This window comes from Acinetobacter sp. V89_7 (genome assembly GCF_029967895.1).
In the GTDB taxonomy this organism is placed as follows: Bacteria; Pseudomonadota; Gammaproteobacteria; order Pseudomonadales; family Moraxellaceae; genus Acinetobacter; species Acinetobacter soli.
The window spans coordinates 57,672-115,342 of sequence record NZ_JASCAJ010000032.1; the positions used below are offsets into that span (position 1 = coordinate 57,672).

55 protein-coding genes and 1 tRNA gene (2 of these 56 cut by a window edge) are annotated in these 57,671 nt (G+C 44.9%); 10 read left to right on the top strand and 46 right to left on the bottom strand.

All coding sequences use genetic code 11. The features are described 5' to 3' along the window. Nucleotides 1-399, bottom strand: partial view of a glycosyltransferase family 25 protein gene (locus tag QLG00_RS13005; protein ID WP_282471168.1) — the 5' portion only. 375 nt of this gene lie to the left of the window's left edge; 399 of the gene's 774 nt are visible here — the first part of the coding sequence; its start codon is at nucleotides 397-399; its stop codon lies off the left edge, out of view. Nucleotides 400-417: 18 nt separating this feature from the next. Further along, entirely contained in the window at nucleotides 418-1,185 is a 768-nt protein-coding gene (locus tag QLG00_RS13010) for a glycosyltransferase family 25 protein (RefSeq protein WP_282471169.1), read from the bottom strand. Between the two features lie 67 nt (nucleotides 1,186-1,252). Here QLG00_RS13010 and QLG00_RS13015 point away from each other — a divergent pair, with 67 nt between their 5' ends. Then, nucleotides 1,253-2,143: a hypothetical protein gene (locus tag QLG00_RS13015; RefSeq protein WP_282471170.1), complete on the top strand. Its 891-nt coding sequence runs from the start codon at nucleotides 1,253-1,255 to the stop codon at nucleotides 2,141-2,143. Nucleotides 2,144-2,148: 5 nt separating this feature from the next. Here the strand turns inward: QLG00_RS13015 and QLG00_RS13020 are convergent, their stop codons facing one another. From QLG00_RS13020 to QLG00_RS13065, 10 genes are all read right to left on the bottom strand, one after another. Beyond that, the gene (locus tag QLG00_RS13020) at nucleotides 2,149-3,162 is read right to left on the bottom strand and encodes a glycosyltransferase (RefSeq protein WP_282471171.1); all 1,014 of its coding nucleotides are present in this window, start codon (nucleotides 3,160-3,162) and stop codon (nucleotides 2,149-2,151) included. 11 nt (nucleotides 3,163-3,173) lie between these two features. Continuing rightward, nucleotides 3,174-3,938 (bottom strand): glycosyltransferase family 2 protein, encoded by a 765-nt coding sequence (locus QLG00_RS13025; protein ID WP_282471217.1) that lies wholly within the window; start codon nucleotides 3,936-3,938, stop codon nucleotides 3,174-3,176. Next, nucleotides 3,938-4,693, bottom strand: a complete 756-nt coding sequence (locus QLG00_RS13030) for a polysaccharide deacetylase family protein (protein WP_282471172.1) — start codon at nucleotides 4,691-4,693, stop codon at nucleotides 3,938-3,940. Before QLG00_RS13030 ends, QLG00_RS13025 begins: the two co-directional genes overlap by 1 nt. Continuing rightward, nucleotides 4,690-5,718, bottom strand: a complete 1,029-nt coding sequence (locus QLG00_RS13035; RefSeq protein ID WP_125268518.1) for a glycosyltransferase — start codon at nucleotides 5,716-5,718, stop codon at nucleotides 4,690-4,692. The genes QLG00_RS13030 and QLG00_RS13035 overlap by 4 nt, the downstream gene beginning before the upstream one ends. A 4-nt stretch (nucleotides 5,719-5,722) precedes the next feature. Next, complete coding sequence (locus tag QLG00_RS13040; RefSeq protein ID WP_282471173.1) at nucleotides 5,723-6,610, bottom strand: ELM1/GtrOC1 family putative glycosyltransferase; 888 nt, start codon at nucleotides 6,608-6,610, stop codon at nucleotides 5,723-5,725. A gap of 67 nt (nucleotides 6,611-6,677) precedes the next feature. Continuing rightward, entirely contained in the window at nucleotides 6,678-7,604 is a 927-nt protein-coding gene (locus QLG00_RS13045) for a branched-chain amino acid transaminase (RefSeq protein WP_004933014.1), read from the bottom strand. A 28-nt stretch (nucleotides 7,605-7,632) separates the two neighbouring features. Continuing rightward, nucleotides 7,633-10,383: a bifunctional [glutamate--ammonia ligase]-adenylyl-L-tyrosine phosphorylase/[glutamate--ammonia-ligase] adenylyltransferase gene (gene glnE / locus QLG00_RS13050; protein WP_282471174.1), complete on the bottom strand. Its 2,751-nt coding sequence runs from the start codon at nucleotides 10,381-10,383 to the stop codon at nucleotides 7,633-7,635. Nucleotides 10,384-10,451: 68 nt separating this feature from the next. Next, a complete protein-coding gene (locus QLG00_RS13055) occupies nucleotides 10,452-11,720 on the bottom strand; it encodes a HAMP domain-containing sensor histidine kinase (protein ID WP_004933007.1) in 1,269 nt (422 codons plus the stop codon). A gap of 222 nt (nucleotides 11,721-11,942) precedes the next feature. Beyond that, complete coding sequence (locus tag QLG00_RS13060; RefSeq protein WP_004933004.1) at nucleotides 11,943-12,161, bottom strand: hypothetical protein; 219 nt, start codon at nucleotides 12,159-12,161, stop codon at nucleotides 11,943-11,945. Nucleotides 12,162-12,395: 234 nt separating this feature from the next. Next, a complete protein-coding gene (locus QLG00_RS13065) occupies nucleotides 12,396-13,820 on the bottom strand; it encodes an aldehyde dehydrogenase family protein (protein ID WP_282471175.1) in 1,425 nt (474 codons plus the stop codon). A gap of 396 nt (nucleotides 13,821-14,216) precedes the next feature. On the opposite strand from QLG00_RS13065, the gene QLG00_RS13070 reads away from it, so the two are divergent. Then, nucleotides 14,217-15,590, top strand: coding sequence for an MFS transporter (locus QLG00_RS13070; protein WP_282471176.1), 1,374 nt, complete (start codon nucleotides 14,217-14,219; stop codon nucleotides 15,588-15,590). Nucleotides 15,591-15,649: 59 nt separating this feature from the next. Here QLG00_RS13070 and QLG00_RS13075 read toward each other — a convergent pair. Further along, nucleotides 15,650-15,736, bottom strand: a tRNA-Leu gene (locus tag QLG00_RS13075). Between the two features lie 178 nt (nucleotides 15,737-15,914). On the opposite strand from QLG00_RS13075, the gene queA reads away from it, so the two are divergent. From queA to secF, 5 genes are all read left to right on the top strand, one after another. Then, nucleotides 15,915-16,961 carry a tRNA preQ1(34) S-adenosylmethionine ribosyltransferase-isomerase QueA gene (queA, locus tag QLG00_RS13080; RefSeq protein WP_282471177.1) on the top strand — a complete coding sequence of 349 codons (1,047 nt, stop codon included), beginning with the start codon at nucleotides 15,915-15,917 and terminating at the stop codon, nucleotides 16,959-16,961. Between the two features lie 205 nt (nucleotides 16,962-17,166). Next, nucleotides 17,167-18,297 (top strand): tRNA guanosine(34) transglycosylase Tgt, encoded by a 1,131-nt coding sequence (gene tgt, locus QLG00_RS13085; RefSeq protein WP_004919919.1) that lies wholly within the window; start codon nucleotides 17,167-17,169, stop codon nucleotides 18,295-18,297. 102 nt (nucleotides 18,298-18,399) lie between these two features. Beyond that, nucleotides 18,400-18,729: a preprotein translocase subunit YajC gene (yajC, locus tag QLG00_RS13090; protein WP_004919921.1), complete on the top strand. Its 330-nt coding sequence runs from the start codon at nucleotides 18,400-18,402 to the stop codon at nucleotides 18,727-18,729. A 54-nt stretch (nucleotides 18,730-18,783) separates the two neighbouring features. After that, nucleotides 18,784-20,685 (top strand): protein translocase subunit SecD, encoded by a 1,902-nt coding sequence (secD, locus tag QLG00_RS13095; protein ID WP_004932990.1) that lies wholly within the window; start codon nucleotides 18,784-18,786, stop codon nucleotides 20,683-20,685. 8 nt (nucleotides 20,686-20,693) lie between these two features. After that, nucleotides 20,694-21,662 (top strand): protein translocase subunit SecF, encoded by a 969-nt coding sequence (gene secF, locus QLG00_RS13100; protein WP_111812092.1) that lies wholly within the window; start codon nucleotides 20,694-20,696, stop codon nucleotides 21,660-21,662. Between the two features lie 64 nt (nucleotides 21,663-21,726). Here the strand turns inward: secF and QLG00_RS13105 are convergent, their stop codons facing one another. The 31 genes from QLG00_RS13105 to QLG00_RS13255 all read right to left on the bottom strand — a co-directional run bounded on the left by QLG00_RS13105 (nucleotide 21,727) and on the right by QLG00_RS13255 (nucleotide 51,246). After that, nucleotides 21,727-21,999: a hypothetical protein gene (locus QLG00_RS13105; RefSeq protein ID WP_048765570.1), complete on the bottom strand. Its 273-nt coding sequence runs from the start codon at nucleotides 21,997-21,999 to the stop codon at nucleotides 21,727-21,729. Between the two features lie 42 nt (nucleotides 22,000-22,041). Then, nucleotides 22,042-22,686 carry a 4'-phosphopantetheinyl transferase superfamily protein gene (locus QLG00_RS13110; protein WP_025095409.1) on the bottom strand — a complete coding sequence of 215 codons (645 nt, stop codon included), beginning with the start codon at nucleotides 22,684-22,686 and terminating at the stop codon, nucleotides 22,042-22,044. A gap of 59 nt (nucleotides 22,687-22,745) precedes the next feature. Continuing rightward, nucleotides 22,746-23,471, bottom strand: a complete 726-nt coding sequence (locus QLG00_RS13115; RefSeq protein ID WP_282471178.1) for a 3-ketoacyl-ACP reductase FabG2 — start codon at nucleotides 23,469-23,471, stop codon at nucleotides 22,746-22,748. Then, nucleotides 23,468-23,911 carry a 3-hydroxylacyl-ACP dehydratase gene (locus QLG00_RS13120; RefSeq protein ID WP_282471179.1) on the bottom strand — a complete coding sequence of 148 codons (444 nt, stop codon included), beginning with the start codon at nucleotides 23,909-23,911 and terminating at the stop codon, nucleotides 23,468-23,470. The genes QLG00_RS13115 and QLG00_RS13120 overlap by 4 nt, the downstream gene beginning before the upstream one ends. Then, nucleotides 23,908-25,113: a beta-ketoacyl-[acyl-carrier-protein] synthase family protein gene (locus QLG00_RS13125; protein ID WP_076033488.1), complete on the bottom strand. Its 1,206-nt coding sequence runs from the start codon at nucleotides 25,111-25,113 to the stop codon at nucleotides 23,908-23,910. The genes QLG00_RS13120 and QLG00_RS13125 overlap by 4 nt, the downstream gene beginning before the upstream one ends. Before the next feature lie 10 nt (nucleotides 25,114-25,123). Then, nucleotides 25,124-25,687 (bottom strand): DUF3261 domain-containing protein, encoded by a 564-nt coding sequence (locus QLG00_RS13130; RefSeq protein ID WP_282471180.1) that lies wholly within the window; start codon nucleotides 25,685-25,687, stop codon nucleotides 25,124-25,126. Nucleotides 25,688-25,690: 3 nt separating this feature from the next. Next, nucleotides 25,691-26,983 (bottom strand): NAD(P)/FAD-dependent oxidoreductase, encoded by a 1,293-nt coding sequence (locus QLG00_RS13135; protein ID WP_111812087.1) that lies wholly within the window; start codon nucleotides 26,981-26,983, stop codon nucleotides 25,691-25,693. Between the two features lie 21 nt (nucleotides 26,984-27,004). Next, nucleotides 27,005-29,329, bottom strand: coding sequence for a hypothetical protein (locus QLG00_RS13140; RefSeq protein ID WP_171494865.1), 2,325 nt, complete (start codon nucleotides 29,327-29,329; stop codon nucleotides 27,005-27,007). After that, a complete protein-coding gene (locus QLG00_RS13145; RefSeq protein WP_004943644.1) occupies nucleotides 29,304-29,969 on the bottom strand; it encodes an outer membrane lipoprotein carrier protein LolA in 666 nt (221 codons plus the stop codon). The genes QLG00_RS13140 and QLG00_RS13145 overlap by 26 nt, the downstream gene beginning before the upstream one ends. 2 nt (nucleotides 29,970-29,971) lie before the next feature. Continuing rightward, nucleotides 29,972-30,400 carry an acyl-CoA thioesterase gene (locus QLG00_RS13150; protein WP_004932955.1) on the bottom strand — a complete coding sequence of 143 codons (429 nt, stop codon included), beginning with the start codon at nucleotides 30,398-30,400 and terminating at the stop codon, nucleotides 29,972-29,974. Between the two features lie 13 nt (nucleotides 30,401-30,413). After that, nucleotides 30,414-31,937: an aromatic amino acid ammonia-lyase gene (locus QLG00_RS13155; RefSeq protein WP_282471218.1), complete on the bottom strand. Its 1,524-nt coding sequence runs from the start codon at nucleotides 31,935-31,937 to the stop codon at nucleotides 30,414-30,416. Nucleotides 31,938-31,962: 25 nt separating this feature from the next. Beyond that, nucleotides 31,963-32,886: an acyltransferase gene (locus tag QLG00_RS13160; protein WP_282471181.1), complete on the bottom strand. Its 924-nt coding sequence runs from the start codon at nucleotides 32,884-32,886 to the stop codon at nucleotides 31,963-31,965. A gap of 2 nt (nucleotides 32,887-32,888) precedes the next feature. After that, the gene (locus QLG00_RS13165; protein WP_004932947.1) at nucleotides 32,889-33,626 is read right to left on the bottom strand and encodes a glycosyltransferase family 2 protein; all 738 of its coding nucleotides are present in this window, start codon (nucleotides 33,624-33,626) and stop codon (nucleotides 32,889-32,891) included. 1 nt (nucleotide 33,627) lies between these two features. Next, nucleotides 33,628-35,298, bottom strand: coding sequence for an AMP-binding protein (locus QLG00_RS13170; protein WP_282471182.1), 1,671 nt, complete (start codon nucleotides 35,296-35,298; stop codon nucleotides 33,628-33,630). After that, nucleotides 35,291-35,845, bottom strand: a complete 555-nt coding sequence (locus QLG00_RS13175; RefSeq protein ID WP_282471183.1) for a septation protein IspZ — start codon at nucleotides 35,843-35,845, stop codon at nucleotides 35,291-35,293. The genes QLG00_RS13170 and QLG00_RS13175 overlap by 8 nt, the downstream gene beginning before the upstream one ends. A 117-nt stretch (nucleotides 35,846-35,962) precedes the next feature. After that, nucleotides 35,963-36,223: a phosphopantetheine-binding protein gene (locus QLG00_RS13180; protein ID WP_004932939.1), complete on the bottom strand. Its 261-nt coding sequence runs from the start codon at nucleotides 36,221-36,223 to the stop codon at nucleotides 35,963-35,965. A 67-nt stretch (nucleotides 36,224-36,290) separates the two neighbouring features. After that, the gene (locus QLG00_RS13185) at nucleotides 36,291-36,611 is read right to left on the bottom strand and encodes a hypothetical protein (protein ID WP_282471184.1); all 321 of its coding nucleotides are present in this window, start codon (nucleotides 36,609-36,611) and stop codon (nucleotides 36,291-36,293) included. Then, nucleotides 36,584-37,198 carry a beta-ketoacyl synthase chain length factor gene (locus tag QLG00_RS13190; protein ID WP_282471185.1) on the bottom strand — a complete coding sequence of 205 codons (615 nt, stop codon included), beginning with the start codon at nucleotides 37,196-37,198 and terminating at the stop codon, nucleotides 36,584-36,586. The genes QLG00_RS13185 and QLG00_RS13190 overlap by 28 nt, the downstream gene beginning before the upstream one ends. A 161-nt stretch (nucleotides 37,199-37,359) precedes the next feature. Next, nucleotides 37,360-38,769: a ribosome biogenesis GTPase Der gene (gene der, locus QLG00_RS13195; RefSeq protein ID WP_025095396.1), complete on the bottom strand. Its 1,410-nt coding sequence runs from the start codon at nucleotides 38,767-38,769 to the stop codon at nucleotides 37,360-37,362. Between the two features lie 186 nt (nucleotides 38,770-38,955). Then, a complete protein-coding gene (gene bamB / locus QLG00_RS13200) occupies nucleotides 38,956-40,110 on the bottom strand; it encodes an outer membrane protein assembly factor BamB (RefSeq protein WP_282471186.1) in 1,155 nt (384 codons plus the stop codon). Next, nucleotides 40,110-40,811, bottom strand: a complete 702-nt coding sequence (locus QLG00_RS13205) for a tetratricopeptide repeat protein (protein WP_004932928.1) — start codon at nucleotides 40,809-40,811, stop codon at nucleotides 40,110-40,112. The genes bamB and QLG00_RS13205 overlap by 1 nt, the downstream gene beginning before the upstream one ends. A gap of 31 nt (nucleotides 40,812-40,842) precedes the next feature. Beyond that, a complete protein-coding gene (gene hisS / locus QLG00_RS13210) occupies nucleotides 40,843-42,135 on the bottom strand; it encodes a histidine--tRNA ligase (protein ID WP_004943667.1) in 1,293 nt (430 codons plus the stop codon). After that, nucleotides 42,132-43,247 carry a flavodoxin-dependent (E)-4-hydroxy-3-methylbut-2-enyl-diphosphate synthase gene (ispG, locus tag QLG00_RS13215; RefSeq protein ID WP_004932923.1) on the bottom strand — a complete coding sequence of 372 codons (1,116 nt, stop codon included), beginning with the start codon at nucleotides 43,245-43,247 and terminating at the stop codon, nucleotides 42,132-42,134. Before ispG ends, hisS begins: the two co-directional genes overlap by 4 nt. 25 nt (nucleotides 43,248-43,272) lie before the next feature. Beyond that, nucleotides 43,273-44,055, bottom strand: coding sequence for a DUF4115 domain-containing protein (locus tag QLG00_RS13220; RefSeq protein ID WP_004943670.1), 783 nt, complete (start codon nucleotides 44,053-44,055; stop codon nucleotides 43,273-43,275). Beyond that, nucleotides 44,046-44,804 (bottom strand): type IV pilus biogenesis/stability protein PilW, encoded by a 759-nt coding sequence (pilW, locus tag QLG00_RS13225; RefSeq protein ID WP_282471219.1) that lies wholly within the window; start codon nucleotides 44,802-44,804, stop codon nucleotides 44,046-44,048. Before pilW ends, QLG00_RS13220 begins: the two co-directional genes overlap by 10 nt. A 59-nt stretch (nucleotides 44,805-44,863) precedes the next feature. Then, a complete protein-coding gene (gene rlmN / locus QLG00_RS13230; protein WP_004932914.1) occupies nucleotides 44,864-46,108 on the bottom strand; it encodes a 23S rRNA (adenine(2503)-C(2))-methyltransferase RlmN in 1,245 nt (414 codons plus the stop codon). 121 nt (nucleotides 46,109-46,229) lie between these two features. Next, the gene (gene ndk, locus QLG00_RS13235; protein WP_004932912.1) at nucleotides 46,230-46,661 is read right to left on the bottom strand and encodes a nucleoside-diphosphate kinase; all 432 of its coding nucleotides are present in this window, start codon (nucleotides 46,659-46,661) and stop codon (nucleotides 46,230-46,232) included. Nucleotides 46,662-46,769: 108 nt separating this feature from the next. Further along, nucleotides 46,770-46,970, bottom strand: coding sequence for a Fe-S cluster assembly protein IscX (iscX, locus tag QLG00_RS13240; protein ID WP_004932909.1), 201 nt, complete (start codon nucleotides 46,968-46,970; stop codon nucleotides 46,770-46,772). A gap of 71 nt (nucleotides 46,971-47,041) precedes the next feature. Next, entirely contained in the window at nucleotides 47,042-47,593 is a 552-nt protein-coding gene (locus tag QLG00_RS13245) for a phosphatase PAP2 family protein (protein WP_004943680.1), read from the bottom strand. A 25-nt stretch (nucleotides 47,594-47,618) separates the two neighbouring features. Continuing rightward, nucleotides 47,619-48,902 carry a glycosyltransferase family 1 protein gene (locus QLG00_RS13250; RefSeq protein ID WP_004943682.1) on the bottom strand — a complete coding sequence of 428 codons (1,284 nt, stop codon included), beginning with the start codon at nucleotides 48,900-48,902 and terminating at the stop codon, nucleotides 47,619-47,621. A gap of 160 nt (nucleotides 48,903-49,062) precedes the next feature. Further along, nucleotides 49,063-51,246 carry a carboxy terminal-processing peptidase gene (locus QLG00_RS13255; protein ID WP_119025182.1) on the bottom strand — a complete coding sequence of 728 codons (2,184 nt, stop codon included), beginning with the start codon at nucleotides 51,244-51,246 and terminating at the stop codon, nucleotides 49,063-49,065. A 232-nt stretch (nucleotides 51,247-51,478) separates the two neighbouring features. Between QLG00_RS13255 and nagZ the strand changes: the two genes are divergently transcribed. Together nagZ and QLG00_RS13265 are read left to right on the top strand one after the other, a co-directional pair. Continuing rightward, a complete protein-coding gene (nagZ, locus tag QLG00_RS13260; protein WP_282471187.1) occupies nucleotides 51,479-52,498 on the top strand; it encodes a beta-N-acetylhexosaminidase in 1,020 nt (339 codons plus the stop codon). A gap of 108 nt (nucleotides 52,499-52,606) precedes the next feature. Then, nucleotides 52,607-53,464 (top strand): class I SAM-dependent methyltransferase, encoded by an 858-nt coding sequence (locus tag QLG00_RS13265; protein WP_282471188.1) that lies wholly within the window; start codon nucleotides 52,607-52,609, stop codon nucleotides 53,462-53,464. Here the strand turns inward: QLG00_RS13265 and QLG00_RS13270 are convergent. Continuing rightward, nucleotides 53,461-54,795: an alpha/beta hydrolase gene (locus QLG00_RS13270; protein WP_119690163.1), complete on the bottom strand. Its 1,335-nt coding sequence runs from the start codon at nucleotides 54,793-54,795 to the stop codon at nucleotides 53,461-53,463. The genes QLG00_RS13265 and QLG00_RS13270 overlap by 4 nt on opposite strands. 306 nt (nucleotides 54,796-55,101) lie before the next feature. On the opposite strand from QLG00_RS13270, the gene QLG00_RS13275 reads away from it, so the two are divergent. Then, nucleotides 55,102-56,367 (top strand): glutamate-5-semialdehyde dehydrogenase, encoded by a 1,266-nt coding sequence (locus QLG00_RS13275; protein WP_004932889.1) that lies wholly within the window; start codon nucleotides 55,102-55,104, stop codon nucleotides 56,365-56,367. A 122-nt stretch (nucleotides 56,368-56,489) separates the two neighbouring features. On the opposite strand, the gene QLG00_RS13280 is transcribed toward QLG00_RS13275, so the two are convergent. Beyond that, a protein-coding gene (locus QLG00_RS13280) for an NADP-dependent glyceraldehyde-3-phosphate dehydrogenase (RefSeq protein WP_004932884.1) crosses the window boundary here: on the bottom strand, nucleotides 56,490-57,671 show its 3' portion. It continues 444 nt past the right edge of the window; the window shows 1,182 of its 1,626 coding nt (coding positions 445-1,626); its start codon lies off the right edge, out of view; its stop codon occupies nucleotides 56,490-56,492.

Genomic DNA, 57,671 nt, shown 5'->3' on the forward strand with positions numbered 1-57,671 from the left:
ACCATAAATACGGTCATTTACCTTAAGTTGAATCCCCCCTAAACTCATAAAGAAACAGTTTTTTAAACTCAAGTTTTCTACTTCAAATTCTAATTGTTTTAAATCCAAATCTTGAATTTGGATAGCATCATCTTCAAGTACTAAAGCATATTTTTCATTACTTTCAATAAAATTCTTAAGAGCTTCAACGTGAGATAATGTGCAACCTAATTCCCCAGGACTCAGAGCTTTTTTTTGTCCTGAAATTGCTAGATCAAAATACTCATTGACAGTTAAGTCTTTACCCTTAATACCAATTTTTATAAATTCATTTTTATATTTACGAAAGATAGTTTGGGAAAAAAAATTTTCCAATCTTGGACTATCATATGTTTCAATACTAATAAGATATTTTTTCAAGATGATTTCCCTCAATATTTAACTATTTAGTTCATAGGTTTTAAGACATAATCCTCTTAACTTTTTTTTAATATAAAAATAGCTTAAATTGGATTTAAATTTCGTTGTTATCAATTTATCTCTTTCATTCTCAAGATAACTTCTCTCTTTTATGTTATCAATCTTAGGATGATCAAAAATAAAGGATACATAAATGCTGAATTGGTTTTTAGATACTATTATAAGATCAAACCATTGATCATAAACTCTTGGGGAAGAATGAAAATCTAACAATATTTTAGCCATCCCACGATCAACTATATAGGCATAAGCATAGGCTAAGTTTTCATAAAAAAAGGGATCTACTTTTAAAACTTTTTGGTCTAGGATATTTTTATTGATGAATTGTCCTTTTACTTTTCGACAAATCTTCATTTGAATACCGCCTAGGCTAAACAGAAAATTTTTACCCAGATGTAGTTCTTCTAACTTTACTTCTAAATCCTCAAAATTGATTTCGAAACGTTCGATGACATCATCTTCAAAAATGATCGCATACTTTTCATCGGAACTAAGAAAATCTTTGAGTGCTTCTAAATGAGAAAGTGTACAGCCCAGCTCACCAGGCGTCATGGGCTTGTTTTTACCTGCAACACCCATTTCAAAATATTGGCTAACAGTTAAGTTTTTTCCAATAATTCCGAATTGTTTAAATTCATCTTTATAGTTATGAAAAGTCCGTTGTTCGTAAAATCCTTGTAGCCTTTTACTGTCTTGCGATTCAATACTAATTAAATATTTTTTCATTTCAATCAAATGCTAAAATAAACGTCGACATTTTACTTAATTTTTCTTTTTTCGAGTGTAAAATTTGATGATAAAGCGTGAAATTCTAAAAAAATGGTATAAATACCAACAAAAAAAACAAGATAAAACCTTTGATTCACATTGGTACATACGTTTTGGGTGGTTAGCTCAGCCCTTTTCAGGTTTAGATCAACTTAATGATCTGTTTGAGATCCACTCCCATCGTCGCTTTACTTTTGCAGACAGTTTCTATGCCGAAGAAGATGGCCGTCATTTTATATTTTTTGAAGAGGTCGACGACCAGCATCCAGTAGGATTCTTGTCTGTCTTAGAAGTATTTAAAGATGGCACATATACCCAACCGACCGCCGTATTAAAACTGGATTATCACCTTTCTTATCCCTGTGTTTTTAAAATAGATCATGACTGGTACATGATTCCAGAAACAACAGCCAATAAAACCATCGAGCTCTGGAAATGCACAAAATTCCCCTTTGTGTGGGAGCAACATTCAGTGCTCATGGACAATATTGAGGCTGTAGATACCACCCCGTTTTATCATGAAGGCTTATGGTATCTGTTTACATCCACACGCAGAAATTGCAAAAAATTTGGTGATCGTCTGGATTTGTTTTTTACCGAAAATTTATTACAGCCTGAGTGGAAAGAGCATCCACAAAACCCAGTATGCACTGGAAAGTTACAATGTCGAATGGCAGGTAAACCGTTCATCTACAAAGACATGCTGGTTCGACCAAGTCAGGATTCGCTCAAACGCTACGGCGGGCATATCGAACTCAAGCGTATTTTAACTTTAAGCCCATCTGAATATGCCGAAGAATTAATTGAAACCGTACTGCCCGATTGGCAAGCAGAAGATGATGGTTGTCACACCATCGATGTTCATTCCAATTTTGTGGTATTAGATGCAATTCGCTTAACACCCAAACAAAAATAACTGACTTAAACTCGCTTTAATGCCTGTTGGTACACCTTTAATGTGTGCTGGGTCATGGCATCAAGTGAGAGCTGGCTTGCTGCTCGATGAAAGGCTGTTTGGAATTCTTGGTCGAGTTGATCAAGGTGCGTTACCGCCTCGTTGATCAATTGACGCAGATGCTCGACATCAAAGCCAGCTGCAATATATGCTTCTGGAATAAACTCCCTTACCATACCTACATCTGTTGAAATGACAGGAATTTTAGCCAATAAAGCTTCAGCTAAAATAATGGGCCCACCCTCACGTGATGAACTGATCACCACAAAGCTTGCGGAGGCTAAATAACGGTAAATATCGGTCTGATGACCGAGCAGATGAATTTTGTGCTCAAGTTTAAGCGCCCTAATTTTTTGAGATAACTGCTCATGTTCTGGACCATCCCCCAAAATTTCAAGCTGCATATCTATATCTTGCCAAGCGTCAATCAAGCGATCAAAGCCTTTGACTGGATCTAAACGTCCTATTGCAACTGCTTTTCGAATTGGTTTGATCGACTGCTGATGCTTATTTGGAACGGCTTGAATCGACACGCCATTATGTACCACATGTACAGAACGGACGGGCAGAATTTTTTTGGCAACCGATTGACTCACCGTAATGACTTCAGAAAAGTGACGATAGCTTTTCATGTTATTTTTCATACCATGAATCGTCGCGACACTCGGTAACTTTAAAAATGGGAGTAAAAAATTCAGCATTTTAGAGGCTTTGCCGCCTTGTGCATGAATAAGATCGGGCTGTATGCTTTTAAGCTTTCGATACATTGACAATAAAAGACACAGATTCATGCGTCCTTTAGAAAAATCAAAATAATGACAATGTAAACTAGACGCAACCGGTGCCTGCGCACGATAGTGATCATCTAAAAACAGATGTACCTCATGCGCCTCTGCTAACTTTTCACAAAGTTGAAAGGTATGTTTTTCAAGCCCACCAATTCGACCGCCGTCGGTGGCCATTATTTGCACTATTTTCATCGATGATCCGTTTATTTCTTATCGTTTTTCATGCTTTGCTCAAATAATTTGGCTTCTTTTAAAAAAGCATAAAAGGCATTGACCATGCTGTTAACAAAACCGCGCCAGCCATTCAGAAAGCTACGACGGATAAAATACGACTTAATAAACGTCATCGGCATCACCAATATAAGTTTTGCCAAACTTGGGGATTTACCTTTTTGGAATTTTTCGGCGGCTTTTAAATTGGAGTATTGATTGTTTTTCTCTACTTTGACGAAAATACTCGACTCACCAAAGTGATAAATATCATGCACGGCACGGCGAGATTCACCCTCTACAATCACATTTTCATGCACTTTATTGGCCAGATCATAATGCCCTTTGGCCTTGCGAAAGAAACGCACCTTGGCATGTTTCTTGGTATGCTTACTATTCGGTACACCCAAAAACACATCGTTAATCGGCGTAATTAAGGCATCAAGCTGATTATGCTGAATCACCTCAGCAATTTCCTGCTTTAACCCTTCAGAAAGTACTTCGTCGCCGTCTAAATTCAATACCCAATCATTGCGACATTTGGCCAAGGCCAAACTTTTTTGACCCGCATAGCCCTGCCAGTCCTGATGCTCAATGTGCACATTATCAAACTGCTGTGCAATGGCATAGGTGGCATCGGTACTGCCCGAATCTAAAATAATGACTTCATCAAAATCTTGCACACCTTGCAAGGTCTTGAATAACCACGCCTCACAATTGAGGGTCACGATATACACGCTACACGCAATTTTAGGGATCATAATTTATAGCGTCCTTTGGCAAGCGCAATGCGCATTTGCAGGGCATTCATTGCGCCGTGGGTACTCACGCGGGGAATATTAAATGGATGCTCTGAATCATAGGGCTCGATCTTTTTACGTGTAGACACGGCATTTTTAAAGCCAATCTTACGGGCCATCTGTTGATGCTTTTCATTAAAACGGCCAAATGGATAGGCAAAACTCGGACATGCTCCTACTAGCGTTTCTACATCCTGTTTGGAATGCAGCATTTCCTGATACGCCGTTTCATCATCGAGTTTTAATAAATTCACATGATGCTGCGTGTGCGCCCCAAACTCGATAAAACCTGATCGAGCCATCTCCTGCACCTGATCGACGGTCAATGCCTCAATGCCTTCAATCTGGGTTGCCAGATAGATCGTCGCTTTGGCTTGATATTTTTTTAAGAGTGGATAGGCATAAACGTAATTATCCATAAAGCCATCATCGAAGCTCAGGGCCACTACATTTTTTTGCTCACGATATTGCTCAAGTTCAGATACAAAGCAAAATACCGCATTTTTTTTCACCAGCAGTTGCAGCAGTTGCTCAAACTTTTCGGGTGGCATATTCATTCCCGAGGCTTGGGCATGTGGCGTGACCTGATGTAGCATCACGATGCGGGGTAACTTATTGGAGCGAAATGGCAACCAAAAAGTGTAATTGCCTAATACATAAAGCAACGCGGCCAAAATGACCAAACCGATGATGATATACAACAACCACATCATATATAAACCTCATGTGACCATTCATACGCTTCGGTCAGGGGCTGGCGGAACGTTACTTCCAGCATGTACTGCGTAATTCGTTTACTACTAAAGCTCTGGCGTGTTCGCTGCCAGCCGGCACGTGCAATCTGTGCGGCTTGATCTGGATGCTGATCATAAAACTGAATTTTTTTAGCCAGATCAAACTGATCATCAAAATACACCACATGCTGGTCGGTATATAAATGCTCAAAACCCGGAATACGCGGACTAAAGGTCAATAAGCCATTGCCGGTCAGTTGCACAATGCGGTCGGAGCTGTACAATGTGACATCATTTCGGCGCGAATAGTTCAGCCCCATTTTCGACTCTGACAACACTTGATAATAAGCTTTACCATAGACCCCCGGCTGATCAAAGCAGCCATAGTACTGATAATTGACTTGGGCCTGCGTCAGTGCATTGGCCAGATCTTTCAAGAATTTTTCGCGCTCAGGTTCTTTGTACACCACACCACAAAAAATAAAGGTCTTGTCAGTATTTTGATTTTCAAATTGTACTAATGTTTCAACATTATGATGCCCAATATTAGGCATATACCCCACACTTAAATGCGGCTGTTTCAGTTTTTGTAGGTATGTGCCACCCGTGGTACAAAATATCGCATCAAGATACGGCGAAAAAGCACGAATAAAATCAAGCTTATGTTCTAGATACAATGGATCGACATACCAAAAGGCAATTTTGGTCTCTGGATATTGCTGTTTGATCTGCTTAAGCACTTCAGGACTCATCAGGTCGCTGTGCCCGATCAATACCAAATCAGGCTCCAGATTATTCACAATTTTTAGAATTTCTTTATTGGCCCAACTGGCACCTAATTTTTTTGTTTTAAAAATTGTGCCCATGCGCGCCATGTCACGAAAACTAAAATCGTAAACAAAATGTCCATTTTCTACCAGTCCCGCCGAAATTTTACGATCAGTACAGTAGAAATGCGCGCCTTGCTTGTTAAAACCAAAATTTGCAATATGCAATATTTTCATTAACTTAAGAACTCGATAAGCCCAAAATTTGAGATGCCACCCGATCGGCTTCACTCAGTGGAGCAGCATAATGCAGTAGACGAATAACATCCGTAATCTGATCATGTGCCAGTTGATCGATCATGTGCGTGATTCTATCAGATTTCAGCCGGTCAATTGCAATCACCCCCACGCGACATCCAGCAGTTTGGGCTTCAAAGATCATGGAGACACTGTCTTCAGTCACATAAACCGTATCGGCCAGTTGCATTTGCTCAAAGATCCAGCCTTGCGGCGTATACTCCACCGGATAAATATCTAATCGCGCTGCATAGGATTGTTGGCCCAGATGTGCCAGAAAATTTTCAGGGGTACGGCGCGATGTGGTCAAGATGACGCTCGATTGTGGATGCTGCTGCACAATCTGTTCAATGGCTTTGAGTACCTGCGCCTCGTTCCATTGATGGCGTTTAGAACTTCCACCAAGTGCAATCAGAATGCGTCCAGTGACATGACGCTGCTCATTTTGAAGCGGATTAAGTGCCCCTTGAGTGACCAATACATGCGGCGATGCTGCAACACCATCATGTGCTGGTACAACGGTGTAATCAAAACATGATATAGGCAGACTCGGCTTCATCAAAATGATCGTTTTGGCTTTTGGATAAATTTTACCCAGCAACCATACCCGCAAATGTGTATGACTGCCCACCCCTACAATATAATTTGGTGCGTGTTCAAGGTATGACAACCGATGCGTCCAGAGTGCAAAAATCAGTGTGCCTATCGGTAACTGATCGAGTGGCAATTCTTGTAACTGTGCATGTGGCACCTTGCGCTTAATCGCACCAAACAATCCCAGTGCCTGTGATCGATGCCCTGCTTTACCGTCACTCACGTACACAATCTGCATATCTGAATTATCCAAAACCACAAAAAAAGGCGAAACTTTCGTTTCGCCTTGATCTTAACTGATTCGCTTACTTCACGTAAGTTAACCAGTGTTCATATTTTGGATTTTTACCCTGAACCGCATCAAAGAAGGTTTTCTGGATTTCTGTGGTAATTGGGCCACGGCATCCTTCACCAATTTCACGGTCATCGTATTCACGAATTGGCGTCACTTCTGCGGCAGTACCAGTAAAGAACGCTTCATCGGCGATGTAGAATTCGTCACGGGTGATACGGCGCTCAACCACATCATAACCTAAGTCTTTGGCAATAGTAATCACTGTTTGACGTGTAATACCGTCCAACGCACCGCCTGCGATATCTGGGGTATGCAGCACGCCATCTTTTACCAAGAATACGTTTTCACCAGAACCCTGACATACATAGCCTTGTGGGTCCATCAACATCGCTTCGTCATAACCTGAATGCGCGACTTCCTGATGTGCAAGAATCGACAAGGTATAGTTACCTGACGCTTTGGCTTTACACATGGTCACGTTAGGATGATGGTGCGTAAACGATGATGTTTTCACACGAATCCCTTTCGCCATTGCTTCTTCGCCAAGGTAAGCACCCCAGCTCCATGCCGCAACAGCAGCATGAATAGTATTGTCGGTTGCAGCGATACCCAGTTTTTCAGAACCAATCCAGATCAGTGGACGTAAGTAGCATGATGCGAGCTTGTTTTCACGTACAACATCAATTTGTGCCTGTTCAAGCGTTGCTTGATCAAATGGCACTTTCATTTGATAAATTTTTGCTGAATTTAACAAACGTTTTGTATGCTCTTTAAGACGGAAAATTGCTGTGCCTTGAGGCGTTTCATAGGCACGGACACCCTCAAACACACCCATACTGTAATGTAGTGTATGAGTTAAGACGTGGATTTTTGCATCACGCCAGTCGATTAATTGTCCATCTTGCCAAATAAAACCATCACGATCAGCCAAATTCATGGCACACACTCCAAATTTTTTTACACAATTATTTACTCTCCAACGCCATAAAATTTGCCGTTGGATCTATTAATCTTTGCCATAACTTGCAAACGATCACTCGGGTATCGTGCCAATCCGCAGCGTTCACTTGCATGGATTGATTTGCAAGTGCTAAACGGTGGCTCTCGGCTCGTTCGCTTAGATAGGCGTGTATTAATGCTGTGGCATCTTCACTGGATAAGCAGCCTGCTTGAGCAGCATCTTCTAGAATTCTTACATTATCGGAAAAATGGGCGAGATCAGAATTCGACCCACTCCATGCTAGAACCACATACTGTGCCATAAATTCGATGTCAACGATACCTCCCGCATCCTGTTTTAAATGAAAAATCCCATGTTTTTTTTGTTCATTTGATGAGCCTAGATGATCTTTCATCTTCTGACGCATTTTGAGCACTTCAGCGCGCACATGTGCTTCATCGCGCGGCTGAGTCAGAATCTGACAGCGAATCGCCTCAAACTTTTCACGTAGTTCAGGCTCACCGGCAATCGAGCGCGCACGAACCAGCGCTTGATGTTCCCAAAGCCATGCATTTTTAAGCTGATACTGCTCAAAGGCTTTTAAACTCGTCACTAAAAGCCCGGCCTCTCCAGAAGGTCTGAGTCGCGTATCAATTTCATAAACACGACCATCAAGCGTTTGTGTGGTCATGTATGAGAGAAATTTCTGTGCCACCCGCATGGCAAACTCAAATCCGGTAATGGTTTTATTGCCATCAGTTTCGGCTTGCTCATCAAAAGAATGAATAAAGACCAGATCCAGATCTGAGCCGTACCCCAGTTCAATGCCACCGAGCTTACCATAGCCTATTACGGCAAATCCTAAATGATCGGCTGAGCAACGCTTACCCGTAACATCTTGTGGATAGCCGTGTTTTTTTGCCACGGTCTGATATGACAGTTGCAGTGTGGCCGCCACACTGACTTCTGCAATATCGGTCAATGCATCAGAAACTTTCATGAGTGGACTTTCAGCCAGTACATCACTGGCTGCCACAGTCAGGACATTGCTTTTTTTAAACAAGCGCAATACCTGCATTTGTTCTTCGACTTGATCTAGCTCAATCCGTAATAGCTGCTGACGCAATGAGTCTTCAAGATCTTGACGGGTAGGCAAGCCAAAATCCATGGTCAAAAACTCATCGAGCAATACCGGATACTGGCTCAGTTCTTCACAGATCCATGGACTGACGGTAGCCATTTTGACCAAACGCTGCATGGCACCGCGACTTTCCATCAACATGACCAGATAGACCGTCCGGCGCATAACCGACTCGACCAAAGGCATCAAACGCATCAAGGCCAGTTGAGGGTGTTCAGATTGTAAAATTGCCTCAATCAAATATGGCCAAAAATCTTTTAAACGCTGTACAGCTTTCGCAGGTAGTTTTTTTAGGGCATTGCCATGCCAAAACTCGTGAATTAAATTTTTAGATGCATCATCCAGCACTTCTGCAAGTCGCTGCTCAAGCTGTGTATCGGTCTGCTCAGGTGCTGTTATTTCATCCTGAATCAAATGCTTAAATTGTTCACTGACTTTTTCACGTTTGGTGTTGAGTGTATTTAAAAACGCATCCCAAGTCGGGTAATGCAAGGTATCCAAAATACGCTGACGTAGCTCTGGATCATGTGGCAAAGATTGGGTTTGCTGATCATTCAAGGCCTGAATCGCATGTTCGACGCGTCTGAGAAACAGATAAGCATCTTCAAGTTGCACCACTGCCTCAGGCGTAAGTAGCCCGACTTGCCCAAGATGATGCAAACTTACCAAACACTGCCGATCTTGCAGCTCACGTTTTGAACCGCCATAAATGAGCTGAAATACCTGAACAATAAACTCGACTTCGCGAATACCACCTGCTCCAAGCTTGATGTCATCGGCGATATTACGACGTGCGACTTCACGCTCAATCATGCTTTTCATTTCACGCATGGCTTCAAATGCCGAATAGTCGACGTAACGACGAAATACAAAAGGCCGAGTCATCTCCATCAAATGTTCGCCATGAACGCCCCCACTGATAATACGGGCTTTGATCCACGCATAGCGCTCCCACTCGCGTCCATGCTGAATCAAGTATTTTTCCAAGGCCACATGACTAATCGCCAAGGCTGAGCCATCGCCCCACGGCCTTAAACGCATATCAACACGAAAAACAAAGCCATCTGCGGTGATATGGTCGAGCAGATAAATGAGTTTTTGTCCCCACAAAATACAAAATTGCTGTACATCGATGGATTTTCTGCCCTGCGTTTCACCTTGTTCATCGAAGGCAAAAATCAGGTCGATATCACTAGAGAGATTAAGTTCTTGAGCACCTAGTTTGCCCATACCAATCACTATTAAATCTTGAACTTCACCAGAATAACCGAGCGGTTCGCCGTGCTTGGCCAGCAAAGGCCCTAATGCAAAGCGTTTAGCGGCACAAATACTGGCATCGGCAAAATCGGAGAGTTCGCGGGTGAGCGTGACCACATCGGTCTGTTGATTGGCATCTTGCCAGATCCAGCGAAACATCAAACGTGCACGAAGAATCCGCAGGCTTTTCATCCATGTGGCTTCGTCTTCAATACCCTCGAGTGTTTGTTCAACTGTTTGAAAAATATCGTCACGGGAAAGGTGAGCAGTAAACCGATCAAGTTGAAAGTCCTGCTCGAGAAAGGTGCTGTGTAATTCGAGCACGTGTTCTGCGTATTGACTTGATCTTAAAGTTATTTGTAACTGCTCAGCATTCATTGAATCAAACCTGCAACTTGAGTGTTTGCATAGTTATAGCAGTTACATGCTAAAGATGGGAAATCTATTTAAACCAATTTTACTTCTGTATCAGCATGTTCAATCACATTGTCGGTTACGTGCTGCGCCGCAGGCAATATCACACGAAAAGTTGTACCTTCGCCTTCTTTTGATTCAACCTTAATCGAACCAAGATTTAAATCGACAAAGCGCTTACACAAGGTGAGCCCTAAACCTGCACCTTTTTCTCCAGCGGTTCCACGAAAACTTACCGTAATACGTGGCTGAAAGACTTCTTTAAGCTGCGACTCGGTCATGCCATGACCCGTATCCTGTACAGCAATTTCAACATTTTCAGCAATTTGTTTGGCCGAAATACTGACCCGGCCTGTACCGTCCATAGGCGTGAATTTCAGTGCATTCGACACCAAGTTTTGAATCAGCGAAGTAATCATGTTGATATCGGCAAAAAGCTTGATGTCTTCAGGTACATCGTCGATGAGCTGAATATTTTTTTTCAGCGCAAAGGTATTCAAAATGCTCATGACAATGGTGGTCACTTGCTTAAGATTAAAACTGATGGGATGGTATACGAATCGCCCGCCCTCAGCCATCGCCCAATTGAGTAAACTTTCAAGCAAGTTGTAAGTCGACTGCGAAGTGTCATAAAGATAGTCTGCTATATTTTGAACACTTGACTCATCTAATGTTTCACGCTCTTTGGCCAATACTTCAGAGAAACCCAGCAAACCATGAAATGGAGCACGTAGGTCGTGTGCAATAATTGAAAAGAATTTGTTTTTACTAAAATTCAGCGCTGACTGCTGCTCATAGAGTTCTCTGAGCTCTTCAAAATTAAACTTGAGTTCGGCATGGCGCACAAATCCAGCGGTATAGCTCTGTACCAGTTCAATACTGGTTGGATCAAAAGATGTCAGTTCATCATCAAAAAAGATAGCAACCCCTATCGACTGCTGATCGGATTTTTGTAAATTAATCGCAATTAAACGCTGATAATTTACACCCAATGTCTGTAGCACCTGACATAAATGCATATATTGCGGGTGCACAGCATCGAGAACATCCATGTTATGGACTGCACGCAACGATGGTATTAATTCGATTTTAGATAAAGCATGAAGACCGTCATGATTGATATGCCATACGTACGGTTCTTCCTCAAAGCTTAGAATGGCATATTTGACATTGAGAAGCTTAGTGGTAAAACTGACATAGCGTTGTACTAGGTCATTGTCACTATTGAGTCCAAGCAGAAGCGATAGGCGGCATGCACTTAGCTGATCTGCTTGATCAAGTCGTATTAGTTGCATTTTCATGCGAGCCTCGCCACGATTGTGATTATTATTGATTAGATTTAATAAATTTAAACAACAGCGCAACAAAATAGGGATACACCTTATACATTTAACAAATTTTTCTAATAAAAGCAATTAGAAAACTACAGACCCTCTCCTGTTACCAACGTAAAACGCGTATAAAAAAACCACCCCATGCGAACATGAGGTGGTGAGTGAATTTTTTATGCGTGAGCGTATTTGTTATCCACCGACAATCCGATAAATACGGTTGCTCTTTTGGCTTTCAAAGAGTAGCTCTGTCGAAGGGAGAATCGTTTCATTTTCCACCTCGATTTTCTCGACACGCTGATACAGGCTCAGTTCTGCACCTGTAGGTGATTTGAGCTGATCTTTTAATAGCGCAATCGCGGGATATACTTTTTCAAATTGATCTTTCACCTTAATTTCTAAACGATTCATCGTGTTCTTCCTAAATTTTTTACTGCCTTTTTGTATAGCATGATTTTTGCTCAACCATCTCGCTAAGTTGTTAAATTTTATGGCATTGTTTCAGTGTGTAATATCGATTTAACATGTACTGCTATCCATCTCATTTGCAACACTATTTTGAGATCACTAAAGAGCTACTTTAGATGGTGATTGTATTTTTAACGTACATCGCCTCAAAAAGTGGTTAGATGAATACTGAGTCAGCTAGACTGCATACTGAATGGCTTGCTTTTTAGTAAACAGCAGCAAGCCATCTAAACCAAATGCATAACCCAATCCAGACTGTTTCCAGCCTCCAAACTCTGCAAACGGTGACACATCGGCATGACTGTTAATCCACACTGTACCAGTCTGCATCTTTGCTGCAATTTGGTGGGCTTGAGCCATGTCTTGCGTCCATACTGAACCACCCAATGCATAGGAAGACTGATTAGATTGCGCAATTACTTCATCAATATTGCGAAAGCTTACAACAGGTAATACTGGCCCAAATTGCTCTTTTGCAAAGATTTCACTGTGCTCATCGACATCGGTCAAAATTAAAGGCGCAATAAAATAGCCCGCTTCAGGTACTCGAGCAAGATTCTGATTCGCAATTTTGGCGCCTTGTGCAACGGCATCCTCAATCATATTTTTGACTTTAAGATACTGATTGCGGTTTTGCACTGGACCAAGCGTGGTGTTCGTATTGCGACCATTGCCCAGCACCTGAGCATCGGCAATTTGTGCCAGTGCCGCCACCATTTGATCAAAAATACTCTCATGTACATACAAACGTTTAATACAGGCACAGGTTTGGCCGGCATTTAAAAAAGCACTCATAAAAATCTTTTGCGCCGTTTCTGCCACATCGACATCTTGTAACACAATCGCGGCATCATTCCCCCCAAGCTCAAGCACCACATGCTTGAGTTGATCGGTTGCCGCAAACAGGATTTTTTTGCCCACAGCAGTAGAGCCTGTAAATACGACTTTCTCAATTTCTGGATGCTGACTCAATGCAGCACCTACCTCACCCGCACCTAGCACCAGATTACATACGCCTGCGGGTACATGTCGCTGAATGATTTCAATCAGTTTGATGGTGCTCAGTGGCGTAAATTCTGAAGGCTTGTTGATGACACAGTTTTTGGTTTTCAGTGCCGGAATTACGTGCCAGATGGCAATCATAAACGGCCAGTTCCACGGTGTAATCGAGGCAATCACGCCCAATGGACGATGAAAAATGCTCATCTGTTTACCCATTGGATCGGTATGCTGCAAAACTGGCACTTCAAACTGATTGGTCACCTCAAGCCAGTACAGCGCCATATCCACTTCCATTTCGGCTAAAAATAGCGGCTTACCTTGCTCAAGAGTAATCAGCTCAGCCAATACTGAACGCTCAGCTTTAATATCTTGGGCAATTCGATCCAGACTCAAGCGAATCTGTTCGTCAGAGGTATATTGCCATTGTTCAAAGGCTTTTTTTGCAGCCAAAACAGCATCATCGACCTGTGCTGTGGTTGCCGCTTTGCATTTGACAATGACGCTTTCGGTCGCAGGATTAATGACCTCAAATGTTGGGCCCTGTCCTTCTATTGCCTTGCCTGCATAATACATCGCTGTATTCATGGTGATCTCCGTCATTGTATTTTTCCTTGGCATTTTTTGTTGATGCATTTTTTATTACGTTGTATCGAACGCTTGTACTTCCCGACTTTCTTTCTTGTGACTGACAGATGCTTTTTACAGATGAGCTAGCGTTCTACCGATCATGTCGTATCAACATACTTATTTATTCACACATAATATTGTATTAGTTTGTTATTTCATATCATATATAATTAAAAAAAACAATAAACCAATGATTAATATAATTTTAAAAAAATATTTACGATACATTTTAATTTTATTATTTATTTTTATGTATCTTTTAATTATTTTTTAAATCATACTCAAGTGGCGATGTTTTGAACAGGAATTCATCTACATCGGCAGCATTAGAGCTAAAAATATGACAAGAATTGAAAAGGAAAACACCACATGGAAAAAGCCACGTCACTCCCCTTAAGCAGGCCACATGCACAGCAGAGTACACAAAAAATCGCCTTTGCCACTTTAGCCGGCACCACCATCGAGTGGTATGATTATTTTATTTATGCCGCAGTGGCCGGACTGGTCTTTAATCAGTTGTTTTTTAAACCCGCAGGCCCAGTTTTTGCGACACTATTGGTGTTTGCATCGGTGGGAATCAGTTTTATTTTTCGTCCACTTGGTGCCTTCGTGGCAGGCTATTTTGGTGACAAAATTGGCCGTAAAACTATTTTAAGTGTCACTCTCATCATGATGGGAATGAGTACTGTGGCCATCGGGTTACTCCCCAGCTACGACACGATTGGCATTGCAGCACCCATTTTACTCATAGTACTTCGAATCATTCAGGGCATTTCGACAGGAGGCGAATGGGGTGGCGCCGTACTCATGGCGGTTGAACATGCACCTCAAGACAAGCGCGGCATGTTTAGTGCTTTTCCTCAACTGGGAGTCCCGTTGGGTTTGTTATTGGCGTCACTCATGCTCGTGATCATGATCGGATACGTTTCACCGGGAGACGAATTTGTACAATGGGGTTGGCGCATTCCTTTTCTGGTGAGTATTTTTTTATTTGTACTGGGACACTGGATTCGACGCTCGGTCGATGAGAGTCCAGTTTTTGATGATCTGAAGCAAAAAGGCACTGCTGAGCAGCCAATTCGAACACTGTTTAAAAGCTATAAAAAAGTCGTTTTCACGGCTGCACTTCTGATTGCTGGCACGACATGTCTGGGCTACATGACCGCAGGTGGTTTTTTGCAAAGCTATACCACCAATCCAAATGGCCTCGCCTTGGATCGACCAACCATTTTATCACTGGTCAGCGTTTCTGCTCTAATCTGGACATTTTTTACTTGGTTTACTGCCGTGCTCTCAGACAAATATGGTCGTAAGCGTTTATATGTGATTGGCTCAGTGATTCAAATTGTGACCGCACTTTGCCTATTTCCGCTGGTACAAACTGGTGACTACCTTAATATTATGATTGGTCTGGCGTTACTGTCTGCGGGCATTGGAATGACCTATGGCGTACAAGCCGTGTTTTATGCGGAGCTTTTCCCCGCATCTATTCGCTTTACCAGCATTTCCATTACTTATGCAATTGGCACGATAATGGGCGGTGCATTTGCGCCCCTAATTGCAGCGGCCCTGATTATCAAACCAAATGGCATTTTTTGGGTAAGTAGTTATCTATGTTTGATGGCAACGCTGGCTTTTCTGGCTATTTGTGTGTTTAAAGATCGCACAGGCATTCGCCTAGAAACCGATAATGAAGAACAACAAAAAGCAGCGTCTTTTGTATGGTCATCAAAAAGAGAATAATATTGAGTCTAGACAAGAAAAAACCCAGACCATTTAAATGATCTGGGTTTTTAGAATCTTGGTCCCGAGGGTCGGACTCGAACCGACACGTTCTCTCGAACAGTGGATTTTGAGTCCACCGCGTCTACCAATTTCACCACCTCGGGAAGAGCATGATGCTGCTTTGTGATGCGTATATTATCTGATTTTAAAATCTTGTCAACGTTAAGATATTGAGTTTTGCTCACTTTTAGTACAAACAGTGAAAAATCATAAAAAAAGCGCGCTGCCCAATCGGTTTGAAAAGCTCTATACTATCGCCACGTTTTGGTTTGTACTCGAGTTATGCAACTTTCCGATTTCAATTTTGATCTGCCTGACGAGCTGATTGCCCGTTATCCACTTGAAACACGCTCCGCATCGCGTCTGCTTCATCTTGATGCGCAGGGTCAATATCATGACCATGCCTTTACCGACATTCTAGAGCTTCTCGATGAAGGTGACCTTTTGGTATTAAACGACACCAAGGTCATGAAAGCCCGACTCAAAGGCAAGCGCGCATCAGGTGGAGCAGTTGAGGTATTGGTAGAGCGTATGCTCGATAATCGGATTGCACATTGTCATATCAAATCCAGTAATTCACCTAAAGCTGGTGCAGAGCTATTTATTGGTGAAGATCAAGTCTCTGTCACTGTACAAGGCCGTCATGAAAATCTCTATGTGGTTGAATTTTCTCAGCCGATCTTGAGCGTGCTTGACCGTTATGGTCAATTGCCTATTCCGCCGTATTTTAACCGTGAAGCCGAAGCCATCGACACCGAGCGCTATCAAACGGTATTTCACAATCCAGATAAAATTGCCAGTGTAGCCGCACCTACCGCCAGCCTGCATTTCGATGAAACACTCTTGGCCAAGCTTGAAGCCAAAGGCATTCAAAAAACATTTGTGACCTTGCATGTGGGTGCTGGTACCTTTTTACCGGTACGTACAGACGACATCAAAAATCACATTATGCACAGTGAATGGTGTGATGTACCTGAACATACTGCAGAATTGATTCGTCAGGTGCAAGGTCGTGGCAATAAAGTGATTGCTGTCGGAACAACGGCCACGCGTGCCTTGGAAAGTGCAGCACAGGCCAATGGCGGAAAAATCGGTGCATGGACAGGCGACACCCAGATCTTTATTTATCCGGGCTATCAATTTTGTGCGGTTGATCGCCTCATCACCAATTTCCATTTACCAGAATCGACCTTACTGATGCTGGTGTCGGCCTTGTCAAATCGCGACAATATCTTAAATGCGTATGCACATGCTGTAGAAGCCCAATATCGCTTCTTTAGTTATGGTGATGCCATGCTGATTGATCGCGCAGCAACCCAAGTCAACTAACAAGTTTAATACTTTACGTTATATCTGTTTGACTCAAAAATGCCCGACATATCGTCGGGCATTTTTTATACTTAAGGCAACGCTTTTAGTGTTTTCGTTATCTTGTACATTTAGTAGTAGCACTCTCAGGACAAATCAAGGAAAATAGCCGCCTTTAAATAGGTTAATCAGCGAACTGTTTTTTCGCCTTGATTTGGAAAGTTGCATGAAGTTTGAAAAATTAGGTCAATCTGGCCGCGCCCGTCGTGGTCGTTTAACCCTTGCACACGGCGTGGTCGAAACACCTGTGTTTATGCCTGTTGGCACATACGGCACTGTAAAAGGTATGTTGCCGCGCGATATCGAAGAAATTCAAGCGCAAATTATTTTAGGCAACACCTTTCACCTGTACTTGCGTCCGGGCCTTGAGGTAATTAAAGAGCATGGTGGATTACATGAATTCATCAAGTGGGATAAACCGATTCTGACCGATTCAGGCGGCTTTCAGGTGTTTAGCCTTGGCGCGATGCGTAAAATCAAGGAAGAAGGTGTGACCTTCCGCTCACCGATTGACGGTTCAAAAGTGTTTTTGTCACCTGAGATTTCTATGGAAATCCAGCAAGTGCTCAATTCCGACATCGTGATGATTTTTGACGAATGCACGCCCTACCCAGCCACTCACGAAGAAGCACAAAAATCGTTGCAGTTGTCTTTGCGCTGGGCCAAACGTTGTAAAACCCATCACCACGAACAACTCAATAATACCAATGCGCTATTTGGAATTATTCAGGGCGGTATGTATGAAGATCTGCGTGATGAATCCCTCAATGGTTTGCTCGAAATTGGATTTGATGGCTATGCCATTGGTGGGTTATCGGTAGGCGAACCGAAAGAAGAAATGATTAAGGTACTCGATTATCTGCCGGCTAAAATGCCAGAAGATAAGCCGCGCTACCTAATGGGTGTGGGTAAACCGGAAGATATCGTCGAAGCGGTGCGCCGTGGTGTCGATATGTTCGACTGCGTAATGCCGACCCGTAATGCGCGTAACGGTCATTACTTTGTGACAGACGGTTTGGTGCGTATCCGCAACAGTAAATATCGTCATGATCAAAGCCCGCTCGATCCACATTGCGATTGCTATACCTGCAAAAACTTTACCCGCGCCTACCTTTACCATCTTGAAAAATGTGGTGAAATGTTGGCATCAATGCTCGGTACAATTCACAACTTACGGTATTATCAACGCCTGACTCAAGGCATTCGTGATGCACTTGAGCAGGGTACCTTTGATGAGTTTGTCACCGACTTCTACACGCGTCGTGGTTTAGATGTACCACCCGCACCGGTGGATTAATTCATCAGAATTTGCGCTCAACAAAAAGACAAGGTAAATTGCAGAGCGAACTGGTATTTTTGTCATAATTTGACGCCCATTTTTTAACTTTAGGAAACCAAAATGAGCTTTTTAATTTCTACTGCTCACGCTGCAGATGCGGCGCCGCAAGGTCCAGGCATGATGGCTAACATATTGATGATTGTTGTATTTGTTGCAATCTTCTATTTCTTGATCTGGCGTCCTCAATCAAAACGTGCCAAAGAACATCGTACTTTGGTTGAAAGCCTAGGTGTGGGCAGCGAAGTTGTTTTTGCTGGTGGCTTAATGGGCCGTATCACCAAAATCGAAGGCGATTATGCTGTGGTTGAATTGAGCCGTGGCGTAGAAGTTAAAATCCAACGCGCCAGTGTAATTTCAGTTTTACCTGAAGGCACACTCAATAACCTTTAATCAAAAAGACAGTCGTGCACCCCGCACGACTTTTTCATTTTAAGAAGAAAGCGAATGCGTTACCCTGCATGGAAATATGTGCTGATCATTGTTGTTTTGATTATCAGCACTTTATACGCACTGCCAAGTTTGTATCCAGACGAGCCTGCTGTTCAGATTTCTGGTGCCAAAGCCGGTACTCAAATCGACCAGAGCATGGTGCAAAAAGCAGAGCAAATTTTAAAAACTGCCAACATCACCAGTCATGACAACAGCTTTGCCAACAATGCTGCCCTGTTACGTCTTAACTCATCGGAAGATCAGCTCAAGGCACAGGACGTATTGCGTCGTGATTTAGGCGACAACTATGTGGTGGCGTTAAACCTTGCCCCGACCACGCCAGAATGGCTTCAGAAAATTGGCGCCAAGCCAATGAAACTGGGCCTCGACTTACGTGGTGGCGTACACTTCTTGCTCGAAGTGGACATGAACAAGGCGATTGCGCAGCGCATGGAAACGTCGGTCAGTGATATTCGCCGCCAATTCCGCGACAACAATATCAAGTTCAATAGCTTATCGCTTAACAACAATGCGATTGTACTGCAATTTGCCAATAACGCAGATCGCGACACGGCTATGGACTTTTTACGTCGTAATGGCAACGAATACACACAACAGGCGGTCGCAACGGCAACTGGTGCATCACTGCGTCTGAGCTACACCGATGCTCGTCGTCAGGAGATCGAGTCGTATGCGGTCAACCAAAACTTAACCACATTGCGTAACCGTATTAACGAGTTGGGCGTGGCTGAAGCTTTGGTTCAAACTCAAGGCAGCAACCGGATTGTGGTGGAATTGCCTGGCGTTCAGGATACTGCTGAAGCCAAGCGTGTTCTAGGTCGTACGGCCAATCTTGAGTTCCGTTTGGTTGCCGATCAAAATGATCAATATATCGACCCGTATACCGGTAAATATAATGGTCAGCCATTGCCACCGGGCACAGAGTTGTTTGCCTATGAGTCACTCGACAGTGGTCGTCAGTTGTTGCTTAATCGCAACCGCATCTTGACCGGTGAACGTGTGCAAAACGCAAGTTCTGGCTTTAGTCAGGATACAGGCGGTGCCGAAGTGAATATCACGCTCGACAGCGCTGGCGGTAAGCTCATGGCAGATGCGACACGAAATGCAGTGGGTAAACGTATGGCGGTGTTGTTTATCGAAAATAAACAACGCGTCAGTTATGTGACGGATCCGGCAACTGGTGCACAAACCGAAGTGCGTACACCATATACCGAGTCGGTCATTATCAATGCCGCGACTGTTCAAGCTGTTTTGGGCTCACAGTTCCGAATTACTGGTCTCGATTCTCCTCAAGAAGCGGCTGAACTTGCGCTGATGCTTCGTGCGGGTGCGCTTGCAGCACCAATGTACTTTGTTGAAGAACGCGTGGTTGGTCCAAGCCTTGGTCAGGAAAATATCGACAAAGGGATTCTGTCTACTGAAGTCGGCTTCCTTCTGGTCGCGATCTGGATGGTGGTGTTCTTCCGCTTGTTTGGTTTGATTGCAAACTTTGCCCTCGTGTTTAACTTGGCAATGATTCTCACGGTAATGTCTTGGATTGGTGCCTCGCTCACCCTGCCGGGGATTGCCGGTATCGTCATTACCATCGGGATGGCGGTCGATGCGAACGTACTAATTTGTGAACGAATACGTGAAGAAATTAAATGGGGGGCTTCACCCAAGCAGGCCATTGTGGCCGGCTATGATCGTGCCTACAACACCATTTTTGACTCGAACTTAACCACATTTTTGGTGGCGTTCATTTTGTTTGCAATTGGTACAGGTCCAATCAAAGGTTTCGCAGTGACGCTAATGATTGGTATTGTCTGCTCGATGTTTACTGCCATTACCGTGACCCGTGCAATTGTACAGCTCATTTATGGCAAACGTCGTAACTTGAAAAAGTTGAGCATATAAGGAGATCGATGATGACTGATATGACTCAACCTAAACCCAAGCAGTATGGCCGTCCAGACAACGAGCGGGTGATTCCGTTTATGAAAATTGCCAAACCAGCGGCAATTTTCTCGGTCTTGCTCACCTTGGCCAGTATCTTCTTTATTGTAACCAAGGGCCTTAACCTCGGTTTGGACTTTACTGGCGGCGTTTCGGCAGAGCTGAATTATTCGCAACCGGTGAATCAGTCCGCTGTTTCACAAGCGCTTGATAAAGCCGGCTTTAAAGATGCTGTCGTACAAACACTTGGCAGTAATAAAGATCTGATCGTGCGTATGCCTGTACAAGATGATCTCAAAGTCGATGATCTTAGCAATGCGCTGACCAAGGCAGTGCAATTGCCAAATAACACGGCCGTGGTACACAAGGTCGATGCTGTTGGCGGACAGGTGGGTAACGAGCTTTACCTTCGCTCTGCTGGTGCTGTGGCTTTGGCATTGATTCTGATGCTGGTCTACGTGACCATTCGTTTTGAATTCAAGCTTGCGATGGGCGCTGTGATGTCGTTATTCCACGATATCATTATTATCATTGGTGCTTTCGCGCTGTTTCAATGGCAGTTCGATTTAACCGTGCTTGCGGCTGTTTTGGCGGTCATTGGTTTCTCACTGAACGATAACATCGTGGTATCAGACCGTATCCGTGAAAATTTCCGTAAGATTCGCGGTGCAACACCACGTGAAATTGTCGACATTGCATTGACCGAAACTCTCAGACGTACCATTCATACTTCCATGACCCTATTACTCGTGGTTCTTGCCATGATGTTCTTGGGTGGTGATGGCTTGAAATGGTTCTCTGTTGCAATGTTTGTAGGTGTCTTTGTCGGAACCTACTCTTCGATTTATATCGGAACAGCATTTGCACTGTGGCGTGGTCTGAACCGTCAAGACTTTGTGGTTCAAGTCAAACCTGAATTTGAAGATGATATTCCATAATCTTTAAATTTGAGTGTTATTAAAAATGCCAGCAATCTGCTGGCATTTTTTTTAATAATTACATTTAAGATTGTGTTTTGGTTTTGGCCTCGAAATCGAGCTGACGCTGGCGCTCTCGCCGATTAATCTGCTCAATCTTTTCGAGTACATACTGAATCGCATAGTAAAATCGGGCAAATAACATCATGACAAAAAAGGTATAAAATGCAGATAAGTCAAACTGGTCTGCATGCTGAAAAAATTTTTTATAACAGGCAGCCACCATCGAAATCACCATCATCGTGGCAAAAAAATAGTAAATAAATTGAATGTCTTTATCACGTATTTTTAATTTCATACTTATGGTCCAAAACGTTAACAACAATAAGAAAATTTAATTTTAAGGACGAAAAATTTGTATTTTTGGCAGAATGAATTGACCACATCCGATGTCTGAGCGCCATGCCACACACAGCATGGCAGCGCCAAGATCGAAGCACTGATAGGCAAAAATACCCAATCGATCATCTACGATTTGACCTTGATCAGAAGTGGGATGCATGTGCGTATTTAGAGTGTTTAAATCGAGTCGTATACCCATACCATGCGCTTTTAAAATCGCTTCTTTGGTGGTCCATACCTTGAACCAATAACGCACATCTTCGTCTAAAGCTTTCCAGCATGCATACTCATCGGGGTGAAAAGCATGCTGAGCCAAGGCATCAAAGCGGATTTTACGGTTCAAACTTTCGATATCTACACCGATATCTGCCACGCGATCACTGATTGCCAAGGCATAGTCATCCTGACTGTGTGAATGATTAAACGCCAAGGTTGAATGGCGTAAATACGGTTTTCCGTGCGCGGTTACTGCATAATCCAGAGCATCGATTGATGTGTGTAAATGTCGGGCAATCTGCTGGTCGCGGTAGCCATAGATTTGCTCGCGTTTATACTGCTGATAATCACGTCTGGAAGCAAAATCGATCATTTCTGCCTGAACAATTGCCGAAAGCGGACACACATAAACCTGAATCGTTTTCAAAGCTCAAGCCTCAATCAGGTGTCTTGAGCCAAACACAGCTTGAGTATAGCAACGCGACATCAATGCATTCCCCCATTGACGGAAATAACCTGACGGGTGATGTAGGATGCCTCATCGGAGCATAAAAACCGAACCAGACTGGCCACTTCGTTGGCTTGACCTAAGCGTTGCATTGGGATCATGGCTAAAGCATGCGACTTGACCTCTTCTGCGACCATCTCGGTTTCGATCAGTCCTGGTGCCACACAATTGACGGTGATTTTACGTTTGGCCAGCTCAAGAGATAAGGCCTTGGTTGCACCAATCAGTCCTGCTTTGGCTGCACTATAGTTGACCTGCCCTCGATTGCCCATCACGCCCGAAACAGAAGACAACGTCACAATACGGCCGCCTTTTCTCAACTGAATCATCGGCATGATGATGGGTTTCAATACATTGTAAAAACCATCGAGCGAAGTAGAAATCACTTGATCCCAGTCATCATCTAGCAGTGCCGGAAAGGCTGCATCACGGGTCAAGCCAGCATTGAGCACCACCCCGTAAAAAGCGCCATGCTGTTCGATGAAGGCCTCAAGTTGTTGCTTAGTTCGTTCACGGTCGGTCACATCAAACATCAAGACATCACTGCGACGTCCCAGCGCTCGAATCTCATCAGCAACGTGATTGGCTTCGTCGATGCGTGAACGCGCATGCACCACCACATCAAACCCCGCCTGTGCCAACGCCAACGCAATCGCTTTTCCAATGCCTCGACTTGATCCTGTGACTAAAATACGTCTGTTCATATTTGACTCTGCTCTGGCGTCATTGAAGGAGGTTCATATACGGTAAGAACGGCACAAATACAATACCCACCCTCATCAATACAACACTCAAATTGTCCTAAGCCATCATGCATCGACTGTTTCTCAACCCGAATGGTCAACTGTGTTCCCAAGGCAAAAAATGGCACAGGCAGATTCAGCTTACGTGTCCCGAGCAAAAATCCCACCTTGGGCCCTGCGCTGTTTAAATGACCCTGATAACCTGAAAATGCACTAATGGTTTGTGCCATTAGCTCGATACTGGTCCAGGTGGGTAGCCCTTGTGCAGTACAAAACATTAAGTCTGGCTGAATTTTTAAACTTGCCACCGCATACGTATCGGTGATTTCAATCAGATCATCCACCAACAGCATCGGTGCCTCATGCGGAATATACTGGCTGGCTTTTTCTTGTAGGATCATTTTAGGCACCGTCCAAAAATCAAACTGACATTGCTGCCACCAAAGGCAAAGGAATTACTCATCACATAATTCAAAGTATGCGCATGATCATTAGCCATTACATAGTGCTGATCATTGAGTTCAGGGTCTAAGCCCGTATGTTGCTGATGGAGAGGCAGCCACGACTGATCAAGCAATACGTGCTGACAAATAAATGCTTCAATCGCGCCCGCAGCACCTAAACAGTGTCCGGTACGATGTTTGGTGCTACTCAGTTGAGGGCCTTGTTTGCCAAAAACTTGACGCACTGCTTTGATTTCCATCTGGTCATTTTGCGGGGTTGCTGTGCCATGTAAATTCAGATAATCAATTTGTTCAGGCAAAATACCTGCTGTATCAAGTGCGCGCTGCATAGCCTGTGCTGCTCCAACACCCTCTGGATGCGGTGCAGAAATATGCCAAGCATCCATCGACTCACCTACACCTACCAGCATAATCGGGGCCGACTCACGGGTGAGTAAAAATAGCCCTGCTGCTTCTCCAATATTGATTCCGTCACGCTTATCACCACAGGGCTGACAAATCTCGCGTGAAAGACTTTCTAAACTGTTAAAGCCATTTAAAGTGAGTCGGCAAAGCGTATCGACCCCACCCACCAACACTGCATCGACCAATCCAGCTTGAAGCAAACGCTGGCCGGAAATAAAAGCTTTGGCACTCGATGAACATGCTGTTGAAATGGTATAGGCAGGTCCTTGCCAGCCCAAATAGGCACGCAATCCTTTTGCCAATGCATTCATTTGTTGTTTGTGATGATTAATTTTGGCATGCGGCTGATCATGAAAATGGGCGGTAAAGAGTGCCTCATTATCGGAAATACCAGACGTTGATGTTCCCACAACCACTGCCAATCGCGTTGAATCTAAGTGCGCTGTCATTTGACGAAGTGGCTTTTCAATTTGCTGTAATGCGGTAACAGCAAACCTGAGGTTACGTGATTGCCATTTTTCACATTCAGGTGGTAAATGCTCAACCATCTCACCGGTATAAGCACCCACCCAGACCTCGCGCTCTACAAGTAGATCCGAACGGAGGCTTAAACTCGGCGCAACATCCGAGCAGCCTAATTGTGTGCGCAGTTGACTCGGCTGGTCGCCCAATGCCGACAGGCTGGCACTCAGTTGTATCCCAACGGCAGCAGCATGGTGATGTTGATCTTGCATAATGATGGTTCTAGTTGGATTCTAAAGTGTTTTCAATAGATGAAAAGGTCATATGATACGGCACCTGAATATTATCAAGATCGATCGTGTCGGAGCTGTGCCGAAGATTCAATACTTTTTGATTTTGAATATAAACGTCTTGGCCAGTTGCGGTGGGTTTTACCGTTATCGTAGCGTTTGATTGCTTGGTAAAATCAGGATAAGTGGCCACCAGAATATCGCGGACTAAAAATTCAAATGGCAACAGTCGCATTTCATCAATTCGCTGCTTCACGATCACCCGATGGCCATCGTAGTCCACATCAAACAGTTGCTGTCCTGTCAAGGTCAATGCCACCATTTGCAATGCTTCGCCTTGCTGACGCTGATACAGCAAAAAACTAAACTGCTTGCTGCGCCAACGGACATCGACCTGATCCTGTCGGACGTAATCGCGATGTTGTTGCTGTAGTTGTGCCCACTGTGGCTGCGGCAATCCAGGTGCTTTGGGCGTAAAGCTTTGACATGCACTCAGCACCGCCATGATTGCGCCAATCACCATCCATCGTCCGCATGTTTTTAAATACATCGGCATGACTTATACGGCCTCCTGACGACAATATTCAGCCAAGTTACTCAAACGCCGTTTGGCATTTTTATGCATTGGATTCTTCATGTCCCAAGCGTAACCTGCCAATAATGAGGCAATCATGCGCTCAATCTCGTGATTTTTTTTGCTAGAAAATACGACATCCTGAAATTCACCTGAATACCATGCCTCGACATAGGCACGAAATACACTGATCCCCTCACGCAGCGGTTTTTCATACTCGTTCAGCCAATCGATACACTCACCTTGTAAATGACGCACAACCAAAGGCACCGCCAAACTCGATGATTTCATGGCAATGGTGACTCCCGACGAAAAAACCGGATCGAGAAACTCGCCTGCATTGCCAAGCAGTGCATAATTGGACTGGGCCAAATGTTTCACATTGGCGGAATATCCGGTCAGGCTATTTACAGGCATATCGAACTTCGCCTGCGCAAGAACCTTCGACAAACTCTGGTCATCGGCTAGAATGCGGCGCAATAAAGGTTCAGGTTGATCTTGCGCAGGATCATGGCTTAGGTATGTTTCAAAAAAGTCATGTTCAGCCACCACCCCAAAAGAGCTGCGACCATCCGCAAAGGGAATTAGCCAGTACCAAGCACGGCGGTCTTTATCATGCACTGTAATTAAAATCTTTTGACGATCAAAGGCAGGGTTATCGCCTATGCCATCTTCAATATGCGTAAACAATGCCCGACGAACAGGAAAGTTCGACGGCGACTCCAAATCAAGCAATTTTGGCAGCACGCGACCAAAACCACTGGCATCGAGTAAAAATTTGGCCTGAATTTGATAGCTTTGTCCATCTTCGCTGCGCACGGTCACGCACGGCTCGTTTGAGTCGACATCGACGCTGAGCACATCGTGTCCAAAGCGGAGATCAGCACCCAATTGTTGGGCTTGCTGCGCTAAAAGATGATCAAAGTCGCTGCGGCGAACTTGCCATGTGGTGCCTGGGCCATCACTAAATTTATCGGTGAAATCATAGAAACTACGTTCGGTTCCACGTAAAAAAGCGGCGCCATTCTTAAACTGAAAAGCGCAGGGTTCAACATGTGCTCGAATGGTCTCCAGCAGCCCTGCTTCTTCTAAAAACACCATACACTGCGGCAGTAGAGATTCGCCTATGGAAAAGCGCGGGAAATGTTGTTTCTCTAGCACAAGCACATTAAGGCCATGCTGGCGCAGCAATGCAGCGGCCGAGCTTCCCGCCGGGCCAGCACCAATAATCACCACATCGGTGTATTCATTCGAGTGTTTTAAACTAGATGGCTGCATACGACACATGACCTGTAAATTTTAGTTATTGGACGGATAATGTGAAATCACCTGATGCGCTTCATCGGCTTTGGTAAATAGCGTCGCATATACAAAGGAAAAAATGACGCCAAACAAAACCGTCAGACCAAAACAATGAATTGCATAGGTATTGCTTAATGATAATAAACCAAAACCGAGCAAAGTCGACATCATACACAAGAATAATGCCATCCCCACGACCTGTGGATGATCGTGACCGTGACGATAGAAAATGGCATAGTCCACACCAATTCCAACAATCAAAAAGGTGGCCATAATACTAAACAGATTGATCTCGACACCAAGCCATGCCTGAATTGCAAAAGTCGTCAGTAAGGCCAGCGATACAGGCATCACCAACGGAACAACCGACCTTGGCCCATAAATAGCACCCAATCCAACAGCCAAGGCGATCAATGCGTAAAACAGCAAGTGCTGGGCCTGTATGCGGTGTTGTTGGAATAAATCTGACAATTCTTGTACGGGCTGCTGCAAAATAATCTGATTATTTTCCAGCGCACGTAATGAACTACTGTCCTGAATACCACTTAGCATGACCAGTCGTTCGGTCGGACTCACCTGCAAAAATGCCAGTGGATGCTCGCTAAATGCGTCTAAGGTCAGCGCAGGTGTCTTTCCAAGCTGTTGCTGCCAGCGTTGCAACGTCTCCAGCGGCAAACCCAGCGCTGTTGCATATTGTGCCAATTCAGTTGCTGGGATTGTTTTGAGCATTGCAATATGTTGCTGTTGCTGCGCTACCGTTGGAATCCATTGCCCGAGTGCCTGCACACCAGTCAACTGCCCTTTTGCCTGTAACTGGGCAAGCTGCCCCAGCAAACGCTGTTCGTTTTGTTGCATATGCTCGGGTGTATCGCCGCGCACAATAAAATATTCACTGCCTTGCTGTCCGGTAAAGCGGCTACGCACATAGTGATCTTCCTGCTTAAGCACCTGATCCATGCTTTGCAAGTTGCGAATGTCATCATTAGGTTTTAAAAACAACAGACTGACACCACCAATTACAACAATCGAAAGCAGCGTCAGGTAGCGCACGCGTGTGTGCTGCAAGAACCAGACACGCACTTTGCCCACCCATGCCAAATGTCGAATAGCTGCTTCGGCATGCAATGGAGGCAATCGAGGCAATAGCAAAATGCTGGTGATCCACGCCGAGACCAGCCCCACAATAGAAAACACGGCAATCTGGCGAAAGCCCGGAAATGGCGTAATACTTAAAAACAGATAGGCCACCACAGTGGTCATAAGCCCCATAAACAAGCTGGGCAATAGCGGTTTTAAAACGGCAAATCCATTGAGCTTGCGATGTTGTGACTGCATCGCCATAAAGTAAAAAGAAAAATCGACACATACCCCGATCAAACTTGCGCCGAATACCAAGGTCATCAGATGTATTTCAGAAAAAATCCAGTGAGTGACAGCAAAAGCCACCAAACTGCCTGTAGTGACGGCAATAAACTCGGTAAGGAGTGGGCGAAGTGAACGAAAACCAAACCAAACCAGAAACACCAATCCCAGCGTAGAGCCTAGGCCAATCGTGGAAATTTCTTGTTTGGCCGACTGGGTACCATAATTGGCAAACAGCAACGTACCTGTCCAGTGACTGGTCACCTGCATGCGATTCAACTGTTGTCGAGTCGTATCGATCCATGCCGATACTTGCTCTTGATAGTCGATATTGTACGGGCTTTTGCTCAGATTCAAGGTAAATAAGCGAGAGATTTTTCCCGGCTCATGCAGCGTGGCAAAACCATTTTCCAGTTCAATATTGCTGCTTTGCAGGTGCTGTGCATTGGCCATCAGATAGCGACTAAACAGCATGAATGGATCTTGGGTTAGTCCTTCTGCTGTCACGGGCATACCCGGCGTCATCAATTGCAGCAAACTTTTTTCGGTCAGTGCGGCATAGTCCTGCTTTTGTAGCAGGGCTTGATCCTCTGGGCTAAGCAGGCCATCACGATGCTGGTACATCACTCGACCAATCTGCTCTACGTCGGCTTGAGGCTTTAAGGGTGTAAATAACGGATTATGCCGCAATGACTGCTGCAAACTTTGCGTGGCCTGCTGCATCTGCGCGGGTGTCTTGGCATCGAGCACTAAAAATACGGTCTGGTTGAGCTGTCCCGCGACATACTGTTGCGTACGTTCTAACTGGGTATCTTGACTGAGTTTTGGCAGTAGGGCAAAAACATTGGTTTGAATATGAATGTCTTTTTTTAACCATGCAACACCCAAGATTAGGCTAATGACCAGTAAGATCATGAGCCATACCAAGCCGAGCTTATTTTGCCAATTGGAAAAGTGCATTTTCATGAGCAGTGAGTGTCGCAGGTTGGGCGCGTTGTTGGCTAAAATTCAGAACAGTGCTGTTATTGCCTTTTTCAACAATCACGATTTGGTTAATAAATTGCTGACCATTTAAATCTACTTGTGAAAAAAGCTTTTTAAATAAAGTACTTTTTGGCGTCATTTGAATCGACCAGCCTTGCGGATTGATCTTGGCCTGCGTCACATTAAAGTGCTGATCCAATACTGCTGGATTACCCGACATCAATTGTAAAAACAATGTCGCCACAGAACCATAAGGTGATTTGGCCACATCTAACTGACTCATGCTTTTACTGGTTTTTTGAATCAGTTTGGTCGGCGTGACCACAATGTCGGCTTGTACAGGACGCTGTAACTGCCACAGCACACCGCTGTTTTTTGAGAATACGAGCTGACCTGTCGAAACAAAAGTTTTATTTAACGACGCCAGCTTCTTTTTTTGCTCAAAATCAGCACGTACTGTCGAGGTTTGTGCCAGTTGTTTAAAGATCTGGTTTACCTCAGGCGATGTAGCATGCGCATTGTTGAAAAGAACGATACCCAATAACAATGCACTCAAAACCGCCATCACGGCGCTGTGCCAGCGATGTGCCACATGACCAAAATGCTGTGTACTCATGCTTATGACTCCTTTAAAGGATGGAAGTCGGCCCATGCATTCAAACGCTCGAACAAGATTTTGGGCGACTGAAAACACATGGCTTTGCTCTGGATATCCACTGCCACTTGTGTCGTGTAGCCTTTGGTTAGACGTTGACCTGTTTCATTGTCGAAGATCACATACTCAATTTTCAAACGAGTCTCCCATTCTTTTAAAATGGCGCGAACCCGAATTTTTTGCTGAAACTGAATGCCTTGCACATATTTGACATGACTTTCAATCACTGGCCAGAGATATCCCGAGGCTTGCATTTGCCGATAGTTATAATCAAATTGATCCAACAATTTACAGCGCGCAATTTCGAAGTATTTCAAATAATAGCCGTGCCAGACCACATTCATGGCATCCACATCGTGAAAAGGCACTTCAATGATAACCTCAGCCTGCATATTGCTGCTCCTGTTACTGCATCCAAGATGTATTGGACAATTCAAAGTTGGCGAAACGATCAACAATCTGTTGCAGTTCGGTTTGCAATGGTCGGTCTTCAATGAGTAAATCAAATGAGGCTAAGGTCCAATCGCGAAATGAGCCCAATACAGGGCTAATCTGAGCCGAACGTCCTTTTAAATGCAGTGCTTGTACACTGGCACAGCACAGCGCTGCCATCACCTGCTCGGTTAATGCAATCACACGGCTTGCATCTCGGGCGGCAATGGTGCCCATACTGACTTTATCTTGGTTATGACATTCGGTAGAACGAGAAAAAATTGAAGCCGACAATGTATGTTTTAGGGCTTCTGCAGTCCAAGCAGATACAGCAATCTGAACCGCTTTAAATCCATGATTGAGCGGCAAACGCTCTGCTGTGGCACCCGTCAGATTACGCGGTAGGCCGTGATTCATTTTATGATCGACCAATTGCGCCAGCTGACGATCCATCAAATCGGCCAGATTGGCCACCATGATTTTCATGCTGTCCATGGCCTGTGCAATATGCCCGCCATAGAAATGACCGCCGTGCAAGACCCGTAACTGATCGGGATCAATCAACGGATTGTCATTGCTTGAATTGAGTTCATTTTCGATAAATTGACGTAGCCAGACTTTTGAATCTTCAAATACACCAATCACATGAGGCGCACAACGTAGCGAGTAACGATCTTGCAGACGCGGACTTTGCGCCGCTGTTTGAGCCGCCTCGTTAAGCCACGTACGCAATTGTGCCGCGATTTTTTGCTGACCCGGATGCGGTTTTTGAGCAAATAAAACTTCATCAAAATGGCTAGGATTACCGTCGAGTGCGACCACATTCAGTGCAGTAACCAAGGTCGCCGCCGTACTTAATTGTGCTGCACGCATATAATTCAGACAGGCCAGCGCGGTCATGACTGCCGTCCCGTTCATCAGTGCCAACCCCTCTTTAGGGCGTAACACCAACGGCTGTATGCCTTTTGCACGATACACATCGGCCACAGGCACGATTTCACCCTGATAATAGACTTCACGTTCGCCAATCAGGATTGCAGCAATATAAGACAGCGGTGTCAGATCACCACTTGCGCCTACCGAGCCTTCCGAGGGAATAACCGGAATAATATTTTCATTGAGCATCCATGTGAGACGTTCAAGCAGCGTTAGTGATACGCCCGAAAAGCCGCGTGCCAATGAGCATAAGCGCACCAAGACCACCGCACGGGCACTCACTAGATCCAGATTTTGCCCTAGTCCGCAGCCGTGAAAGCGTGATAAATGCAGCGGCAACTCATGCACTTGATGTGCAGGCACATTGACCAAGCAAGAATCACCATAACCTGTGGTCACACCATAAATGACACCATCTCGTTGCAGCAATTCATCCAGAAAGTCTGCTCCACGCTGGATACGCCCGCGCCACTCGGTATCGTTCGGCAAGGCCACCATGGCCCCCGCATGTGCAACCTGAACCACGTCTTCAATCTGAAGTGGCTGTAGTCCAACGGTAATGGGTGTAGTGGCTGCGATCTTCAAATTATTTGTTCCAAAAATGATAAAAGTTAAACCATTGATACGGTGCGCGTAGGCAATGCTGCTCTAATAATGCAACATAGCGCCCTGTGACCTGTTGCATGGCGTGCAGACGATCTTTTCGAGGTAAATTGACGACATCAGCAATCTTATGCACATGCACTTCAAACTGCTGCTGATGTCGATAACAAAACACGGCTAAAACCGGCACCTTGAGTAAGCTGGCCAGTATCCAGGCACCTTGTGGCCATGTGGCTTCACGTCCTAAAAATGCAAGATGCTGAACGCGATCAGAATCTACAGGCGTTCGATCTGCCGCAATAATCACCCATTCCCCTTGTTTGAGTTTTTCTTCAAGTAAAATGGCGGTTTCAAGTCCAAGTTCATCGACTGAAATTAGATTGACATCGACCTGATCATTGAGACGTTTTAAAAAGCGATTAAATTCAGTGGCATTTTTTTGATACACCAAAATCGTGACTTTCTGTGGATGTTCCGCTTTAATCGCCCGAAATAATTCGATATTACCAAAGTGAGACACCACCATTAAGGTACCTTTTTGGTAGGCTTCACGAAAATGCTGATCGCCAAATAGCTTTAATTTTTGTTCAGGAACATCGCCCAGCCAGCCTTCCATTTTATCTAAAATACATTCACCGAAATTCATAAAATGACGGTAGCTGTGTAGCCATGAAGGCGCCGAAATAAAGGGCGAACGCGCACCAGCAAACTGGTGTAATTGCCTTAAATAAGCCAGCGATGCCTGACGTGCAGTCACCGCAAATAGCCAGTACCATGCAATCACGATAAGCATCAATTTGCGGCAGAACCAGCGCCCGCCCAAGCGATAAAAATACAGCACGACCATCAGCAGGCTTGAACTGCCACGCTCTCGGATTTTGCTCCAATCTTGTGTCGGCTGCTGCATATTTAGCCCTTAATTTTTTGTTTCAACAATCGTGGTAAGCGCTTGAGCATACCGCCCACCAAGCGAATATGTGCCTGCGTCACCCCAATATTGTCACGCAACAAATGATAGTGCGAGATTCCATCATCAGGGTAAATCACAGGCGTTGGTACATTAATAAAATGCAGATTTTCCCATTTGAGACGTACTAAAATTTCGGTATCGAAGCCCATACGCGGTTGGAACTTGCTTGCTTGAATCAGTTTAAGGGTGGGTGCCAGCGGATAAACGCGAAAACCACACATACTGTCTTTAATCTCAAACGATAAACTTTGAATCCAGACCAAAATATGCGTCAGATAACGTCCATACAAACGTTCTTTCGGGATGGAGTCATCAAATATAGGCTGCCCGATAATCACGCGATCGGGATATTGCTGCGAGACCGTCAGAAATTTTTCAATATCATCCCAGTGGTGTTGGCCATCGCAATCGATTTGTAAGGCATGGGTCAGGCCCAACTGATCGGCATAGATCAGACCTGTGATGACGGCCTGCCCTTTGCCCTGATTATATGGATGCTCGAGCAGATGAACCTTGATGTATTTCTGATCCAGCTCACGCATCTTTTGGGTACAATGGGCATCACTGCCGTCATTAATCAAAATGATCTGCAAATCGAATTGATCAAGCGTGGCCACGAGCTGATCCAAATGGTGCGGATGATTAAACACCGGAACAATAAAACCATAATTCGTCATGTTAAACATCCTGACCCAAATCTGTTTCGATAAAGCTTAAACGTCCAGTGGCCATGCTGGTTTGAGCTTGAGCAAATGTATAGCTGATCTTGTTGGCCTTACGTATCAGCGTTAACTCAACAATAGAATATGGCAAAATTGCCTGCTGAAATTTCACTTGTTCATAACCATTGCACCACACCAAATCTGGCCAAACCTCCCGAGCAAAGGCTTCGGCACAGCCAATTAAGGCCACGCCCGGATAAACGGGTTGATTTGGAAAATGCCCTTTAAAGCACTCCAGTTCTGGCACAAATTCCAGTCGATAACGCCAAGCCTCATCGCATGATAGGCGCTGAAGCATCACGGGCTGCTGCATCGGCTCAAAAAGCCGCTTTAAATACCGATGATCGAGCTTGGACTGCGTATTGTGTGGCAGCTCTGTTAAAAAGCGCCACAAACGTGGAATTGCAATAGGCTCCAGCGCCTCTTGCAATGTCTGTTTAATTTTTGCCACCCAGTGCTGCTTGCCTTCGGTGCTCAACTGTTGATGTGCTTCGTCATGCAACACCACAATACAGGCCAGCAACTGACGCTGCTGACGATCGATCAATAATGCATGGCACTGCTTGACCCATGGTAAAGTGGCAATCGTCTGCTCAATGGCATCTAAACTCAAACGTTTCTCTTCAAGTTTGATCAATCGGTCGGCACGTCCGCCCAAATGAAAGCCATGCCCCAAATGATCCGAATCTGCCCATACGGCCAAATCACCCGTGATGATCCAGTCATCGGTATGCGCATGCGCAGTTTGCACCATTAAATGTTGCTGATCGATACGAATCTGAACATCTTCAAATGCCCGCCATGGGTGCAAATCCTGATCCCGAAAGGCAATCCCACCGGTTTCAGAACTCCCCAGAATTTCGGTAATCGTAAAATCGACCTGTGCACGCACACCATCATCGAGTTTGCCTCCCGATGAAAAGACGATCTCGTTACGACTCAAGGTGTGATCTGCAGGCCATCGCTTGAGCAATGCAGGGCTTGAAATCAATATATTCGCGATTCCCTGCGCAGCAAAAGCATTCTGAACAGCAAGGATTTCCTCAGGAAATGTCAATTGCGGCGCATAGAAACTCCGTCCACCGACCAAGGGCCAAAGTACTTTAAACAGCAGGCCATAAATATGCTGATGGCTAACTGTTGCAAAGCTGACGGCCGTAGGTGAAATTGCAAATGTTGCATGAAGCCCGATTACCTCAAGCAGCAATTGCTCGAGCGTTCGTGCAATGAGCTTTGGCTCTCTGGTCGAACCCGAGGTATAAAAATCAATTTGAGCCCGAGCAGCAAAATTCGGACTGACATCCAATACGAGCGGCGCAAGAGTACGGTCAACTTCCTGACGACTTAAAAAATAAATCGATTCAGCTTTAAATTGCTGTTCAAGCTGCGCCACTTTGTGTGGCGGCAAACGTAAATGTTTTCCAGCCTGCAAAGCGGCAAAGAAAAGTACCAGAAAGTCATAGCTGTCTTGTTCCCAGAGCGCCCAAACAGGCTCGATCCGCTGGACAATCCAGGCGGCTTGTTCAGCCACATCCTGCCAGAAATCGGCAAATGATATGGGGTGTAAGTCTCGGTTAAAGGCCAGAGGCAAAGTTGACGCTATACGCTGGCTTAAAAGATCATTCATTATTGTGCTGCAAACGCTGGTGGCGTTTTCTTAAAATAAATTCGCCAATTAATAAAATTCCCATGAGGACATAGGAAATAAAACCATTATAAAGTACCCAGATCTCGGTGGATGCATACACACTGGTCCACCATGAAATGGCCGCATTGAGAATAAAAAAACCACACCATACAAAGGTCACTCGGCGCGTCCACTGTACGCCCGAGGCTGGCAAGTCAGGCTGCATGATTCGGGCAAAACGTTCAATCATGGAAGGTGGGCGCCACAAGGTCGATGCAAAAATGGCAAAGGCCCCCAGACTGGTCAATACAGGATAGACTTTTAGCCACATGTGGTCATTAAACAAGACGCTCATGGCACCACACACCACAGTAAATAGACTGAGAGGCCATAAAAAAGCGCTACTTTTGACCAGTAAACGTAGTAAACCAAGCGCAATCAGCATAATACTGACTGCCATAAAGCTGCCTCGGGTCAGACTCCAGCCGACCAAAAAGGGATAGGCCACAAACATAAGGGCAATCAACACCTGCATTAATTTTTGCATGGATAGGCGATTCCCATTTCATATTTGTGGATGAGTCCACTTCGATATCGACCAATGTCACCAGCATGAGTGTTTATCACCATCATGCAGTCGCCCCGTGCGTATCACTCATATCCGTCAGGCTTTTTGCTGACTTTCAACCAAAGCCACCAAGCTCTGGATCGAACGAAAATGCTGTTTGGTTTCATCCGATTCAGCATTCAAATGAATGTTGTAGCGTTTTTTAAGGGCCAAACCCAGCTCCAAGGCATCAATAGAATCGAGCCCCAAGCCTTCACCAAAAAGCGGTGCAGTATCATCAATGTCAGCGGCTTGAATATCTTCCAATGCCAATACATCAATGATCATTTGTTTTAATTCATTCGCAAGATTGCTCATGTAAATCACTCATACCAAAAATCTGACCGATACCGATTGGAAGCGTAAACACATCTAAATGTGACACTTAAACCAGCGAAAAAAGTTGAAAACTGTCTTGTTGATCGAGAATGTTCAACCCATCACGCGACCTTCTTGCATTTTTGTTAAATTGACAGGCCCACGTCGCACCATTATAGCCTGCATTTATCGATTCGCGTGTACTGCGATGCAGTTTTGATGCGTCACAATTTGCCATCATCCGTGAAATGTTCGGGAATATTGTGCGATAAACGTGGAACACAATCATGAATAAATTGATGAGATCTTGCATCAGAAATGTAATCAGGCCAACACGCTGCACCATCGAGATAAATGCTACTACTTCAGCTTGTGCCAGCCGCGCCATGCGTGTTGTTCCGATGCATTCCAAAACGCATAAAAGCCAAGTGCTTCTATTTCCTGCGAAGAGATTAATCCTTCAAGCGATAAATTTGGCGCCCCCAAGCTGACCACTGCCGACATAGCAAAGGCGTCAAATATCACTTTATCATCGTAAATCTCTGGCAATGGCTCTTCGTAAAACACCACCATGACGCGTTTTACCTGTGGTTGTGTTTTTAAAATGGCGTAGGCTTCAATCATGGCTTTCGACCATGAGCAGCTTAAGCTCGTCGAAATAGTGTCATCATGACATAAAATCGAATATAGGCCGCCAATGGCATTATGAACCGATGTTGAAAACTGCGTGGGTGATGGGGTCTGGTCGGTCAACACATCTTTTAAGATGCCATAGGTTTTGGTTTCATCGCCATAACATGAGGCCCAGACAATATAGTCGACCGCTTGCTCATTCACGGTCTCGATGGCCACATTTAAGGCCAGCTTGGCCAATGCCGAAAGTCTTCGACGCTGCATGGCGGGTACAGATTCTAAAGCACTTAGCCTCTCACCAGCATAACAATGTCGTAAAGAAGAAAGATGAAGTTTGAGCATGTAAAATTTCAGCCTATTTTCATTATTGTGTTGAAACCGCACGAATTATAGCATTAGTCGATTCAGTAAAAACAAACGCTAAAGGCGATGCATGAGGATGCATCCACATAAACACGCAATAAAAAAACCCCGAACATGTTCGGGGTTTCTCGATTGAGCAATTAACGCTTAAATTTCTTCTCGGCTTTCTTGAATTTCTGTACATAACGACGACGACGAGCAGCCACACGTTCATCGACTTGCGATTTACGCCCTTCAAATGGGTTTTCAGAGGTTTTAAAGTCGATGCGAACAGGTGTACCCTCAAGCTTGTATACTTTACGGAATACATTTTCGAGGTAACGGCGATAATCCGCTGGTGTTTTATCAACCTTGTTTCCGTGAATCACAATCGTTGGTGGATTTTGTCCGCCCATATGCGCATAACGCATTTTGATACGACGACCGCTCACCATTGGAGGTTGATGCGCTTCGGTGGCATCATTCAAAATCTGGGTCAGTTTGGCTGGGGAAACTTTCAGATTTGCCGACTCGTAAGCACGGTGAATTGATGGATACAGCTCACCAACACCTGTGCCATGTAAAGCAGAGATCAAGTGAATTTTTGCCCATGGAATAAAGTCAAAACGGCGCTCGACATCAAGCTTACATTGCTTGCGGTCATATTCGGTCATGTTATCCCATTTATTAATGGCAATCACCATGGCACGGCCAGCTTCAAGCGCATAACCGATCAAGTGTAAGTCTTGCTCGACAATTCCTTCACGCGCATCGACCACCACCACAACCACATGCGCATCTTTCATGGCTTGTAGCGTCTTAACGACCGAGAATTTCTCAATCATTTCATCGACTTTACCCTTACGACGCACACCCGCAGTGTCGATCAGCGTATATTGACGTCCATCACGCTCAAATGGAATATAAATCGAGTCACGCGTTGTGCCTGGCTGGTCAAATGCCACTACACGCTCTTCACCTAACAGGCGATTGACCAAGGTCGATTTACCCACATTCGGGCGACCAATAATCGCCAAACGCAAGCCTGTGGCTTTGTCGTGTTCTTCAGGATTTTCATCTTCAGGCACATCTACCAGCACATCTTCAAGCATTTGTGCCACGCCACGACCATGGCTGGCCGCCACATGTAACGGCTCACCAAAGCCAAGTTTGTAAAACTCAACTACAGCGGCTTCTGCATGTACTCCGTCTACTTTGTTGGCTACAAGGTAGACTTTTTTACCTAAGCTACGGATTTCACGTGCGATTTGCTCATCCGATGCCAACAGACCTGCACGGGCATCGACCACAAAAATGATGATGTCTGCTTCATGAATGGCTGTTTTGGATTGTTCAGCCATGTAGGCATCAATGCCCGCCTCACCCTCACCAATACCACCGGTATCGACAACAATAAATGATTTATTTTGGTAAACCGCATCACCATATTTACGGTCACGGGTAAGCCCTGCAAAATCAGCCACGAGTGCATCACGACTCTTGGTAATCTGGTTAAACAATGTTGATTTTCCGACATTCGGACGACCAATGAGCGCAATAACGGGTTTCATAGAGTAACCTTTTTCAAGATCTGCCATCTCTCATGGCATCTGCATCAGAAACGATAAATAAGGAAGACAAAAGGCCAGAGGCCCAAATAAAAATACGGGGTTTTGAATGGTTTAGTATTCAAAATACCCCGATGAATTTGATAAGCGTTTCGCCGAGCGGCTAGTTTAACACAAGCTGAGGAAAAATTAACGTACTTCCCAGATGGTTAAGGCACCTTTTGCGGTAGAGGTATATAAATGACCGTCTACTACACGCAGCGAACTGACTTCTCCACGTGTTTTGGCACGCCCGATGAGCTGACCAGAATTTGGATTGATCAAATGAATCACGCCATCTAGATCACCCACCACCAAGTCTTTTCCGAGCATAACAGGATTACTTAACTGACGATTAAGCAATACATCACTCTCCCAGAGCTTTGAACCTGTACCTAAATCAAAGACACTGAGTTTACCGTCACTTTGCGAAATAAACACTTTGTTGTCATAGACAGCCGGGCGCTTGTTACTGCTTGAATCCTGATTCCATACCACACTCAAATTGGTGAGGTCAGTAACCGTTACTTGACCTTGATAACTCACCGTCACCAAATATTGGCCAGAAACGACCGGATCACCATCGATGTCGATCAGGCGCTGTACGTCAGAACGTCCTTCACTTACAGCAACGCGGCGCTGAAAACGTGGAATACCGCTGATGACGTCAATACCATAAACATAGCCGTTGGCACTGGCTGCAACAACTGTACGGTCGTCGAGCATGACAGGTGATGGCTGGCCGCGCAAACTAAATTGAATGCTTGGCATTTTGTAGGTCCAGACCTGCTGACCTGTGGCAGCATCGTGTGCAAACACTGTACCATCATTGGCGATGGTGGTGACGCGTCCTTGATAAATCAGAGACGGACTAAGCACAGCACCACTAAGCTGTACTTTCCACTTTTGCTCACCCGTTTGCTGATCAAGCGCGAAAAGTTCACCTTTTGCAGTCCCGACCACGACAATACCTTCACCTGCGACCGTACCCGCAGTCAGACGATGCTTGGTCACACGTGTAGTCCAGAGGCGATCTTTACCACGATATGCCGAAACTTTACCTTTCGGATCTGGTACAAAAATGACTCCATTGACATTATCAAGCTGAAGACGCAAAGGATCTGCCTTAGGCATTGATGACACACGTTGAGAAAAAACAGGTACGAGCGCTTGCGTTTGCGTCTGTGCAAGTTTAGGCAAAGGATTCGGCTTGGCCTCTTCCTTTTTTAACTTGTTGGTTGAACAACCGACTAAGGCGGCTGATACAATCATTAATGCAAACGGAAATTTATACTTTATATCCATTAAGACTCATCCACCTGTGTGTCTAGAATCGGGCGCTCGATCTCAGGATCATCTACTAAAACGCCTACACTTTCGAGTTTAATTTGTAAAATTTGACGCTCTTGTTTACGTTCTAGCAAAACATCCCATGCACTTTGATACGCCTTGCGAGCAGAAGCGATATCATTTTTTGCAACGTAGACATCGCCGCGAGCTTCTTCAGCTGTGGCTTTGAATGCTGGATCGGTAACAGATGATAGCGTTTTTAACGCCTCATCATACTTCTTTTGCGCAAGTTGCGCATTAGATAAACGTAATTTGATGAGTTGCACAAGCCCTTCATCATTTATTTTTGTAGTCTCGATTTTTTTCAGCGACTTTTCAGCGCCTGCATAATCACCTTTGTCGTAGGCAATTTTAGCCAGCATGAATTCAACTTGAATCGCTTGAATTGAATCTGGTGCATCTTTGACAATCTTGTCTGCTGCTGCATAAAGATTATTGAGTGCATCTGGATTCGATTCAGCCGCTTGCGCCTGATCCATCAGTTGCTGAACTTTTGCGGTACGAGTCTGGTTTTCAGCTAAGGTTTTCTTTTGCCAATACTGCCAACCCAAAAAGGCAATGAGCGCAATAAGGATCCCGATAATAAGAGCTGAACCATATTTTTTACTGAACGACTTCAAGTTATCGAGTTGTTCTTCTTCACTTAATGCGCTCATGCGTGTGTCCTTTATCCTTCAAATCTTCAGCTTAATTTGCAATTTTTTCAATTAAAAATGGTACAAGCGCCGAGAGCGCAACCTGAGACTGTTCTGCGGTTGCCAACTCTTTAATCGCAAGCTCCTGTGCAGTCCACTCTCGTTCTCCAAGAATCACAGCAAAGCGCGCACCAGATTGGTCGGCTTTTTTCATTTGACTCTTCATACTGCCCTGAGAACCGGTTTTAATTCGAAGCGGATGATTGAGCTGCTCGAGCTGATCACGCACCTGTTCTGCCAGCACCAGTGCCTTGCCTTGATAGGCTGGTTCGGCCACTAAAAAGACATCACAATCACGCACGGCTTGAACCTGTTCAACTTGCTCAAGCAAGAGTAAAAGTCGCTCCATGCCCATGGCAAAACCTACCGCAGGTACAGATTGATCCGCCTTACCTTTGAGTTGTCCGACCAGACCATCATAACGACCGCCTGCACATACCGTCCCTTGCGAACCCAATAACGTTGTGGTCCATTCAAATACTGTTTTGTTGTAGTAATCGAGACCACGAACCAGTTTTTGGTTAATGACAAACGATACGCCCGCCTGAGTCAGATAATCTTGCAATTGCTGGAAATGAGCCAAACTTTCTTCTTTAAGAAAATCATGCAATTTCGGTGCATTTTCCAAGATCTTTTGAGTCGATTCAATTTTCGAATCTAAAATACGTAGCGGATTGGTGCCCAAACGACGCTGAGAATCTTCATCAAGTGCATCTTTGTGCTGATTTAAAAAATCGACCAATGCAGCTCGATATTCAGCACGCTCATCCATTTCACCCAAGGTATTGAGCTCAAGTTGAACTTTATCGGATACACCCATGCGTTTCCACAAACGTGCCGTCATCATGATCAGTTCGGCATCGATGTCTGGCGTTGCCACCCCAAAGGTTTCGACACCGAACTGATGAAATTGACGATAACGTCCCTTCTGTGGTTTTTCGTAGCGAAACATAGGTCCAACATACCAAACACGCGGAGTGGCGCCACGCAGTAAGTTGTGTTCGAGCATGGCACGTACACAACCTGCAGTACCTTCAGGACGCAGTGTTAAAGATTCTGGTGGTGTTCCTTTATCGAGAAAGGTATACATTTCCTTTTCGACAATATCCGTTGCATCACCAATTGCACGCTTGAATAAGCCTGTTTGTTCAACAATCGGCAAGCGAATCTGTTGGTAACCGTATGCATCCATCAAAGAAGCGAGATGCTGTTCAAGACGTCTCCATGCTGGCGTTTGAGCAGGAAGAACGTCATTAAAACCTTTAATTGCGACAATTGAACTCATGATGAACTACGAATAATTTCTTTAGATTTAGCTTCTTCGATCTCTTTCACACGCTGACGAACCATTGATTCGATTTCATCAACCAACTGGTCCGTATCGATCAGGTGACTTTTTTCACCGTTACGATAGACCAATGAACGAGGAGAAGCACCCACAACACCGATATCAGCTTCCTTCGCCTCACCCGGACCATTTACCTTACACCCAATCACCGACAGATCCATTGGGGTACGAACATCTTCTAAGCGCTCTTCAAGCGATTGCATGACCTTGATCACATCAAACTCTTGACGAGAACAGCTTGGACACGCAATAAAGTTAATCCCGTTTGAACGCAAACCAAGTGATTTGAGAATATCAAAGCCGATTTTAACTTCATCTTCTGGCTCAGCTGCCAAGGAGATACGCATAGTATCGCCAATGCCTTCCATCAGCAAGCCACCGAGTGCAATCGCAGATTTGACCGTGCCTGTACGATAAATCCCAGCTTCGGTTACACCCAAATGCAGTGGATTATCAATCTGCTGCGAAAGCAAGCGATAAGCATCCATGGTTAAAAATACATTCGATGCTTTCACACTGACTTTAAACTCATGAAAGTTCAAACGATCTAAAATATCGATATGACGCATGGCCGATTCAAGCAAGGCTGCACCTGTCGGTTCGCCATACTTTTTTTGCAAATCTTTTTCTAGCGAGCCAGCATTGACACCAATACGGATCGAAATATCATGATGACGAGCCGCGGCCACCACTTCACGCACTTTTTGATCAGAGCCGATATTGCCTGGGTTGATACGCAAGCAGTCTGCTCCGTAATCAGCCACAGCCAAGGCAATTTTGTGATCAAAATGAATATCCGCCACTAATGGCACTGAAACACGTTTACGGATTTGACCAAACGCTTCAGCAGCCTCCATAGAAGGCACAGAGACACGCATAATATCAACACCCGCATCTGCACATCGTTGAATTTGTGCAACAGTTGCATCGACATCACAGGTTTCTGTGTTGGTCATGCTTTGAATACTGATAGGCGCATCGCCACCGACATAGACAGAGCCAACACGAATTTTACGGGTCGGACGGCGTTTTATAGGATTTTCGATCATCGTTGGGTGCTCTACTTTCTCTGTCTTAACGCGATAAACGGAATTCTGCTTTGCCGTTTACGGTATAAGGCGACAATGAAATTTGCTCTTGATTTAAACTTAACGACACAGCAGACGCATCATCAAGTCGAATCTGAAAAGGTGACTGGCCCGACAACTCCAGTGTGGATGCCTGACGACCTGTTGCAAGAACCTTACCGGTTGAATCTACAATATGAATAGAGGTTGGACGGGTAAAGTTCAAGACCAACTGGTCGCCCGATGCTGCCGATGCATTTCCCATCGGTAAAATTTCAACGTTCGATGCCGCAGGCGCAGTGGCATCATTTTTCTTGCTTGACCAGTTTTGAATGGCGGTAAAAATCAGTCCAAGAATGACCAGAACCAATACAATCAGCACGCTACGTTTTAACCATTTACGATTACGCTCGCTGTTTGAACCCGGCAATTTACCCATGATCTTAATCGGCGAGTTGGTCAGCGCATGATTCGGCAATAAGCCCGTATCATTGGCATAGATTTCATCAAAACGTTGAATAATGATCGATGCATCCGCATTTAAATACTTTGCATACGAACGATAATAACCTTTGATAAACGTGGCCTCTGGCAGCACTTTATAATCATCGCTTTCAAGTGCCGTTAAGGTTTTTACCGGCATTTTCAGCGCGTCCGCAACGTGCTCGAGCTCCAGCTTTTTCGCAATACGGATTTGACGTAAATACTCACCGGGACGTTGTACATTTCCTAATGCAGAAGTGGGTAAACTTGAGCCAGTTGGCTGCTGTGAATTAGGATTTATTTCCATACGGCCTCAGTACTGTACTGTAATTGCATATAACGTTGATATTCTGGACTATCTGGGTAAAAAATACGAAGCTGATTTACCAATACTTGCACCCCAGTCCGGTCGGCATTCGCTCTCGCGACGCGAATTCCCACCCAAAGTGCACGAGCACTTTGATTTTTCTGCCCAACAGTTCGAACATATTGTTCATACATCTCTGTCGAGGCAGGAATTTTGTGTTGCAAATAATAAATTTCTGCTAACTCTAACATTGAAACAGTTGAATCACGGCTTGCCTGAAGTGCCTGTTTGAACATTTTTTCAGCATTCGAAACACCCCCCAGATGCAAATAAATCCGACCTAAATTTTCCAGTGCCAGATAGCGCTGGTCATATCCTAATGTACTACCGGCGCGTGTCAATTGTTGAATTGCATCATGATAACGTTTCATCTGATACAAATAAGCGCCATAGTTGTTTCTGGCCTGAGCATTCTCCGGATCCAGCGCTACAGCACGTGCAAAATATTCATCGGCTTTTTCAAGATTTGGGCGACTGCCCTCTTGCTGCAACAACACCCCCATCATCATGTTGGCATTGCTGTCTCTCGGTTCGACTTTGAGTGCATGATCTAGCGCACGCTTGGCAGCATCAAGATCACCTGTTTTGATATATTCGGCTGCAAGTTGAGTCCGGACTTTCGCGCCTTTTTGCGGATCTTTTTTTATTGAAGTCGTTTGGCATCCAGATAAAAGAAGCGCCGCCAGCATAGTGGCAGCGAATGACTTTCTAATTGTATAGGCCTTACTCAACTTACCACTCCCAATGCTTATCCTTGTGAGCGCATAATCTCTTGTCGCTGCGCAACTTTCTTTTTCCATTGTTCGGCGCGACGTGTACGGTCAGCTACTTGCCCGACTAACTGGCCACATGCCGCATCAATGTCATCACCACGTGTCTGTCGAATCGTACACACAAAACCGGCATCAGACAAAGCTTTTTGAAACGCCATAATACGATTACGGCTTGAGCGACCATACGGCGCGTGCGGAAACGGATTAAACGGAATTAAATTAATTTTACTTGGTAAATTTTTCAGCAGTTTAATCATCTGCTGTGCATGTTCAGGATGATCGTTTACGCCATCGAGCATCACATATTCGATGGTCACGTGCTTACGTGCACTTTCATTGCCATCTTTTGAAATATAACGCTGTGCTGCCGGAATAAGCTGTTCAAGCGGATATTTTTTGTTGATCGGCACCAACTCATCACGCAGTTCGTTATTTGGCGCATGTAAAGAAATCGCGAGGGCGACATCCAACTCTTCAGCCAACTTATCGATCATTGGCACGACACCCGACGTCGACAAAGTCACACGACGCTTCGACATACCGTAGGCAAAGTCATCTAACATGATCGACATCGAATGAACCACAGGCTTGAAGTTCAATAACGGCTCGCCCATGCCCATCATTACCACATTAGTCACCGAACGGGTACGTTCTGCTACAGGTACATCTTCAACATAAGACTGGTTGGCCACCCAAAGCTGACCAATAATTTCATCAGGCGTTAAATCACGCTGAAAGCCTTGTTTACCCGTCGAACAAAACGAGCAATCCAATGCACAGCCCACTTGTGAAGAGATACATAGGGTTTTACGTGAACCGGTTTTATCTTCTGCCGGAATCAGAACGGTTTCGACCAGTGAGCCTTCACCATCCCCCACACGAAACACCCACTTACGCGTGCCGTCTTTAGAATAATGACGATGCACCACATGCGGCGCTTTGACTTCACACACTTGCTCAAGTTTGGCGCGCAGTTTGCCTGAAATATTGGTCATTTCGGCAAAATCGGTAACAAAATACTGATGAATCCATTTCATGATCTGACCGGCACGAAATTTCTTTTCGCCAATCTGTTCAAAAAATTGTTCGAGTTCTTTACGCGACATCCCTAAAAGGTTTAATTTCGGCTTCACGACGTCTTTGTCCACAGCCATTTGAGATGTAGATGAAGAATGCGGTGCGTCTGTATTTGGCACTGAAACGCCTACTGCAGATGTCATGAGATTACCTAAACCAAAATAGAGATGAAATTCGATTGTTTAAAAATAAAACAATCACTTCATGAGAGAATAAAAAAACCAGATAAGTATGATACCACTTATCTGGTTTAATTGCTTTTAATTAGCGAGTGCGCGGGAAGATTTCGTCCGCAGCAAAGAAGTACGCAATTTCGCGCTCAGCAGATGCAACTGAGTCAGAACCGTGCGCAGCATTTTCGTCAATGCTTGTTGCAAAGTCTGCACGAATTGTACCAGGAGCCGCTTCTTTCGGGTTAGTTGCACCCAAGATTTCACGGTGAGCAAGTACAGCGTTTTCGCCTTCAAGCGCAGAAACAACCACTGGACCAGAAGTCATGAACGCAACGAGGTCAGCAAAGAAACCGCGTTCTTTGTGCTCAGCGTAGAAGCCTTCAGCTTCAGCTTGAGTCAAGTGCTTGTATTTAACAGCAACTGGCTTCAAACCTGCTTTTTCGAAACGAGCGATGATTTCACCAATGTGATTTTTACCTACAGCATCTGGCTTGATAATAGACAGAGTACGTTCAATTGCCATGAGTGGCTCCTATACGCTTTAAACGTGAAAAAAATTTGCCGCATTATACCGATGTCCGGGCCAATAATCAGCTTCGAATCGGTAAAAGTTTGGTTTTTTCTGTGATTTTTATCGAACTTCGTCAATCCAGGCCATTTGGATGGCCTCTAACAGTCCCTCTGTCGATTTTTGCGGATCATCATTAAAATCGGGTAAGGCGCACACCCATGCGTGTAGGTCGGTAAAACGAATCCATTGCGGATCGACCTCTGGATGTGCTTCTGAAAGCTCAATGGCAATATCAATGGTGTCTGTCCAACGTAGGCCCATTCGAGGTTCCTGTCTGTTTAAGATGAAGTCTGGTTACTGTAGCAAATTTATAAAACAGAGAGAATCGTTTCTCAAAGCACAACGCCCAACATTGGCGCACAAAAAATAATCATGCCAGCGATTGATGCACCAATCAGTGCGCCGACCATCACATCACTTGGATAATGTAAACCCAAAATCATGCGAGATAACGCCACCAGCAAGGTAAACGGCAGCATGAGCGTTACGAGTACAGGCATAACATAACCTAAGCAGATGGTTGCCATGACCGCGTGTAAGGTATGCCCAGACGGAAAGCTGAAATGATCTAGCGGACGCTCTCCCAGTACAATCACTTGATGCACTTGGTAAGGGCGAGGCCGAGTCGTTTTATGCTTCAAAAATTTGTATAGCGCGGTTCCAATTGAGCTACCCAGCACGAGGTACACGATTTGTATGCCATAAGGCAAACCTTTTGTTATCCAGACCATCGCCAGCATAGCGTACCAAAACGAACCGTCACCCAAACGGCTGACCACTTTAAAAAATGTGGCAACACGCTGTGAGTGTGAAAAATGATTTAGATACACACATCCTCTTAAATCGAGGTCCAGTATTCTTATTTTTGCATTCTTAAAATTCATGGTGTGTTCTCCTCACGCTTAACGTTTAGAATGATGTCATGTAGGGCTCCTTGACCACCCGATATAAGGCTTGTTCCATTTGTTGTACGGGAAATTGCCAGCCATCTTGTTCTACGCGCTGCCGCGCGAGACGTCCCATTTGCCGTAGCATCATAGCAGCAGGCAGCTGACGCATGTTGTGAATAAACGTAGCAGGTTGCCCGACAGGGCTCAACCATCCTGTTACACCGTGTTGCACATATTGATGCGCACAGGCGTAATCGTAAGCCACGACAGGCAGACCACTGGCCATGGCTTCGAGCACCACATTACCAAAGGTTTCTACTTGACTTGCAAACACAAATACATCTGCGCTTGCATAAGCTTCTGCAAGATTCCTGCCACTTAAACTTCCCGTAAATATTACGTCACGATTTTGATCAAGTGCCTGCAATCGTGCTCGGTCTGGGCCATCCCCAACAATCACCAGTTTCTGGCGTACCCGCTCGGTACGCTGCATCGCCAGATAATTTTCAATTAGTAGATCAATCTCTTTTTCAGGAGACAGACGCCCGACATAAAGCATCACGCATGTATCGGGTGCAGCCTGCCAAGATTGCCTTAAAGATTCGTTTCGATGGCTTGGTGAAAAAAAATCTGGATCAACCCCTCGCCCCACAATCGCTAGCGGGCAGGTTACACCAAATGCACGTAAGGCTTTCTCGGTGTCTTTACTGGGCACACAGGTCATTTGGGTATGATTATGAAACCAGCGTAAATAGCCCTGTATGGGTTTGAGTAAAAATGCCAAATCAAAAAAGCGGCTAAAATCCTGAAACGGCGAGTGAAACCCACTGGAAAGCGGAATTTTTCGGGCCTGCGCCGCATATAACGCACAGAGTCCTAATGGCCCTTCCGTTACAATATGTACCACATCAGGTACAAAGCTTTCTAAAGCTTTAGATACTTTCAGATACTGTGGCCAGCCGAATTGCAGCTCTGGATATTTGGGAATTTTTTGTGCATGCACCAAACATTCACGATGCGGCGTAAATTCAGCACAAGCCCGTTTTTGTTGTGGTCGAATCAGTAGAATTTTATGACCTTGTGCCTGTAAGCCCTTGCAGAGCTGTAGTAAAGACATGGCCACCCCATTGATTTCTGGCGGCCACGTTTCGGTTACGATTGCAATTTTTAAACGTGGGCGAACCAGCTCATTCAGGCAATCTAGATCCCGTGAAAAAGGATTGAAACGACGTTTAAAATAAAATTTAAAACTTTCTGGAATCTGTTGTTGTTTTAGTAGCGTTGTAGCGGGGATACCGTACATACAAGCGTCCATTGGCGTATTTATCATAGCTCAAAGTTTAAGCAGACTCTTTGACACTTTCATGATCTTGATATGACAGTTTTCTGACAACCCTATAAAAAAACCTCCTCGCCATCCTTATACATTGATCGCGAGAAGGTTTTTTAAAGCATGTTAAGGCTTATTTTCCTTGGAGCTTTGAGTAGTCTAGCAACACATTCATCGCCTCATTCACAAAAGCCTCTTCTTCAGGAAGCGGCGGACGCTGCGTAGCTTTCATTTTGGCACGCGATTCACTGAGCGCATCCAAAGAAGCCTGATAGGTTTCCCAATTAGCATAAGGCTTCAAACCTGTCGCCGCACGGCGTTTGTTTTCGGCATCTAGGGTTTGCTTCTCTAATGCCAAAATTTCAGCCTTGCGTTGGTCGATATCGAGCACAGTACGTTTCTGATCTTTGGTTTCTTGTGCAATCGACTTACGTGTTTCCAAGTAGTTAAATTGCGGATCTTTCGAAACACGTTGCGTTGATAACTGCGCCAATTTAGTAACGTAAGGCTGAATTGAACCTTCGCGTTTAAATGGTGCGGTTGGAATGGTATCCCACTTCAATGCATTTTTGGCTTTACGCTCACCAAACTCTTCATCGTAAATATCCACCAGCTTAATGTCTGGAATAACCCCTTTATTTTGGGTACTTCCACCGGTCACGCGGTAGAATTTACGCTGTGTCAAGGTCGCCTGACCATAGGCCAGACTGTCTAACTGCACCTGTGCAGTTCCCTTGCCTGTAGTGGTACTACCAATCACCACGCCACGCTCATAGTCTTGTATGGCCGCAGAGTAAATTTCACTCGCCGATGCAGACGCCAGATTCACCAAAATCGCCAGCGGACCTGCGTAGGTCTGTGCGCCACCGTCGTTGTCTTCAAAGACACTGACATTACCGTTGCCATCTCGAATTTGAACCACAGGACCAGATTTAATCACTTGCCCAAGCATACGCGCGACTTCTTCAAGCGAACCACCTGGGTTGTTACGTAAATCGATGATAATCCCTTCAACATTTTTGGCAGAAAGTGCCTTCAAGGCATTGTTGGTATCTTCAGAGACCGAACGATACTCGGTACCGGCACGACGGGCGCGATAGTTCAAGTAAAACGATGGAATTTCAATCACACCGTACACATGTTTTTTACCGTCACGAGTCAGCTCTACAGTACGCGAACGCACACCGGCATCTTCTTCCTGAATGACATCACGCACCAAAGTCACACTGCGGGCCTGACTCATCTGCGCCCCCGGCCCCAACACACGAATCGTGACTTTGGTACCGCGTTTACCGCGAATTAGCCCTACAATTTCCGAACTTGGCCAGCCAATCACGTCGACCATCTTGTCGCCATCTTGGGCCACCCCAATGATACGATCACCGGATTTAATTTGACCCGACTTACTTGCCGGACCACCTTCTACAATGGTTTCAATTTTGGTGTAGTCTTCATTGCCACGTTCAGGACGAATCGACACCCCAATCCCTTCAAGCTGTAACGTTGTCTGGCGGTTGAGCTCAATGGCATCGATTGGCGGATAATAATTACTATGTGGATCATAAGTGGCCATCATCGCGTTGAGTGTCTTATCGAGCACGTCATCGCTTTTTACCCGCTTCAAACGTTCCAACTGACGTGTGTAACGTTTCACCAAGGTTTGAACAGGGGTTAAATCATCTGCACTGGCCAAGTCCTGCCCATTTGCAAGTGAAGGATTGTCTTTAAGTGCCTTTTGTTTGGCCAGATCCTCTTCTTTGCTGATGGTCATGTTGATCAACTGCGACACCAGCATTTTACGCCAGTAATCTTGCTGCTCGGCAGCCGTTTTAAAATATGGTGCTTTTTCGCGGTCTGTCTCGATATAGACATTTGGCTGTTTGAGATTTTGCGGCTTTTTCAGCTCATTAAGTACAAACTCGTAAAACGCTTTAAGATGTTCACGGTATTGCGCATGAATGGTAAACGGACCAGATAAATCGCCTGCTTTTAAGGCAGCACCGAAGGTCGGTCCGTATTTTTGCTTATATTGAGCCACTTCAGCAGCAAGAAAAATCGAATGATCCGGATCGAGGCTATCGAGATACATATCTAAGATGCGGTTCGATGTGGTGGCATCCAGACGCATGTTGAGATAATGCTGACGATCCACCAGCGTTGCGAGTTGGCGCGACACCAGCGCTTGTTCTTTGGTAGGTTGAATCGACTGAGAAACAGAAACAGTATCGGTCGCGGCGATTGCCTCATTAATTGCATGGGAGAAGAAAAAACCGCCAGTTGCGAGCGCAACTGCACATGCGAGTACTTGAAGTTTCATAAATTCTTAATACGTCCTGAGCTTTCCATTATCAGGGTGGATTGCCTAGCCGTTGAAAATGCAATTCACCCCACACGCCGAGTCTTCGATCTTTATCGTCGATTCAACATCTTAATCAACTTAATTTGTGTACGTCGTGTAGTTTTATCATATTCTGTGCTGACAAAATGTAGCAAATCATTGCAAAATTCCGTTATCGTTCTTTAATTCACACCCCAAAACGGATTCTTATATGATTGGCGCATTGATGCTCGACATTGCTGGCACAGAGCTTACTCAAGAAGATATTGAACTCTTGCGCGCTCCGCAAGTCGGCGGCATGATTTTATTTTCAAGAAACATCGAATCACCCGCTCAAGTACGCGCCCTGACCGATCACATGCGTCAAATTCGTCCCGACATTTTAATTGCCGTGGATCAAGAAGGCGGACGTGTGCAACGCCTGAGAACCGGTTTTAGCGCACTTCCTGCCATGGGTAAATTCGGTGAATATTATCCTGAGCAACCCGAGCAGGCAGTTGCTCTGGCCGAACAATGCGGCTGGCTAATGGCCACCGAAGTACTGGCTGTCGGAATCGACTTTAGTTTCGCGCCAGTACTTGATATCAATGCCATCAGTGATGTGATTGGCGATCGGAGCTTTGCCAACAATCCGCATGATATTACCGTGCTTGCCGCAGCCTTTATGCGTGGAATGAAACAAGCAGGCATGGCGACCACAGGAAAACATTTTCCGGGACACGGCTCTGTCAAAGCCGATTCGCATGTAGCCGCGGCGATTGACTCGCGTCACTACGATGAGATTTATCGGACCGACATGCAGACCTTTATTCAGTTGATGCCTCAACTGGATGCCCTGATGCCTGCACACGTGATTTATGATCAGGTCGATCCACATCCGGCTGGCTTCTCACCGTTTTGGATTCAAGAGGTGCTGCGCAAGCAACTTGGTTTTGATGGCGTTTTGTTTTCAGATGACTTGACGATGCAAGCCGCTTGCGTGGCTGGTGGCGCAGATGAACGCTTAAAAGCGGCACTTGATGCAGGCTGTGATATGGGACTAGTCTGTAATGATCGCGCAGCAGCATGTTTGGCGCTGGATGCCATTTCCACTTATGCACTTCCTAATCAAGATCGTTTAAGCCGCATGCGTGGTCAATGCCCTGAACTAAAAATTTCAAGTGCATTATCGCTCGGAGAAACATGGCAAACGACTAAAAATGCTATTGAAGCGTTTAAAAATTCATTTTAACTTGCATAGAGCAGCAAGGATCTAATCTAAACCAGAAGCTGTACGCAGCTTCTGGTAAAACGCGAGAAGCAAAACACAACGATTAAAATAAAAATGAGTCAGGACGATATGAAGCCATCTCTTTCCAAACATCGACATATTTCGTTTACCGCACATTATACCGGTTACATTTGGTACAAAATGGGTATTTCACATCAGGTGTTTGCCACCCGTAAAGGTCGATCGCTGGTCTCTTTGGCGCACCCACTGGAAACTTGGGCAGAAAAATTTGTGGGCGGCAGCATGCGCAGCACACTCAAACAACGCCATCAAATGCTGGATCAGACACTTGAAGCGCTGATTGCACAATATCCAGACCTTCAAGTACTTGAAATTGCTTGTGGCCTATCACCGCGTGGCTGGTGGTTTAGGCAGCAATATCCGAATATTGAGTTTCGCGAACTGGATTTACCAGATATGGCAGCTGTCAAACAGGCCGCCCTTAAACAGCTCGACCCGAATAGTCCGGATGTATTGTCGGTGGATCTGTTTACACCTGATTTTGCAACAGTATTTGAACTTTTCGACCCTAAAAAACCCTTGGTGATTATCAGTGAAGGATTGATCAATTATTTTAGCAAAGCCCTGCTGGGCGAATTGTTAGATGCACTCTCGACCCATGGTCATGAATTTAAACAATTACATTATTTGACCGACTGGTATCCCGAGCCTACACAAAACAAACTGGCTGCTGTAATTTGGCATAGCAGTAAGCTTCTTAAATGGGTGTCACGCAGTGCATTCAGTTTTCACTTCACTACACCGCAAGAAATTCAGCGCTTTTTTAATCAGCACGGATTTGCGCAGGTTCAAATTCTTCAACCTGCACAATTATCTCAACCATTTAATTCAGTGAATCCAGAACAACAGGCACATTTAGGTGATTTGGTCTGGATGGTCCATGCACAACACTTGGCGCAACCCTAGACGACCGCTGCAAAGTGCTGCTGACGTTGCTTTTGACGCTCGACATAACGCAATAAGCGATCGGCAAGCGTGAAACTACCATGTTTAAAGATCGCTCTAACTCCAGAAGCTTCAGCTTCAAAGATCAGACATTCAATCTGAAAGCTTCCTTCGTCATCATGTAAATGCAGTGCCAGATCACGAGGTGCATCATTGACTGCATTTAAATCCGTCAACTGCTCTAATCGAAAAAATACCCCAAAAAAACTCAGATCAACAATTTGCACATCAATCGAATGATCGTGTAATCGATGGGTCAGCTTCGTTTTAGACGGATTAACCTGAATGCGAATTTCGCCGCGACGCTCCATCATCTGCATCTGATCGCGAGTCATCGGTAAAATTCCGTCTAACTGATGAATTGAACGACCACTTAAAAATGCCTCAAACAGACGCATGGTTTCCTTACGGCGCTGAAGCTGGGGAACATGATCGGCATTGGCAATAAGCGCAAATTGCATATTCGGACATTGCAGTGCAAAGTTGGCATTTTCATAAGGCAAGGTAAAACTATCGAACTGCCCTGCCGCGACCAGTGTTTCGCATGTTGGTACGGGTACATCGGTTAGACGTAGCAAACGCTCACAGTTGATTTGATAGCGTAGTCGTTCAGTGGCATTAAACTCTGACATTTGCTGAAAAAACAAACGTTTTGCTGTAGGTGACATTCGGGTCTGATCTAGCTTGGCATGATTGACCAAATATAAAATCACCGCCTGACCAAATTCAGACATACGGTCTTCTTGCATGAGTTTGAGCGACTCTTCCAAAATCATGCGCCAGCTTTTTCGCGTTTTTTGCATAACCCCCATCAGCACCAAGCGCTCGACCATATCGGGGCGTAAGTCTGCAAAGCAAGAAGCGATCACCGAGCCCAAAGACATTCCCATGACCGAAATTTTACTTAGTTGAACCTGTTCAAGCCACTGTACAAGAATTCGCGCCAGATCAGGCAGCTCCAAGGTTGCCGCCGATACACCGCTGTCACGGTTGGTAATTTGCTGATTTGCGCCCATCGATGGCAGATCGATTAAAATCACAGGGCCGCACTGGAATAACTGTTCGACACAATATTTATAGGAATTAAAGTTTTGAAAGGCACCGCCAACAATTAAAATCGGCGTTTGATGCGCGGTTTCTGGTGTGGCAATCGCCATGTATTCGACTTTCCAGCCTGCGATCCAAGTTTCTCTTGCTGGCTGTTTAAAGCTATCTCGGTGGTATAAATCAAAAAAACCTGATGACATCCCTTCACGATGAACATCCTCATCCATGCGGATAATGGAATTCATGTTCTTCCTCCTGCTTGCATTGGATTTTTATTTCTACAAGCTATGTTCAACCATTCATTAAAATTTGAGTTTTACAGGTAACGCTGTTATTTCACTAAAAAAAAGAGTTAAGTGACCGTATTTTCATTCTATACAGATGCAGGATTTTTAAGCAATACATTTCACCGCCACTTATCCAGATTCATTTTTAAATAGATTACAAAATATATCGCGCGCTATTTATGCACGCTTTTTGCATTGCAAGCATTCATTGTTTGTAAATTGCCTGCTACTATGGAAAGTCCAAGAATAATTCTTTGAAAGCGTATGCAAGATTCAATTGAACATTATATGCAGACAGTAGGTCAGCAGGCACGTCGTGCATCTCGACTGCTCTCAAGCGCATCTACGTCCGTCAAAAACCATGCACTGTCGTCGATTTATACAGCTTTGGCAGACCGTCAGAACGAGATTCTTGCGGCCAATGCCATTGATATGAAAAAAGGCCAAGAACAGCATCTTGACAGCGCATTACTGGATCGATTGGAACTTACCCCCACACGCTTTAAAGGAATGCTGCAAGGCTTAAACGATGTCATCGCATTGGTCGACCCCATTGGCGAAATTACCGATCTGGCCTATCGTCCATCTGGTATTCAAATTGGCAAGATGCGTGTTCCGCTTGGTGTAGTGGGCATGATTTATGAGTCTCGTCCTAACGTGACACTAGAAGCTGCTGCACTAGCCCTAAAATCGGGTAATGCGATTATTTTGCGTGGCGGCTCTGAGGCTTTTGAATCGAATAAAGCCATTGCAGCAGCCATCCAGCACGGTCTCAAACGTGCGGGCCTACCAGAAGCAGCCATTCAGGTGATTGAAACCACTGACCGCGCAGCCGTAGGTCAGCTCATTACCATGTCTGAATATGTAGATGTGATTGTGCCACGTGGTGGAAAAAGCCTGATCGAACGCATCACCAACGAGGCCCGTATTCCAGTTATCAAGCATCTCGATGGCAATTGTCATGTGTTTGTGGATGTTGAAGCTGATTTGCATAAAGCCTTACCCATCGCACTCAATGCCAAAACACATCGTTATGGCGTATGTAATGCCATGGAAACCTTACTGGTTCATGAGGAAATTGCCGAAGAATTCTTGCCGGGCATTGCCGAACTATATGCAGAAAAACATGTCGAGCTGCGCGGCTGTCATGCAACGCGTAAAATCCTCGGTAGCGGTGTAAAAACAGCGACTGAAGAAGACTGGTATACCGAATATTTGGCCCCTATCTTGGCCATTAAAGTGGTTGCCAATATTGATGAAGCCATTGAACACATTAATAAATATGGCTCGCATCATACCGATGCCATCGTGACCGAAAATTACAGTAAAGTCCGTAAGTTTCTGGCCGAAGTCGATTCAAGCTCAGTGATGATCAATGCCTCTACACGCTTTGCCGACGGATTTGAATATGGTTTAGGTGCTGAAATTGGCATCTCGACAGATAAAATTCACGCACGCGGTCCGGTTGGTTTGGAAGGATTAACCTCACAAAAATGGATTGTGTTTGGCGACGGTCAAATTCGCCATTAAGCCAATAAACCATTCATAACTTTCAATCAAAGCGTCTGATCAATCTCAGGCGCTTTTATTTTTATCTTTAAGTGTTTAAATAAAAAAACCAGCCCTCAGGCTGGTTTTTTTATATTTAGTGTTTAGAAAATAAAGTCGGTATTTACAAACTTCGAGTAATGCTCAGACACCATAGAAGCCAACATGCCTTTATTGTCATCGGTTTGTTTGGTTGCAATCATTGAGCGGATAGAGAAGGCACGCAAGGCATCATGCACAGACAAGGTTCCTTCCGCAGAATCTTTACGGCCGCCAAACGGGAATACATCCGGACCACGCTGACACTGGCTGTTAATATTGACACGGCAAACCTGATGCACCAATGGATCGACCAAATGACCAATCTGCTCAGGATCACTACCAAAAATACTCACCTGCTGACCGTGATCAGAAGTTGTGACATAGTCCAGTACTGTTTCAACATCATCATACACACAGATCGGCACAACTGGACCAAATTGCTCTTCACGATACAGTCGCATCTCCTCTGTCACTGGATACACCACGGCCGGATAGAACATGGTTTTACAGTGCTCGCCGCCCTCTGGATTGATTACCTTCGCCCCTTTGGCTTCAGCATCTTCGATCACTTCGGTCATATAGGCTGTGCGATGCATACCTGGTAATGGCGTAATAAATACACCTGGTTCCCATGGCATACCGACTTTAAGCTTGCCTAGTTCAGCCGTTAAACGCTGTGCAAATTCATCGGCAATCGAGCGATGTACCATCAACATTTTAAGCGCCGTACAACGCTGACCATTAAACGACAATGCTCCGAGCAAGCACTCTTTCACTGTCAGGTCTAAATCTGCATCTGGCAAAATAATCGCTGCATTTTTGGCATCTAGTCCTAAAATTGAGCGCAGACGATGTGATTTTGGATGTTGTTTTTTCAAGTAATCTGCAACTTTACTCGAACCAATTAAAGCCAGCACATTGATTTTACCCGATGCCAGCAAATGAGGAACCACCAATGAGCCAGGCGCATAGATGGTATTGATCACACCTTTCGGGAATGAATCACGGAATGCCTCTAACAGTGGTTCGAACAATAAAGTACCAAATTGAGGTGGCTTAAATACAATGGTGTTACCCATCAGCATAGCCGGAATCAGGGTTGCAAAGGTTTCATTGAGCGGATAGTTGTATGGTCCCATACACAGCACGACACCCAATGGCGTACGACGGATCTGCCCGATGGTTCCTTCGGCCATCACAAAACGTGAGTTGGCGTTGTCCAGATCTTTTAAGGCATCAATGGT

Excerpts from the sequence above, each read along its gene's own strand:
- QLG00_RS13010 (WP_282471169.1), bottom strand. The coding sequence starts at position 1,185 with ATGAAAAAATATTTAATTAGTATTGAATCGCAAGACAGTAAAAGGCTA.
- QLG00_RS13015 (WP_282471170.1), top strand. The coding sequence starts at position 1,253 with ATGATAAAGCGTGAAATTCTAAAAAAATGGTATAAATACCAACAAAAA.
- QLG00_RS13020 (WP_282471171.1), bottom strand. The coding sequence starts at position 3,162 with ATGAAAATAGTGCAAATAATGGCCACCGACGGCGGTCGAATTGGTGGG.
- QLG00_RS13030 (WP_282471172.1), bottom strand. The coding sequence starts at position 4,693 with ATGATGTGGTTGTTGTATATCATCATCGGTTTGGTCATTTTGGCCGCG.
- QLG00_RS13035 (WP_125268518.1), bottom strand. The coding sequence starts at position 5,718 with ATGAAAATATTGCATATTGCAAATTTTGGTTTTAACAAGCAAGGCGCG.
- QLG00_RS13040 (WP_282471173.1), bottom strand. The coding sequence starts at position 6,610 with ATGCAGATTGTGTACGTGAGTGACGGTAAAGCAGGGCATCGATCACAG.
- QLG00_RS13045 (WP_004933014.1), bottom strand. The coding sequence starts at position 7,604 with ATGAATTTGGCTGATCGTGATGGTTTTATTTGGCAAGATGGACAATTA.
- glnE (WP_282471174.1), bottom strand. The coding sequence starts at position 10,383 with ATGAATGCTGAGCAGTTACAAATAACTTTAAGATCAAGTCAATACGCA.
- QLG00_RS13055 (WP_004933007.1), bottom strand. The coding sequence starts at position 11,720 with ATGAAAATGCAACTAATACGACTTGATCAAGCAGATCAGCTAAGTGCA.
- QLG00_RS13060 (WP_004933004.1), bottom strand. The coding sequence starts at position 12,161 with ATGAATCGTTTAGAAATTAAGGTGAAAGATCAATTTGAAAAAGTATAT.
- QLG00_RS13065 (WP_282471175.1), bottom strand. The coding sequence starts at position 13,820 with ATGACGGAGATCACCATGAATACAGCGATGTATTATGCAGGCAAGGCA.
- QLG00_RS13070 (WP_282471176.1), top strand. The coding sequence starts at position 14,217 with ATGGAAAAAGCCACGTCACTCCCCTTAAGCAGGCCACATGCACAGCAG.
- queA (WP_282471177.1), top strand. The coding sequence starts at position 15,915 with ATGCAACTTTCCGATTTCAATTTTGATCTGCCTGACGAGCTGATTGCC.
- tgt (WP_004919919.1), top strand. The coding sequence starts at position 17,167 with ATGAAGTTTGAAAAATTAGGTCAATCTGGCCGCGCCCGTCGTGGTCGT.
- yajC (WP_004919921.1), top strand. The coding sequence starts at position 18,400 with ATGAGCTTTTTAATTTCTACTGCTCACGCTGCAGATGCGGCGCCGCAA.
- secD (WP_004932990.1), top strand. The coding sequence starts at position 18,784 with ATGCGTTACCCTGCATGGAAATATGTGCTGATCATTGTTGTTTTGATT.
- secF (WP_111812092.1), top strand. The coding sequence starts at position 20,694 with ATGATGACTGATATGACTCAACCTAAACCCAAGCAGTATGGCCGTCCA.
- QLG00_RS13105 (WP_048765570.1), bottom strand. The coding sequence starts at position 21,999 with ATGAAATTAAAAATACGTGATAAAGACATTCAATTTATTTACTATTTT.
- QLG00_RS13115 (WP_282471178.1), bottom strand. The coding sequence starts at position 23,471 with ATGAACAGACGTATTTTAGTCACAGGATCAAGTCGAGGCATTGGAAAA.
- QLG00_RS13120 (WP_282471179.1), bottom strand. The coding sequence starts at position 23,911 with ATGATCCTACAAGAAAAAGCCAGCCAGTATATTCCGCATGAGGCACCG.
- QLG00_RS13125 (WP_076033488.1), bottom strand. The coding sequence starts at position 25,113 with ATGCAAGATCAACATCACCATGCTGCTGCCGTTGGGATACAACTGAGT.
- QLG00_RS13130 (WP_282471180.1), bottom strand. The coding sequence starts at position 25,687 with ATGCCGATGTATTTAAAAACATGCGGACGATGGATGGTGATTGGCGCA.
- QLG00_RS13135 (WP_111812087.1), bottom strand. The coding sequence starts at position 26,983 with ATGCAGCCATCTAGTTTAAAACACTCGAATGAATACACCGATGTGGTG.
- QLG00_RS13140 (WP_171494865.1), bottom strand. The coding sequence starts at position 29,329 with ATGCACTTTTCCAATTGGCAAAATAAGCTCGGCTTGGTATGGCTCATG.
- QLG00_RS13145 (WP_004943644.1), bottom strand. The coding sequence starts at position 29,969 with ATGAGTACACAGCATTTTGGTCATGTGGCACATCGCTGGCACAGCGCC.
- QLG00_RS13150 (WP_004932955.1), bottom strand. The coding sequence starts at position 30,400 with ATGCAGGCTGAGGTTATCATTGAAGTGCCTTTTCACGATGTGGATGCC.
- QLG00_RS13160 (WP_282471181.1), bottom strand. The coding sequence starts at position 32,886 with ATGCAGCAGCCGACACAAGATTGGAGCAAAATCCGAGAGCGTGGCAGT.
- QLG00_RS13165 (WP_004932947.1), bottom strand. The coding sequence starts at position 33,626 with ATGACGAATTATGGTTTTATTGTTCCGGTGTTTAATCATCCGCACCAT.
- QLG00_RS13170 (WP_282471182.1), bottom strand. The coding sequence starts at position 35,298 with ATGAATGATCTTTTAAGCCAGCGTATAGCGTCAACTTTGCCTCTGGCC.
- QLG00_RS13175 (WP_282471183.1), bottom strand. The coding sequence starts at position 35,845 with ATGCAAAAATTAATGCAGGTGTTGATTGCCCTTATGTTTGTGGCCTAT.
- QLG00_RS13180 (WP_004932939.1), bottom strand. The coding sequence starts at position 36,223 with ATGAGCAATCTTGCGAATGAATTAAAACAAATGATCATTGATGTATTG.
- QLG00_RS13185 (WP_282471184.1), bottom strand. The coding sequence starts at position 36,611 with ATGGCGCGGCTGGCACAAGCTGAAGTAGTAGCATTTATCTCGATGGTG.
- QLG00_RS13190 (WP_282471185.1), bottom strand. The coding sequence starts at position 37,198 with ATGCTCAAACTTCATCTTTCTTCTTTACGACATTGTTATGCTGGTGAG.
- der (WP_025095396.1), bottom strand. The coding sequence starts at position 38,769 with ATGAAACCCGTTATTGCGCTCATTGGTCGTCCGAATGTCGGAAAATCA.
- bamB (WP_282471186.1), bottom strand. The coding sequence starts at position 40,110 with ATGGATATAAAGTATAAATTTCCGTTTGCATTAATGATTGTATCAGCC.
- QLG00_RS13205 (WP_004932928.1), bottom strand. The coding sequence starts at position 40,811 with ATGAGCGCATTAAGTGAAGAAGAACAACTCGATAACTTGAAGTCGTTC.
- hisS (WP_004943667.1), bottom strand. The coding sequence starts at position 42,135 with ATGAGTTCAATTGTCGCAATTAAAGGTTTTAATGACGTTCTTCCTGCT.
- ispG (WP_004932923.1), bottom strand. The coding sequence starts at position 43,247 with ATGATCGAAAATCCTATAAAACGCCGTCCGACCCGTAAAATTCGTGTT.
- QLG00_RS13220 (WP_004943670.1), bottom strand. The coding sequence starts at position 44,055 with ATGGAAATAAATCCTAATTCACAGCAGCCAACTGGCTCAAGTTTACCC.
- pilW (WP_282471219.1), bottom strand. The coding sequence starts at position 44,804 with ATGCTGGCGGCGCTTCTTTTATCTGGATGCCAAACGACTTCAATAAAA.
- rlmN (WP_004932914.1), bottom strand. The coding sequence starts at position 46,108 with ATGACATCTGCAGTAGGCGTTTCAGTGCCAAATACAGACGCACCGCAT.
- ndk (WP_004932912.1), bottom strand. The coding sequence starts at position 46,661 with ATGGCAATTGAACGTACTCTGTCTATTATCAAGCCAGATGCTGTAGGT.
- iscX (WP_004932909.1), bottom strand. The coding sequence starts at position 46,970 with ATGGGCCTACGTTGGACAGACACCATTGATATTGCCATTGAGCTTTCA.
- QLG00_RS13245 (WP_004943680.1), bottom strand. The coding sequence starts at position 47,593 with ATGAATTTTAAGAATGCAAAAATAAGAATACTGGACCTCGATTTAAGA.
- QLG00_RS13250 (WP_004943682.1), bottom strand. The coding sequence starts at position 48,902 with ATGTACGGTATCCCCGCTACAACGCTACTAAAACAACAACAGATTCCA.
- QLG00_RS13255 (WP_119025182.1), bottom strand. The coding sequence starts at position 51,246 with ATGAAACTTCAAGTACTCGCATGTGCAGTTGCGCTCGCAACTGGCGGT.
- nagZ (WP_282471187.1), top strand. The coding sequence starts at position 51,479 with ATGATTGGCGCATTGATGCTCGACATTGCTGGCACAGAGCTTACTCAA.
- QLG00_RS13265 (WP_282471188.1), top strand. The coding sequence starts at position 52,607 with ATGAAGCCATCTCTTTCCAAACATCGACATATTTCGTTTACCGCACAT.
- QLG00_RS13270 (WP_119690163.1), bottom strand. The coding sequence starts at position 54,795 with ATGAATTCCATTATCCGCATGGATGAGGATGTTCATCGTGAAGGGATG.
- QLG00_RS13275 (WP_004932889.1), top strand. The coding sequence starts at position 55,102 with ATGCAAGATTCAATTGAACATTATATGCAGACAGTAGGTCAGCAGGCA.